General features: G+C 34.4%; 45 protein-coding genes and 3 tRNA genes. 29 read left to right on the forward strand and 19 right to left on the reverse strand.

Going from position 1 to position 43,309, the window contains the following annotated elements; translation table 11 throughout:
* Positions 1-263: 263 nt before the first annotated feature.
* From ABIZ51_06345 to ABIZ51_06395, 11 genes are all read left to right on the forward strand, one after another.
* The gene (locus tag ABIZ51_06345) at positions 264-965 is read left to right on the forward strand and encodes a pseudouridine synthase (protein ID MEO7088397.1); all 702 of its coding nucleotides are present in this window, start codon (positions 264-266) and stop codon (positions 963-965) included.
* Positions 966-1,016: 51 nt separating this feature from the next.
* Entirely contained in the window at positions 1,017-1,394 is a 378-nt protein-coding gene (locus ABIZ51_06350) for a hypothetical protein (GenBank protein ID MEO7088398.1), read from the forward strand.
* 108 nt (positions 1,395-1,502) lie between these two features.
* On the forward strand, positions 1,503-1,748 hold the full coding sequence (locus tag ABIZ51_06355; GenBank protein ID MEO7088399.1) for a heavy metal-binding domain-containing protein: 246 nt from the start codon (positions 1,503-1,505) through the stop codon (positions 1,746-1,748).
* Positions 1,749-1,752: 4 nt separating this feature from the next.
* Positions 1,753-3,015 (forward strand): TolC family protein, encoded by a 1,263-nt coding sequence (locus ABIZ51_06360; protein ID MEO7088400.1) that lies wholly within the window; start codon positions 1,753-1,755, stop codon positions 3,013-3,015.
* Positions 3,016-3,022: 7 nt separating this feature from the next.
* The gene (locus tag ABIZ51_06365) at positions 3,023-4,321 is read left to right on the forward strand and encodes an efflux RND transporter periplasmic adaptor subunit (GenBank protein ID MEO7088401.1); all 1,299 of its coding nucleotides are present in this window, start codon (positions 3,023-3,025) and stop codon (positions 4,319-4,321) included.
* A gap of 18 nt (positions 4,322-4,339) precedes the next feature.
* The gene (locus tag ABIZ51_06370) at positions 4,340-4,960 is read left to right on the forward strand and encodes a class I SAM-dependent methyltransferase (GenBank protein MEO7088402.1); all 621 of its coding nucleotides are present in this window, start codon (positions 4,340-4,342) and stop codon (positions 4,958-4,960) included.
* 88 nt (positions 4,961-5,048) lie between these two features.
* Positions 5,049-5,642, forward strand: a complete 594-nt coding sequence (locus tag ABIZ51_06375; protein ID MEO7088403.1) for a DUF3347 domain-containing protein — start codon at positions 5,049-5,051, stop codon at positions 5,640-5,642.
* A 96-nt stretch (positions 5,643-5,738) separates the two neighbouring features.
* Complete coding sequence (locus ABIZ51_06380) at positions 5,739-6,200, forward strand: DUF2231 domain-containing protein (GenBank protein ID MEO7088404.1); 462 nt, start codon at positions 5,739-5,741, stop codon at positions 6,198-6,200.
* A 19-nt stretch (positions 6,201-6,219) separates the two neighbouring features.
* Positions 6,220-8,571 carry a multicopper oxidase domain-containing protein gene (locus tag ABIZ51_06385; protein MEO7088405.1) on the forward strand — a complete coding sequence of 784 codons (2,352 nt, stop codon included), beginning with the start codon at positions 6,220-6,222 and terminating at the stop codon, positions 8,569-8,571.
* A gap of 10 nt (positions 8,572-8,581) precedes the next feature.
* Complete coding sequence (locus tag ABIZ51_06390) at positions 8,582-11,791, forward strand: CusA/CzcA family heavy metal efflux RND transporter (GenBank protein MEO7088406.1); 3,210 nt, start codon at positions 8,582-8,584, stop codon at positions 11,789-11,791.
* A gap of 241 nt (positions 11,792-12,032) precedes the next feature.
* Complete coding sequence (locus ABIZ51_06395; GenBank protein ID MEO7088407.1) at positions 12,033-13,007, forward strand: hypothetical protein; 975 nt, start codon at positions 12,033-12,035, stop codon at positions 13,005-13,007.
* 23 nt (positions 13,008-13,030) lie between these two features.
* Here the strand turns inward: ABIZ51_06395 and ABIZ51_06400 are convergent.
* Positions 13,031-13,102, reverse strand: a tRNA-Arg gene (locus ABIZ51_06400).
* 105 nt (positions 13,103-13,207) lie between these two features.
* Positions 13,208-13,957 (reverse strand): YoaK family protein, encoded by a 750-nt coding sequence (locus ABIZ51_06405; protein ID MEO7088408.1) that lies wholly within the window; start codon positions 13,955-13,957, stop codon positions 13,208-13,210.
* 215 nt (positions 13,958-14,172) lie between these two features.
* Between ABIZ51_06405 and ABIZ51_06410 the strand changes: the two genes are divergently transcribed.
* Positions 14,173-14,529 (forward strand): hypothetical protein, encoded by a 357-nt coding sequence (locus tag ABIZ51_06410; protein MEO7088409.1) that lies wholly within the window; start codon positions 14,173-14,175, stop codon positions 14,527-14,529.
* A 297-nt stretch (positions 14,530-14,826) separates the two neighbouring features.
* On the opposite strand, the gene ABIZ51_06415 is transcribed toward ABIZ51_06410, so the two are convergent.
* The 7 genes from ABIZ51_06415 to ABIZ51_06445 all read right to left on the reverse strand — a co-directional run bounded on the left by ABIZ51_06415 (position 14,827) and on the right by ABIZ51_06445 (position 19,285).
* Positions 14,827-15,192, reverse strand: coding sequence for an STAS/SEC14 domain-containing protein (locus tag ABIZ51_06415; protein MEO7088410.1), 366 nt, complete (start codon positions 15,190-15,192; stop codon positions 14,827-14,829).
* Between the two features lie 63 nt (positions 15,193-15,255).
* Entirely contained in the window at positions 15,256-15,843 is a 588-nt protein-coding gene (locus ABIZ51_06420; protein ID MEO7088411.1) for a cytochrome c, read from the reverse strand.
* 30 nt (positions 15,844-15,873) lie between these two features.
* Positions 15,874-16,116, reverse strand: a complete 243-nt coding sequence (locus ABIZ51_06425) for a cytochrome c (GenBank protein ID MEO7088412.1) — start codon at positions 16,114-16,116, stop codon at positions 15,874-15,876.
* 67 nt (positions 16,117-16,183) lie between these two features.
* Positions 16,184-17,362, reverse strand: a complete 1,179-nt coding sequence (locus ABIZ51_06430; protein MEO7088413.1) for a hypothetical protein — start codon at positions 17,360-17,362, stop codon at positions 16,184-16,186.
* Positions 17,363-17,373: 11 nt separating this feature from the next.
* On the reverse strand, positions 17,374-17,829 hold the full coding sequence (locus tag ABIZ51_06435; protein MEO7088414.1) for a cytochrome c: 456 nt from the start codon (positions 17,827-17,829) through the stop codon (positions 17,374-17,376).
* 176 nt (positions 17,830-18,005) lie between these two features.
* Positions 18,006-18,824, reverse strand: coding sequence for a universal stress protein (locus ABIZ51_06440; protein ID MEO7088415.1), 819 nt, complete (start codon positions 18,822-18,824; stop codon positions 18,006-18,008).
* A gap of 11 nt (positions 18,825-18,835) precedes the next feature.
* Positions 18,836-19,285, reverse strand: coding sequence for a DoxX family membrane protein (locus tag ABIZ51_06445; protein MEO7088416.1), 450 nt, complete (start codon positions 19,283-19,285; stop codon positions 18,836-18,838).
* Between the two features lie 225 nt (positions 19,286-19,510).
* Between ABIZ51_06445 and ABIZ51_06450 the strand changes: the two genes are divergently transcribed.
* The 3 genes from ABIZ51_06450 to ABIZ51_06460 are packed head-to-tail and all read left to right on the forward strand — an operon-like array spanning position 19,511 to position 22,883.
* The gene (locus ABIZ51_06450) at positions 19,511-20,227 is read left to right on the forward strand and encodes a universal stress protein (GenBank protein ID MEO7088417.1); all 717 of its coding nucleotides are present in this window, start codon (positions 19,511-19,513) and stop codon (positions 20,225-20,227) included.
* Positions 20,228-20,276: 49 nt separating this feature from the next.
* Positions 20,277-21,821: a PAS domain S-box protein gene (locus ABIZ51_06455; GenBank protein ID MEO7088418.1), complete on the forward strand. Its 1,545-nt coding sequence runs from the start codon at positions 20,277-20,279 to the stop codon at positions 21,819-21,821.
* 6 nt (positions 21,822-21,827) lie between these two features.
* Positions 21,828-22,883 (forward strand): response regulator, encoded by a 1,056-nt coding sequence (locus tag ABIZ51_06460; GenBank protein ID MEO7088419.1) that lies wholly within the window; start codon positions 21,828-21,830, stop codon positions 22,881-22,883.
* Between the two features lie 117 nt (positions 22,884-23,000).
* On the opposite strand, the gene ABIZ51_06465 is transcribed toward ABIZ51_06460, so the two are convergent.
* Positions 23,001-23,073: transfer RNA gene (locus ABIZ51_06465), tRNA-Phe, on the reverse strand.
* Between the two features lie 90 nt (positions 23,074-23,163).
* Here ABIZ51_06465 and ABIZ51_06470 point away from each other — a divergent pair.
* Genes ABIZ51_06470 through ABIZ51_06490 form a run of 5 tightly spaced genes read left to right on the forward strand, consistent with a single transcriptional unit; the run spans position 23,164 to position 27,370 of the window.
* Positions 23,164-23,910 carry a type III pantothenate kinase gene (locus tag ABIZ51_06470; protein MEO7088420.1) on the forward strand — a complete coding sequence of 249 codons (747 nt, stop codon included), beginning with the start codon at positions 23,164-23,166 and terminating at the stop codon, positions 23,908-23,910.
* Positions 23,897-25,312 (forward strand): hypothetical protein, encoded by a 1,416-nt coding sequence (locus tag ABIZ51_06475; GenBank protein MEO7088421.1) that lies wholly within the window; start codon positions 23,897-23,899, stop codon positions 25,310-25,312. The genes ABIZ51_06470 and ABIZ51_06475 overlap by 14 nt, the downstream gene beginning before the upstream one ends.
* Positions 25,313-25,338: 26 nt before the next feature.
* On the forward strand, positions 25,339-25,896 hold the full coding sequence (gene lptC, locus ABIZ51_06480; protein ID MEO7088422.1) for an LPS export ABC transporter periplasmic protein LptC: 558 nt from the start codon (positions 25,339-25,341) through the stop codon (positions 25,894-25,896).
* Positions 25,889-26,107 (forward strand): hypothetical protein, encoded by a 219-nt coding sequence (locus ABIZ51_06485; protein ID MEO7088423.1) that lies wholly within the window; start codon positions 25,889-25,891, stop codon positions 26,105-26,107. The genes lptC and ABIZ51_06485 overlap by 8 nt, the downstream gene beginning before the upstream one ends.
* A gap of 3 nt (positions 26,108-26,110) precedes the next feature.
* Positions 26,111-27,370, forward strand: a complete 1,260-nt coding sequence (locus tag ABIZ51_06490; protein MEO7088424.1) for a hemolysin family protein — start codon at positions 26,111-26,113, stop codon at positions 27,368-27,370.
* Positions 27,371-27,424: 54 nt separating this feature from the next.
* On the opposite strand, the gene ABIZ51_06495 is transcribed toward ABIZ51_06490, so the two are convergent.
* The 7 genes from ABIZ51_06495 to ABIZ51_06525 are packed head-to-tail and all read right to left on the reverse strand — an operon-like array spanning position 27,425 to position 33,202.
* Positions 27,425-29,017, reverse strand: coding sequence for a tetratricopeptide repeat protein (locus ABIZ51_06495; protein ID MEO7088425.1), 1,593 nt, complete (start codon positions 29,015-29,017; stop codon positions 27,425-27,427).
* Positions 29,018-29,021: 4 nt separating this feature from the next.
* Positions 29,022-29,960 carry a substrate-binding domain-containing protein gene (locus ABIZ51_06500; GenBank protein ID MEO7088426.1) on the reverse strand — a complete coding sequence of 313 codons (939 nt, stop codon included), beginning with the start codon at positions 29,958-29,960 and terminating at the stop codon, positions 29,022-29,024.
* 24 nt (positions 29,961-29,984) lie between these two features.
* Positions 29,985-30,164 carry a hypothetical protein gene (locus ABIZ51_06505; protein ID MEO7088427.1) on the reverse strand — a complete coding sequence of 60 codons (180 nt, stop codon included), beginning with the start codon at positions 30,162-30,164 and terminating at the stop codon, positions 29,985-29,987.
* Positions 30,165-30,217: 53 nt separating this feature from the next.
* Positions 30,218-31,045, reverse strand: a complete 828-nt coding sequence (locus ABIZ51_06510) for a TonB family protein (GenBank protein MEO7088428.1) — start codon at positions 31,043-31,045, stop codon at positions 30,218-30,220.
* Positions 31,046-31,047: 2 nt separating this feature from the next.
* Positions 31,048-31,671: a biopolymer transporter ExbD gene (locus ABIZ51_06515; protein ID MEO7088429.1), complete on the reverse strand. Its 624-nt coding sequence runs from the start codon at positions 31,669-31,671 to the stop codon at positions 31,048-31,050.
* Positions 31,672-31,700: 29 nt separating this feature from the next.
* The gene (locus ABIZ51_06520; protein ID MEO7088430.1) at positions 31,701-32,339 is read right to left on the reverse strand and encodes a biopolymer transporter ExbD; all 639 of its coding nucleotides are present in this window, start codon (positions 32,337-32,339) and stop codon (positions 31,701-31,703) included.
* Positions 32,340-32,380: 41 nt separating this feature from the next.
* Positions 32,381-33,202, reverse strand: a complete 822-nt coding sequence (locus tag ABIZ51_06525; GenBank protein MEO7088431.1) for a MotA/TolQ/ExbB proton channel family protein — start codon at positions 33,200-33,202, stop codon at positions 32,381-32,383.
* 322 nt (positions 33,203-33,524) lie between these two features.
* Between ABIZ51_06525 and ABIZ51_06530 the strand changes: the two genes are divergently transcribed.
* The 9 genes from ABIZ51_06530 to ABIZ51_06570 all read left to right on the forward strand — a co-directional run bounded on the left by ABIZ51_06530 (position 33,525) and on the right by ABIZ51_06570 (position 41,383).
* A complete protein-coding gene (locus tag ABIZ51_06530; protein MEO7088432.1) occupies positions 33,525-33,911 on the forward strand; it encodes a hypothetical protein in 387 nt (128 codons plus the stop codon).
* Positions 33,912-34,138: 227 nt separating this feature from the next.
* The gene (atpB, locus tag ABIZ51_06535) at positions 34,139-35,278 is read left to right on the forward strand and encodes a F0F1 ATP synthase subunit A (protein MEO7088433.1); all 1,140 of its coding nucleotides are present in this window, start codon (positions 34,139-34,141) and stop codon (positions 35,276-35,278) included.
* A 37-nt stretch (positions 35,279-35,315) separates the two neighbouring features.
* Positions 35,316-35,570 carry an ATP synthase F0 subunit C gene (gene atpE / locus ABIZ51_06540; protein ID MEO7088434.1) on the forward strand — a complete coding sequence of 85 codons (255 nt, stop codon included), beginning with the start codon at positions 35,316-35,318 and terminating at the stop codon, positions 35,568-35,570.
* An 84-nt stretch (positions 35,571-35,654) separates the two neighbouring features.
* Complete coding sequence (locus ABIZ51_06545) at positions 35,655-36,149, forward strand: F0F1 ATP synthase subunit B (GenBank protein ID MEO7088435.1); 495 nt, start codon at positions 35,655-35,657, stop codon at positions 36,147-36,149.
* 1 nt (position 36,150) lies between these two features.
* Entirely contained in the window at positions 36,151-36,699 is a 549-nt protein-coding gene (atpH, locus tag ABIZ51_06550; protein MEO7088436.1) for an ATP synthase F1 subunit delta, read from the forward strand.
* A 55-nt stretch (positions 36,700-36,754) separates the two neighbouring features.
* Complete coding sequence (atpA, locus tag ABIZ51_06555; protein MEO7088437.1) at positions 36,755-38,335, forward strand: F0F1 ATP synthase subunit alpha; 1,581 nt, start codon at positions 36,755-36,757, stop codon at positions 38,333-38,335.
* 39 nt (positions 38,336-38,374) lie between these two features.
* A complete protein-coding gene (locus ABIZ51_06560; GenBank protein ID MEO7088438.1) occupies positions 38,375-38,734 on the forward strand; it encodes a four helix bundle protein in 360 nt (119 codons plus the stop codon).
* Positions 38,735-38,775: 41 nt separating this feature from the next.
* The gene (gene atpG, locus ABIZ51_06565; GenBank protein ID MEO7088439.1) at positions 38,776-39,666 is read left to right on the forward strand and encodes an ATP synthase F1 subunit gamma; all 891 of its coding nucleotides are present in this window, start codon (positions 38,776-38,778) and stop codon (positions 39,664-39,666) included.
* Positions 39,667-40,144: 478 nt separating this feature from the next.
* Positions 40,145-41,383, forward strand: a complete 1,239-nt coding sequence (locus tag ABIZ51_06570; GenBank protein MEO7088440.1) for a cation:proton antiporter — start codon at positions 40,145-40,147, stop codon at positions 41,381-41,383.
* Between the two features lie 258 nt (positions 41,384-41,641).
* Here the strand turns inward: ABIZ51_06570 and ABIZ51_06575 are convergent.
* Positions 41,642-41,714: transfer RNA gene (locus ABIZ51_06575), tRNA-Gln, on the reverse strand.
* A gap of 309 nt (positions 41,715-42,023) precedes the next feature.
* Complete coding sequence (locus tag ABIZ51_06580) at positions 42,024-43,256, reverse strand: IS256 family transposase (protein ID MEO7088441.1); 1,233 nt, start codon at positions 43,254-43,256, stop codon at positions 42,024-42,026.
* Positions 43,257-43,309 lie beyond the last annotated feature (53 nt).

Here is a 43,309-nt window from a genome sequence, read left to right on the forward strand (position 1 = left end):
GCACTTATTATTACCTATTAACTTTGCCTGACGGAACTCTAAAGAAAGGCTTTTTGGAAGTTATTAAATAACTGATACAGAATTTATCTTCTCTGTAAAATCACATTCAAAAAAATAATTTTCCGAAGCATCTATTTTGCATTACATTTGTTATATCATTTTTAGCCCCCGATTGTTAAACTAAAAGGGATCCTTGTCTATTATTTTGATATTTTCGCTTAAATTTTTCGTCCAATTTTGTTTGGAATTTCACACGCTAATATATGAAGATAGATAAATACATTGGGCATTCGGGTTACACCTCCAGAAGAAAAGCCTGTGTTTTAATTGAAGAAAAAAGAATAGTGGTAAACGGAAAACCTGCCACATTTAGTACTAAAATTAAAGAAGGCGATCTTATTTTAATTGATGGTATAAAATTAGAACCTAAATTTTTTATACCCACATACATTGCTTACAACAAACCAAAAGGGATAGAATGCACTTCTGAAAAAATAGCCAACAATATCATTGATGCGATTGGGCATACCGAAGATATTTATCCAATAGGCAGGTTAGATAAAGATTCTGAAGGGCTCATTTTACTAACGAACCAAACAGAATTAATAGATAAAATAATCAATCCGGAATTTGGTCATGAAAAGGAATACATCGTTACCTTAAACTTACCCGTACGGAAACAGTTTTTAAAAGAAATAGCAGAAGGAATTAAATTACATAAAGAACAAACCAAGCCCTGTGTGGTTAGTTTAGAACCTAAAGCCAAACGTATTTTCAGGATTACATTAACACAGGGACTTAATCGGCAAATTCGGAGAATGTGCAATGCGTATGATTACCAAGTAATAAAACTACAACGCGTTCGTATAATGCATATAAAATTAGATAAACTAAAACTGGGCGAGTGGCGTAATTTATCTACCGAGGAATTAGATGTGTTATTTGAATCGGTAGACGCTAAATAAATTAAAGCGTTCGCTTTTTTACATATCTTTGTAATAAGATTCATTTTTGCAATGAAAAAAGTTACTGCTATATTTTTCTGCCTATTTTATTTGCTCTCTACTTCGGGAGTGGTGTGGAATAATTTTTATTGCTGCGGAAAATTAAAACAAATTACTTTTTTCAGTTCTACCAAAAGCACAGCTTGCAAAAGCGTAAAAAAACTTCCAGGATGTTGCCAAAACAAAACATTCTTCGCAAAAGTTAAAGACAATCATCCACCTTCTTCTGAATTAAAAGTAAAAAAGACAACAGATGTTATTCATGCTTATTTCGTTCCTCTTAGCATTCTTTCTGTAAAAGCAGAAACCTTTTCTTTTACTAGATTATATCCTCCACCTCTGCATTGCAATCAGCCTGTTTACATAGCTGAATGTAATTTCCGCGTTTGATTTTTTTATAGATTCCACTACTTTTCCAATTCTTAAATTGGAACGGGAAAATAATTTTTTCTACTGAAAATATTATTTCATTTAACCTTACTCTTAAATTTTATTAAAATGAAAAAAGCGATTCTTCTATCGTCAGCAATACTGGTATTCGCAATTAGTTCTTGTACTAATTCGACTACTCAAAAACAAGAAAATGTAAGTCAAACAACAATTCAAAATACAAGTTTTGATACTACAAAATTAAAATCAGGGATTGTGTTTTATCAATGCGAAATGAATCCGGAAGTAATTTCTGACAAACCAGGAACTTGTCCGAAATGCGGAATGACGTTAGAAAAAGTGATTAAAAAATAAACCGATGAAACGAAAATTATTTTTTTGCGGATGCTTTGTTGTTTTCGCTTGTATCAGAATTTTAGCGCAAACCACGCTTGCTGCTTATATTGATACGGCTCTGAAAAACAATCCCAGTCTTCAAGTATATACTTATGAAAGCAGTGCTTTACAGCAGGAAATAAAATCTGCGAAAGCATTGAATGATCCGCAACTAAATGCTGGAATTATGAATCTCCCAAGCAATTTCAATTTTACGGATGATATGATGACGATGGAACAAGTGGGAATTGAACAAAGTTTTAGTGTTGGTAAAAAATATTTTTTGCGAAACGATGTAGCCGAGAAAAATTACGAAGTCAGCACTTACAATGTGAAAGCGCAGCAATTACTTCTCATTAAAGAAGTAAAACAAATTTATTATGATTTGTATACGCAAAATAAAATGATTGAAATTACCAAAAAAAATATCGAAATTTTAAAATCATACATTGATATTGCCAACACAAAATACAGCACAGGACAAGGAACGCAGCAAGATGTTATGAAAGCGCAAGTAGAAGTTAGTAAAATGCAAGAACAAGTAATTGACGCACAAAGTATGAAAGAATATTTAACAGCTACCTTCAACACCTTGCTATCTCGTGATATAATGGACTCTGTGGAACTTCCCGAAGAAATAAGTTTTCAAAAAATAAATCTTCTGATGTATCCATTGATGCAAGAAGTGGCTGTGAATAATCCGATGGTGCTTTCGTCAAAAATAACACAAAGCAAAGACAGCGCTTTTTATCTATTAGCAAACACTTCTAAGACTCCTGATTTTACGGCAGGATTCTGGTACGGAGAAAGACAAGCAACAATGATTGATGGAAGTAAAGCGAGTAATTTATTAGGTTTTACTTTTGGGATGAATCTGCCTTTATACTACAAGAAAAAACAAAATCCTTTGATTGCGGAAGCAAGTATAAAAATGCAGGAATCGCAATCGGTAGCAGAAGCTACGCAGCATCAATACCAATTGGATTTGCATCATGTTTTAATAGATGCTTATCGAAATGAAAAAATAATTTCCTTATACCAAACACAACTAATTCCAGAAACTACTGAAAACGTAGCTGCGGGAATTACAGGTTATCAGGAAAATAAAATTGATTTTATGACTTTGATAGATAATTTCTTGTCCTTGTATAATTATCAATTAAAATATTATCAAGCAATAGCAGATTATTACAAAGCCGTTGCAGGAATAGAAATGGTTACAGGAAAAAAATTAATCACTCAATAATATAAAAATGAAAATAAAAAATATTTTTGGAATTATTTTGTTCCTCGCAATAATTTCAATAGTCGGATACTTTAGTTATCAGCATTTAGCATCTAAAAAATTAAAGGGAAGCAATCTGGTTACATCCGACATTGCTTATTATCATTGCGGAATGCACCTTTGGATACATAGCGACAAGCCAGGGAAATGCCCAGTTTGCGGAATGGATTTAACACCCGTTTATAAAAAAGAAAGCAAAAATGAACAAGGAGTTGTGGAAATAAGTCCGACAACGATTCAAGATATTGATGTGAGAACGGAAGTAATTAAAAAACGGAAACTCTCGCGAATAATTACTACCACTGGCATTGTTGATTATAACGAATCAACAGAATCGGAAATCACAACAAAATTTTCAGGATACATCGAAAAATTATTTGTGGATTACACTGGACAATCCGTACAAAAAGGGCAAGCATTATTTACAATTTACAGTCCGGAATTAGTTGCAGCCGAACAAGAATATTTACAAGCCATTCAATATAAAAACACAATCAAAATTGCGAATGACACTGCTATCATTGGACAATCGGACAACTTAGTACAAAGCGCGAAAAAAAAATTATTGCTTTGGGATATTTCTCCTGAACAAATTCGTTCCTTGGCTTCGAGCCGACAAGTAAAAAAATCGCTTACTATTTACGCGCCTATTTCAGGAACTGTAATTCAAAAAAATATTCTGGAAGGAATGCAAATACAAGCCGGAATGTCTTTATTTCAAATTGCTGATTTATCTAAAATGTGGATGTATGCTGATATTTTCGAAAATGATTTGCCATGGATAAAAACGGGAGAAGCAGCATCTATAACATTACCAAATGATTCAGGAGAAGTAGTTGATGGAAAAATTTCTTACATCTATCCTTTCGTGCAACAACAAACACGAACGGTAAAAGCCAGAATTGAAATCTCGAATAAAAATATTTTTTTGAAAAAAGATATGTACGTAAGTGTTAGCATCACACCAAAAAATAGCATCAATACAGTTGCTGTTCCGGAGCAAGCTGTTATCCACAGCGGCACACGAAATATTGTTGTCCTCGCTTTAGGAAAAGGAAAATTTAAACCTGTAAATGTAACATTGGGTTTACTGGCTAACGGATATTATGCTGTAAAAAGTGGTATTCAGGAAGGCGATACAATTGTTACCTCTTCTCAATTTTTGATTGATTCGGAAAGTAATTTAACAAGCGCATTCTCGTCTATGCAAGGAATGCCGGGAATGTCTGGAATGCAACCATCAAAATCAGATTCAACAAAAAAATAAAACCTAAAATATTATTGTATCAAAATGGAAACAAGAAAAGAACATTGGGAAAAAATTTATTCTACCAAACTGCCTCACGAAGTAAGTTGGACGCAGGAATTTCCTAAAACATCTTTAGACTTTATTCACAATTCTAATCTGCCAAAAACAGCAAGCATTATTGATATTGGCGGTGGTGATAGTAATTTAGTAGATCATTTATTAAATGAAGGGTACGAAAACATTTCAGTTCTTGATATTAGCCAGCAAGCTTTAAAAAGGGCGCAACAAAGGCTTGGATATCGTGCAGAAAAAGTGGATTGGATTTGTTCCAACATCACAGAATTTCATTCTAAAAAAACGTATGACTTTTGGCACGACAGAGCAACATTTCATTTTCTGATTACGGAACAAGAAATTCAAACATATCTCTCTATCGCCAAGAATGCAGTTAAAAAAAATTTAACAATTGGAACATTTTCTAAGGAAGGTCCGAACAAATGCAGCGGGCTTGATGTCCATCAATACAGCGAAATAGAATTACAAAGTGAACTAAGTAAAGGATTTCAGAAAATAAAATGTATTACAGAAGTCCACACAACACCTTTCAATACGAAGCAAAATTTTTTGTTTTGTTCTTTTAAAAAAAATATTGAATAAGATTAAAAAAATAATTGAATTGGGCGACAGTAATACTGAAGAAACTGGCAACAGAGGAACTGAAGAAAACAATAAAAACAATAAAAAAATGAAAACTATAATTTTTTCAGTTGCATTTGTGCTAAGTGCACTCATGCAAGAAGGTTGTGCGCAACCAAGCAACAACACTTCAGCTAATGCAACAACTCAAATCAAAGCATCAAGTATTAGACTAGAACAAAGCAAAGACTCCGTAGCTGTTAAAGACCCACTTAACGGAGTGCTTTCAGCATACCTTGCTTTAAAAAATGCTCTTACTGCTGACGATGGCACAACAGCGCAAGCAAGTGCAAAAACAATGTTGGATAAAATCGGAAAAGTTCCGATGGATAAAATGACAAGCGACCAACATACTCTTTGGATGAAATACATTAAAAAGCTCACTTATGATGCAACACACATCAGTGAGACAGACCATGTAGAGCATCAAAGAGAACATTTTATTACACTTTCAAAAAACATCTATGATGTTGAAAAAGGATTCGGCACTAACTCAGAAACTCTTTATTATCAATATTGCCCAATGGCAAATGATGGAAAAGGTGCTTATTGGGTAAGTGAAAAAGAAAAAATCAGCAATCCATTTTTAGGAAAGAAAATGCCAACTTGTGGTTCAACAAAAGAAACATTAAAAGTAAAATAAATTTTTTATAGTAGATCTGATTAGCAACCTGCTCTACTATAATTTAAAAAGAGAATTAAAGCAATATTGCTTAAAACAATAAATTAAAAAATCAGGATGCCTAATTTTTTAAAAGAGTTTCCAAATCTGCACCCTTTAGTTGTGCATTTTCCCATTGTGCTTTTATTGCTGGCAGTTTTATCACAACTGGCAACTTTGTTTTTGCCGGAAAACAACCAACTCAAATGGCTCACCTTTTTATTTTTGATTACAGGTTGTATCGGTGTATTGGTTGCAATTTATACTGCGGTTCATATTAGCGGTGATGCAAGCGATAAAGCTATTGAGCTTTTTGAAGCGCATCAGCATTTTGGAAAACTTACTTTTTGGTTTTCACTCGCTGCAACTATTCTTCGTTTTATTACTTTAAAATGGTTTAAAAGACAATGGTTAGAAATTATTGTTACGGCAATAATAATTACAACAGGATCATTGGTTATAATCACAGGACATCACGGAGCGGAATTAGTTCACGTTTACGATGTGGGACCAAAAGATAATAACGTAATGTCAGAATAAATTCTAAAACAATTCTAAAATGAAAATAATCAATAATACAACTAAATATATTTTTCGTTTGCTAAAAAAAATTTTCACGAAACAAAATTGCTGCAAGTGTGCAATTATTTTTTCACTTACTTTAACGGAAACAGCACATGCTCAAAAAGCTGTTAGATATGATTTATATGTAAAAGACACACTCGTCAATTTTTCAGGGAAAGTAAAACATGCAATCGCAATTAATGGACAAATACCTGCTCCAACACTTACTTTCACTGAAGGCGATACGGCAGAAATTTACGTGCATAATATGCTCAATACAGGTACAACACTTCATTGGCACGGACTTTTTGTTCCAAATCAATACGATGGAGTTGCCTATTTAACACAAATGCCCATTCCGCCTCACCAAACACATTTATATAAATTTCCAATCATTCAAAATGGAACGTATTGGTATCACAGCCATTTTGGCTTGCAAGAACAAACTGGAATGTATGGCTCATTGATTTTATTGAAACGAAAAAATGATTCTACTTTTAGAAAAGGTATTGATGATTTGCCTTCAATACCAATTGTTTTAAGCGATTGGACAGATATGAAACCAATGGAAGTTGACCGTTCATTACACAATGCTACTGATTGGTTTGCAATAAAAAAAGGAACAACACAAAGTTATGGAGAAGCAATTAAAAGCGGGCATTTAAAAACCAAACTCACTAATGAATGGAAACGCATGACGGCAATGGATGTAAGCGATGTGTATTATGAAAAGTTTTTAATAAATGGAAAGAACACGAGTGAAAAACCTCAATTTAAAGCAGGTGATAAAGTGCGACTGCGTATAGCAAATGGCGGAGCCTCTACTTATTTTTGGCTTAGCTATGCAGGAGGAAAAATTACTGTTGTAGCCAACGATGGTAACGATGTAGAACCAGTTCAAGTTGACCGTTTAATAATAGGAGTTTCTGAAACCTACGATGTAATTGTAACAATTCCCGAAAATAAAAGCTACGAATTTTTGGCTACTTCTGAAGACCGAACAGGCTACGCTTCGTTATGGTTAGGCAGTGGCGAAAAAGTATCAGCAATAAAACTACCCAGACTAAAATATTTTGCAGGTATGAAAATGATGAACAATATGATGAAAATAGATGGAAATTTAAAGTCGATGGGAATGCCAATGAGTGATCAAACAATGGATATGAATACTGTAATGTATCCTGAAATTACAGGAGAGACAGAGTCAAAAAACAAAAAGCAACCGAATGATGAAATGAACAATATGAAAATGGATAGTATGAATATGCAAAGTGAAAGTCCTAATATCGTTACGCTAAACTATGGCATGTTACGCTCAACTCATAAAACAACATTACCTCATGATTCAACAATGCTTTTACATTTTGAATTAACAGGGAATATGAATCGCTATGTGTGGACAATAAACAACAAAACGGTTTCTGAAACGGATAAAATCCTAATTCACAAAGGGGAAAATGTTAAAATTATTCTTTACAATAATACCATGATGAGGCATCCCATGCACCTGCATGGGCATGATTTCAGAGTGCTTAATGGACAAGGAGAATATGCGCCTCTAAAAAATGTTCTCGATATTATGCCAATGGAAACCGATACCATTGAGTTTGCTCCAACAGAAGCAAGTGGTGATTGGTTTTTTCATTGTCATATTCTTTATCACATGATGAGTGGAATGGGCAGAATATTTAGTTACGAAAACTCACCATCAAATCCTGAATTACCAAATCCAAAATTAGCACTTAGAAAATTATATAATGGCGACAGAGAATTTCATTTCATGTCAAAAATTGGCATAGAAACAAATGGAAGCGATGGCAAAGCCATGTTTGCAAACACCCGCTGGCAATTTAGTGAACTTTGGCATTTAGGTTATTCTACTGAACATGGTTATGAAAGCGAAACCATGTTCGGGAGATACATCGGAAGAATGCAGTGGTTCTATCCCTATGTAGGATTTGATTACCATTATAAAAAAGACGGCTTGTCTCAAAAAAATTTCTTTTCTCTTGAAGGCAGCCCAACAAATATTTTCGGAAGTGATTCATATAATTGGTTTAATCAGAAAAGCAATATAAACAATCGTCATACAGCAGTAGTAGGTCTTGCATATACCTTACCCTTACTCATAATTGCTGATGCACGAATAGACGGGGACGGAAAATTCCGTTTTCAATTATCACGCGAAGACATTTCAATTACTTCTCGATTACGTTTTGGTTGGATGATAAATACTGACAAAGAATATATGGCAGGATTCAGATACATCGCAACAAAATATATTTCCATCTCCACACACTATGACTGCGATATGGGCTTAGGTGTGGGGGTAATATTTATTTATTAATTAAATCGTTATGCTAAAAAAAATAATTGAGTGGAGCATCAATAATAAATTTTTTGTCATTCTTATTGCGATAGTTGTAATAGGAATTGGGATTTATTCCATTGAAGAAATTAAGATTGATGCCATTCCTGATTTAAGTGATACGCAAGTAATTATTTACACCAACTATCCCGGGCAAGCTGCCGAATTGGTAGAGCAGCAAGTTACATATCCCATTACTACTGCAATGATGTCGGTAGCAAAAGCAAAAGTGGTTCGGGGATATTCCTTCTTCGGAGTTTCAATGGTGTATGTTATTTTTAAAGATGGAACTGATTTGTATTGGGCGCGAAGTCGAGTCTTGGAATACTTAAATACGATTGCCGACAAATTACCTCCCGATGTGAAACCATCAATGGGCCCGGACGCTTCAGGAGTTGGTTGGGTTTATGAATATGCACTTACCAGCAAAAGTCACGATTTATCCGAATTGCGCTCTATGCAGGATTGGTATTTGCGCTATCAACTTGAAAGTGTTCCTGGTGTGGCAGAAGTAGCAAGCATTGGTGGTTATGTCAGAAATTATCGCGTAACGGTAGATCCTATAAAAATGCGCGCTTATCATATTTCTCTGCAAGAAGTTGAAAGTGCTATCAAGAAAAGTAATAATGATGTTGGCGGTGGAACAATTGAAATGGGCGAAACGGAATTTATGGTTCGCGGAATTGGCTATTTAAAGTCCTTAGCTGATTTTAATAAAATTCCTGTTGGGATTTCTACACCTGTTACTTCATCAAATATCACTTCTCTGATAAATAATCAAAATGAAAGTCCTCCTTTAAATGATGATTTTAATAGCGCAACGGGAACACCTGTTTATCTTTCGCAAATTGCCACAATTAGCATTGAACCCGAAGCGCGAAGGGGTATTGTCGAATTAAATGGGAAAGGCGAAACTGTTGGCGGAATTGTAATTATGCGTGATAAAGAAAATGCCGTTGCCACGATAAATGCAGTAAAACAAAAACTGGCAGAATTGAAAAAAGGATTACCCGATGATGTAAAAATTACAACTGTTTATGATCGTTCTTCTTTGATAAATAGAAGTGTTGATACATTGCGCGACAAATTAATTGAAGAAGGAGTTATCGTTTGCCTTATTTGTTTGCTATTTCTATTTCATTTCCGGAGTAGTTTAGTCGCAATTATTATGTTGCCGATTGCCGTTCTCATTTCATTTGTGGTGATGAATATACAAGGATTGAGTGCTAATATTATGTCGCTCGGAGGCATTGCTATTGCCATCGGGACGATGGTGGATGCCGCCATTATTATGATTGAAAATGCACATAAACATATTGAGGAAGACAATGAAAGTGGAAAAAGTAGATGGAAAATAATTACCGAATCGGCTGTAGAAGTAGGTCCTTCTTTGTTTTTCTCTTTGCTTGTGATAGCCGTTTCCTTTTTACCCATTTTCACTTTACAAGCACAAGAAGGAAGGATGTTTAAGCCACTTGCTTTCACAAAAACATATTCAATGGCGGCAGCCGCACTTTTGTCCATAACGCTTGTTCCTGTTTTGATGGGTTTATTAATTCGTGGAAAAATTCCGAAAGAAGAAAAAAATCCGATCAATCGTATCATGATAAAAATCTATCACCCGGTTTTAAATTTTGTATTACGATTCAAAAAAATAATTTTATTGTCTGCATTGATATTACTTGGTTTAACATTCATTCCATTTCATAAAATAGGTTCTGAATTTATGCCGTCTTTGTGGGAAGGAGATTTACTTTATATGCCGTCCAGTCTGCCTGGAATTTCCATCACAAAAGCAGCAGAAGTATTGCAACAAACCGATAAAATTATTCGCACATTTCCAGAAGTAAAAACAGTTTTCGGAAAAATGGGAAGAGCTGAAACTTCTACCGATCCTGCTCCATTAGATATGATGGAAACAACCATTATGTTAAAACCACAAAGTGAATGGAGAGAAGGAATGACACAGGAAAAATTAATTCAGCAAATGGATAGAGCTTTGCAAATTCCGGGATTAACAAACGTTTGGACAATGCCTATCAAAAATAGAATTGAGATGTTAAGCACCGGAATAAAAACACCAGTTGGAATAAAAATAGCCGGACCAGATTTGCACGTGCTTGATAGTTTAGGAAGACGCATTGAAACAATTATGCACACCGTTCCTGGAACGGCTTCGGCTTATGCCGAAAGACTATTTGGCGGTAATTACATTGATTTTACTATTAATCGCGAAGCTGCTGCACGTTACGGATTAGCAGTAAGCGATATAGAAAATGTAGTTCAAACAGCTATTGGCGGAAAAGATATTTCGGAGATGATAGTGGGTTTGCAACGCTATCCAATTTCCATTCGTTATCCGAGAGAACTGCGTGATAATATTGAAAGTTTAAAAAATATTTTGGTGAGCTCACCTCTTGGCGCACAAATTCCGCTCGGACAATTAGGAACATTTGAATTTAAAAAAGCTCCGATGTTAATTCGCAGTGAAGATAGTCGCCCGAATGATTGGGTGTATGTAGATGTGAAAGGCACTGACATTGGCACTTATGTAAAAAATGCAAAAGAAATTGTTGCGAAAAGCTTTACACTTCCAACAGGTTATACACTTTCGTGGAGCGGACAATTTCAATCTATGCAAAGCGCCAACAATCGTTTAAAATGGATTATTCCGTTTACGTTGTTTCTTATTTTTGTGATTCTCTATCTCAATACAAAATCACTTATAAAAGTAGCTATTATTTTTTTAGCAGTTCCCTTTTCATTAATCGGGGCATTTTGGATATTGTATTTACTCCATTATAATTTGAGCATTGCTGTGTGGGTTGGGATAATTGCTTTAGCAGGATTAGACGCAGAAACAGGCATTATTATGTTGTTGTATTTAGATATAGCTTATATCGAAATGAAAAAAAATGGGCGGATGTTAAATCAAGAAGATCTGAAAGAAGCCATTCATCACGGAGCAGTAAAAAGAATTCGTCCAAAAATGATGACTGCAACAGCAATCATAGCAGGTTTGTTGCCAATAATGTGGAGTACAGGATCGGGAGCAGATGTAATGAAGCGCATTGCAGCACCAATGGTTGGTGGAATCATTACAAGCGTTCTTTTAGAATTATTGATTTATCCTATTATCTATTACTTGTGGAAAAATAGGGAATTAAAAAAACAGAAGCTGAAACAGCCAGTGGATTAAACAGCAGCAAAACTCTTGGATATTCAAAAAAATAGATAATTTTGATGAATCTAAAATAATGATTTTGTAATTTACTAACATTAATTTATAAAAATTGAAAGTAACATTTGCGTTTCTTCTTACTTTTTGTTTTACGTCCGTCTCTTTTCTTTCATATTCACAGGGATGTAGTGATGCAGGTGTTTGCTCTGTAGGTTCTCTCAGCATACTGCATTTACAATTCAAATTTGAACTTCTGCCCATGGATACCATAAGTAGACCGGCACTTATGAAGGCAGAAGATCCGAACCTGACTACTGGACTTTATAAGTCAAAAAATGACACAAACATAACAGTTTCAACCCAGGCAAATGCGGGTTTACAAACTCAAACAGTCAAAAAACGATTATCGGATACAAGTACAGTTGAACAATACAAAATTGGAAGCTTGCCTCGCTACTTTTTTCAATTGACAAATTATTATGGCTTGGGTGATGATCATACTTCTATTTCTACCACTCAATTGGAAGCGAATATCAGGATTAAGCAAAAATTCTTTTTCCAGATAAAATTACCTTATTCATATATCAGCGGTAATTTGGGTAATACTAACGGCTTAAGTGATATTTTTACAAGTTTGAGTTATATTGTGTTTAATAAAAGCAACTCAAATTTGAGCCTGACCGGAGGTCTTAAGCTTCCAGCAAATCACGCCAATCTTTCAAAAGATGGTCTACCTCTTCCCATGGTTTATCAAACAAGCCTTGGAAGCACAGATGGTCTCGCTGGAGTTAAATACACCATCCATAAATGGGATTTTACCTTTGGATATCAGCATTCATTTAATACTTCAGGGAATCAATATCTGCATCAACCAACGCTTGAAAACAGCGCCTACAACACGTATGATGAATCCAATTTATTAAAACGCAAGGATGACGGTATTTTCAGGGTTAATCGAAATTTTCAACTGAAAAAGTGGAATGTGATTGCTGGTCTGCTTTTCATATATCACATGGCAAATGATGATTACACCAATGAATTAGGAGAGAGAGTCGCAATAATAGGTTCTAAGGGTTTGACGCTAAATCTCAATCTTGCAACTACCGTCCCAATCTCTAAAAAGTTAGATTTTACTTTTGTATTTGGCAAACCTTTGATTCTGAGGGAAACCCGTCCAGATGGTCTCACCCGCGTATTTGTCGCTATTGCAGGCATAAAATACACCCTGTTTTAACTAGTTAGCTGTAACCTGGTTTGTGGCTCCGGCGGGAATCGAACCCACATCAAAAGTTTAGGAAACTTCTATTCTATCCATTGAACTACGGTGCCAATAATATTTTTGATTCGAAAAAATTATTTTACGAGACAGAAATTTATGTCATAAAAGTGACTTCAAAAAAATAATTTTTCAAAGAGATAAATTTATTTATAAACTCAATCGTCTTTTTTTATTTTCGATTTTCTTTTATTCCTTTGCCGAAGAAAATGGCGCATATTGATTCTTAACCTTTCGTAAAATGAAGCGCAAACAACAATGAAACCTGCAACAAAAAAAAGTTTGAGCGCAAGGGTCGAATACAAAACGCCACAAAAAATACCTCCGCTGAAAAAAAATAAAATGGTAATTAAGCGTATTTTAATATTTCCCATTAATAATTTTTGTTCGTTTGCTTCTTTGTAAAAAAAAAGTTGAGATAATTCAATGCCAAGATCGGTGAAAAGTCCAGTTACATGGGTTGTTCTGACTATTGCATTCGATACTTTTGTTACCATTGAGTTTTGCATTCCCATCGAAAATAAAAGGATACAAGCGAGAATATTTTTATACGAAAATGGATTTATCTGTGTACACCAATAGCCTACTAAAAAAAGTAAAAAGGCTTCAATGTAAAGGACAATTGAATAAGGATTTTTTTTCTTTCGTCCCAATAACTCCACAATAGTGTTTGAAAAAAAAGCTCCAACTAAGAACGAGAGAATCCAAATTAAAAAAATAAAGCCTGTGTAATAATCGTTCAGACTAATATTTTCGGAAAAATGAGCAAAATGTCCGGTTACATTAGTCGTAAGCGTTTTTATTGTTAATAAACTTAAAACATCTACCATTCCGGCAACAAACGACAACATTGCCGCCAAATGCAGGTTGTCTTTTAGTGTTCGCTTATTTCCTTTATGTCGGAACATTTTTATCAAAAAATTGAAATTGAGTGCAATTTGCTACATTTTTACTTCTGGAACTTTTTTTTTAAAAGTATTTTGGAGATTCTATTTCTAATTTACTGTTTTAGGAGGAGATTAAGTCATAATTAAATTATTCTATCTTTTTTTCAATTTATGACGTAAGTCATTTTTTATCTTTTTCATCGTAGGTAACTTTGAATAATCAAAAAAATAAAACTATGGAAACAATTCATATTGCTGCAAAATACCACCAGGTGGGAATTGCAAAAAAGGAAAACAAAGAAAGTGTTCTTTCAAAATGGATCGCTCAGATAAGCCCATCGGACGAGGATTTACGAATAAATCATTTTGGTATTGTGTCGTTTGCGCTTATATTTCAGGCTTGCGTGGGCTCAATTGCATGTGCATTATTATTGGCGAATGGTTTAAATAATGTATGGTTTATAGCGTGTGTAGGAACCACAATGGCTATTTTAGTAACTATCCTTGGACAATCTCCTACCAGATGGGTGTTGCGAGCTTTTTATGTCGCATCTATAGTAAATTTTATTATTATTATTTACTGTTTGCTATAATAAATTTTCGTGTTTCAAAGTAAAAAGCACTTCCAATATTTTGGTTAGTGTTTTTATTTTATTTTTTTAATTATTAAATTTATTGTTATTAGGATTATTGAAACTCCAAACATAATCCAATCATATTTCAATGCCTGTTGATTATAAATAGTTTTAATAATATTTATAATGCTCATAAAGCCAATTCCCGCCCAGAAACTAACGCCTATAAGAAACCATTTAATTTTTTGTTCTTTATTCATTTTTCTCCTTTTATTTATATTGAAAGTTCAATATAAATAAACAAAAATTAATCATTCAATTTTCAATAATCCATTTTTTTGCTTCTTCTAATTCGGAGTTTTTAAACACCCGAACTTCACAGGGGATTATATGTCCGAAAAATTTTACCGAAGCGTTTATTAGATGATTATCCGAAACCAATGCACATTTATACCAAGCAAATAAATTCGTCATTCCTGTTTTTGCATCATCCAACATGGCTGATAATTCAAATCCTGAAAAATTAGCTCCAATATGGTAAAGGATACTGATTTTTTTATTTCGCTTTAACTTATCTTCAATAGCAGGAATTAAAACGGTTTCGTAATCTGTTCCTGTAACTTTACCTTCTGCGGTAATTCCCAGAACATTATCTGGGAAGTCTTTCATTAAGTGTATCATGTTTATTAATTAGTTTGATTAAATTTTTTTGTTGTGAACTTAAAATTAGAGCTAAAATTTATTTTACTTTTCCATAAGCCTTTTCAAGGAAGTTCCTAATACATAAATGATAAGTAACATAAATAGAACAAGGAAAAAAAGCAGGTATTCTGTAAAACTAAACATATTTAACAATGAGCTTCCAGATGAAGCAGGTTCAATTTTCTTTTGTATTGCTGGATTGACAGTCGTGTTTTGAGATGAAACTGAATCTGCCGAAGCAACTTTTGTATTTTGAGGCGAAGCAGTATTTGTGGAAGTCGCCACAACTTCTGCGCCTCCTACTTTAATGAAATTAAGGATTGCTTTAATTTGGTCTTCATTAAGTGCCTGATCAGGCATCGGAATATTACTATTGTCAGCAAATAATTTGACAGCAGCGGTATCGCCAGCCTGCACAAGAGATTGGGATGATTTTATCCATTTTAATAACCATTTTTCACTCCGGTAGCTTTCAACGCCTTTTAAATCTGGGCCTACTAATTTACCTTTTCCTATTGTGTGACAAGCCACACAATTGCTTGTAAATAAATCTGAACCGTTATATGCAAAAAGTTGTAAATGTGAAGCGATTAGTAAGGTAATTAACGAAATTAGAAACTTAGATTTCATGATTTGTATGTTTTAGAATAAGTATTTATTTTAGTTAGCAGATTTCAGAAAAGCCCTGATTTTAGAGATTTCTTGATCTGTGAGTAAGGCTTTTTGACGCATGTGTTCACAAGCTGCATCCCATTGGTCATCACTAAATGTGTGTGGGTCGGGTGCGTTATGACAACGACTACAATTCTCTCCCCATAATTGAGCGCCCGATTTTGATGAAATTTCTTCAGGAACTTTGCAGCCGTTAATAATAGTTGCGCAAGCTATAGCTATAAGAAACATGACTAATACTGTTTTGTTGCGAATTCCCTTTTTCATATCATTTGTTTTTAATAATTTCATATGCTTTTTAAAAATACCACATCCCTCTTAATGTAATTGTAGTTTGAGTGGGGCTGCCACTTTGAGTATAAATATCATAAGCAAGATTTACGGGTGTTTTCCAAGTATACCAATAGGTAAGACAAATAGTAGTTTGGTTTATTGGATTTCCTCCCCATAAAGCAGTTGTTGGAGTAATTAATGAGCCAATTCTACCTCCTAATTCTAGATTAGAAAGGAATTTATTTGAGAAGCCGCTTGCACATACCGTTGCGCCTAAATACCAACCACTTATTTGGTTATTAAAACTAGGAAAGAGAAGCGAGTCTGTTTCTGATTTATATAGATTGAAATTTTGAGTTTGAGAATATTCGTATTGTCCCTGTACCCTCAACATAATAGGGCTAAATAGATGATAATAATTTACATACGCTGCTGCCGATGTACTACTTATATTTTCAAAATGGCTACCAGCATCGCCTGTCTTTGGCGTGTATTGTGCCGATACTCCTATTTCTAGATTTGAATTAGAGAAAGGTAATAAACCAAGTTCGCCTCCAACCGCTTTATTCTTGTTATTGTCTGTATAATTACCATAATTTAGAATTCCATTTTGAATTCCTGTACTATCAACTACTAATTGAGGACCGTTAGCTACGTATAGCTGGTAAAGCAATTTTGAATAACCAGCTTGTATTCCTCCTTGTATACCTATACCTGATTCTGTTTGTACTCCAATTCCCATTCCTACAGGAGTTGAGCAGTAGCGATTTGTGAAATCATCTAATATCCCTTCATACATACCTGATCTGGGCTGGAAATTACCTCCAAATAAATAAACTGCAGGGGCAATTCTATAATAAATAATAGCCTCATTTAAGTTTACGCTAGAACCTCCGCCAGGAGATTGGTTTACGGCAACTTCTACCTGCACATCAAGGAAAAGTCGGTCGGTAATTTTGACTAAAGGCATAAGCATTAACCCTAAAGGATCTGCTCCGAAACTATTTGTAGAAGGAGCACCTTTAAATTTATTATTTTGCCACGAAGTAAAAACTTCTCCTGCAAGTAAAAACTTTTCACCTCCTCCTTGAGGTGAATTTACGACATCTGTTTGGGATGTTGAATCTGTTTGGGCAGAGCTTGAATTTACTAAAGCGCCTATTATTATTGCAAAAATTAAAGCGGTTAGTTTGGTTATTTTCATGTGTAGATGTATTATTTAGTTGTTTTCTTTAACGTCCTTATGAAATTTATTACTTGCCAACGCTGCGTCTTAGTCAGGATTTTCGCGTAAGAAGCCATCGCATATTTTCCAGTTGTAATTTCCCAAAAAATAGCTCCATCTGTTTGCTTTTGAAAGGTTTCAGAAGTATGGTCAACAGGTCTGGGATTCAGTGCTGCTGAAGCAATTCCATTACCCCTTCCTTCAGCACCATGACATACAACACAATAACGTATGTATATTTTTTTACCTTCTGCAATTGAAGCAACATTTCCTTTAAGAGGATTTTTAATAGTATCGGCTAATTTAGGTGCAACCCAACCTACAGCTTGTTGCGGAGGAGTTGCGCTTATAAAAAAAGCACTAAAAAGGGCAATCATTATACTGATTGGAAGAATCCGTTTCTTTATAACAAACGTCATTACGCTATTTTCCTGTTTTGATTCCATGATTTTATAATTTGAATTGTAATTAAATTATTACAGTACAAAACTGGCATTCCTCAGAATAAGAAACATTACACCTTAAATAAGATAACTTATATATAACACAGGTTTTCAAAATTTTATTTTCCTTTAATCAAAAGAGTAAAGACATGGTTCGAAAATTATTTTTTCAATAAAGATTATTCGTGAATGCTTAAAATTGGAACATCAGCGTGTAGTGCAATTTTTTTAGAGATACTTTGATGAAATAATCCTTCAATAAAATTATAATTATGAGGCATTATTGTAAGAATATCCACTTTGTTTTTTTTCACAAATTGATTTATTTCTTCTATCAAATTATCACCTGAAGCGAAATACAAAGAGTGTTTTACATCCATCAATGCATCTTCTAAATTTACTTCAGCAGCCGCTTTTTGGTACGATATAATTTCTGTCTTTTTTAAAACATCAAAAATGAGTACGTGCGATTCGAATAAGTGCACGATTTTTTTAAAATTAGTTACAACACTGGTGGGTATGATTGCCTTATAATCACAAGCAAGAGCAATGTTCTTAGGTTTTTTAAAAGTTGTATTTTCAGGAATGCATAATACTGGGAGTACAGCCTTTTTCATGATATCTATAGTATGACTACCAAGAATGTAGCTTGAATTTTCAGCTTTTTCGATTCCCATTACTACCATATCTGCCTTCTTCGTTTCTAACATATTTATGATTTCATCTACAACGAAACCTTGTTGTACGATTAATTCGGTTTTAATTTCGCCACAACTTATTTTAATCTTCTTAGCAAGATCATCCATCATCGCCCATTTATCTTTTTCAATTTCCTCGTATGGAACAGGAATGATAGGCACGTCATAAACCGGTATGGCAATGGTGTAAGTATGAAAAATAATTAATTTAGAGTCTGTTGCTTTAGCAAGTTCGGCTGCGTACAGTACTGCATTTTCAGAAATTACCGAGAAGTCTGTTGGTGCAAGAATAGCTTTCATTTTTTTTGAGATTAAAGGGTTAAAAAGAAATTTAAATGGAATGAACGTAAAAGAGTATCTATTGAAAATAAATCCCATTGTGAAGGAATTATTAATAAGAAAATTAATAGTAAAATGCGCGGGAATATATGTTTGGTATCCCACATCGGTTCTACAAGTCCAAATGCAATCGAAACAAAAAGAATGTCGAAACCTAATAAATAAAGACTATAATATTTTGCGAATCCTAAAATAAGTGCCGCACCGCAAATTAATTCTACATAAGAAGTAAAGTAAGCTCCAACGATGCTGAAAAATTTAGGAACCCCTTTCGAAACAAGTGGGAGGTGGATTGTTTCTACTACATTTTTCACTTTAATGCAAAATATTTTGTCGTAGCCTTGATAAAAGAAAAGTAAGCCAAGAAAAACTCTCGCTATGAACGCGACATACATTTCACTATACTCTGTTGAAATAATCATTTGCTTTAAATTTATGTAACAAAACTATCTCCATTAATTTGTAACACTTATGACGCTTCTCAGGTTATAAAATGATTTATATCATATCTAAATTTTCGAATGTATTTTTCGTGCCTGATTAAAATCATGTTTTAATATGATCAAAATCAGCTATTGAAATTTGTTAAATTTTTTACTTTGCTTTTTGACAAAAAGTCATAAAAGATATGATATGAAAATAGGAAGATGAAAAATATTCTTGTACTAACTGACTTCTCTGAAAATGCAACAAACGCTGCATTTTACGCACTTAATTTATTTAAAAATGATTCGCATAAATTTACACTGATTAATGCTTTTGATAAACCACACCCGCAAAAAGATTTATTGATTTCTGTTCATGATATTTTATTTAAAGAGGCAGAAAAGAAATTAAAGGATGAGCAAAAAAAACTTTCTGCTGTTTTTGAAAAACCATTTATCGAAATACATCCACGCTCAGAAGAAATTAGTTCGGAAGAATCGTTAGCTTATTTATTAAGAAAGGCGAAAATATTGCTCGTGGTTATCGGAATAAAAAGTAATGAGAAACCACTTAGTCCTATTTATTCTATGTTGATGCAACAAGCTTGGTCACCATTGTTATTAGTGCCGGATCATGCACATTTTAGTGAACCGAAAGAAATATTTGTTGTTGCATCAGATACAAAAATCAAAGGATTTGAAATAAAAAGAGGTCTCCATAAAATTTGCACTCCAAAAAACAATATCAATCAACTCATTTTTCATAAAGAAGACACTGAAAATTATTGGATAGACCTTCTAAAAAAAATGCGAGATTTACACCAAATAACAAAAATTATTTTTGTTATTTCTCAAGGAGATGTGCTTGATCAGGCTATTCGCCAACATCAAATAGATAAATTATTTTCACTAATGCCGATATTAATAATCCGTCTTTAATATTTGCTCAAAAAAATTATTTTTGTACTAAATTCAAAAAGAATATTTTATGAAGAATTCCGGAAAAGAATTGGATCAAGTATATAAATTATTATTTGAATCGGCAGGAGAAGCTTTGTTTGTGGTCAATACAAAAGGGATTATTCAACTGATGAATGTGCGAGCTTGTGAAATGTTTGGCTATGAAGAGAGTGAACTTGTTGGTCAGCCATTGGAAATTTTGCTTCCAGAAAGTGATCGAAAAGCACATGTAAAACACAGGAAAGATTATAACGAAGCTCCCAGAAGACGTTCGATGGGAATGGGAATGGATTTGAGAGGAATTCGCAAAGATGGAAAGCAATTGCCGATAGAAGTAAGTTTAAATTATTTCGAAAGTGGTGGAGAGATGTTTATTATGAGTTTAGTAACTGATATTTCTGAAAGGCGAAAAGTAGAAGAATCTGTTCGCAAATTAAACGAAGAACTTGAAAATAAAGTAAACAGTCGTACGAAGGAACTTAAAGAGAGTCAGCAATTGTATCAAGTTATTGCAAGAAATTTTCCGGCAGGGACGATTAATGTTTTTGACAGAAAATTAAATTACGTTTTTGTGGAAGGAATGGAGCTTTTTAAATACGGGGTTACTAGTGAAAAATTAGTTGGAACAAGTTATTTAGATCGAGTTTCGGAAGAAATACGAGAGGAAATAAAAACTAAATTATTGGAAGTATTTGCCGGCAAAAATGCTACATTCGAGATTCAATTTAAAGGGCGTTTTTACTCTATGAATGCAGTTGCTTTAAATAATTCGGAAGGAAAAATTGAGCAAATTTTATTAGTCGAGCAAAATATTACTGCTCAAAAAACAGCCGAGGAAGATGTTAAAACCGCATTGATAAAGGAGCAAGAATTAAATCAACTTAAATCACGTTTTGTTTCGATGGCTTCGCACGAATTTCGGACTCCTTTGAGTACCATACTTTCATCAACTGCGCTTATCGAAGCCTATTTGGAGCCTGAAAAATTTAATTTCGAGACCATAAAAAATAAGACAGATAAACATCTGAAAAGAATAAAATCTTCGGTTGGTAATTTGACAAATATTCTTAACGATTTTCTTTCATTAGATAAATTGGAATTAGGTAAAATACAGCCTCAATCAATTGAATTTAATATTAAGCAATTTTTAATTGAATTGACAGAAGAAATTCAAACGACATTAAAAAGCGGACAAAAAATAAATTATAGCCATACATCTGAAGTTGTTGATGTTTTTTTGGACGGACAAATGTTGAGAAACATTGTTATAAATTTATTGTCAAATGCTAGTAAGTATTCTCCTGAAGAATCAACAATTAAACTCACAAGTAATATTGAAAGAAATAATTTAATTATTATGATAACAGATCAAGGCATTGGAATCCCTGAAGTGGAACAAGAAAAAATATTTGAACGTTTTTTTAGAGCCAAAAATGTTACGAATATTCAGGGAACAGGTTTGGGTTTAAATATTGTAAAAAGATACGTTGATTTAATGAAGGGCGAAATTTCTTTTTCAAGCAAAGAAGGAGAAGGAACTACATTCAAGCTAATTATAAAAATAAAAAAATAACATTTTATGAAAAAAATTTTACTTATCGAAGACAACGTTGAGATGCGAGAAAACATCGCAGAAATATTAGAGTTAGCAAACTACAAGGTACTGAGTGCGGAAAATGGAAAAATTGGTGTGGATATGGCAAAAGAGGAAATTCCCGATCTTATTTTATGTGATATTATGATGCCTGATTTAGATGGCTATGGCGTACTTCATATTTTAAGTAAAGACATTAGAATGAGTAGTATTCCATTTGTCTTTCTAACCGCTAAAGCAGATAAAAGCGAAGTCAGAAAAGGAATGAATTTAGGTGCTGATGATTACCTCACCAAGCCTTTCGATAAAACCGAATTACTCGATACAATTGAAGTGCGTTTGAAGCGAAGTGATTTATTTAAGAAAAACTATGCTTCTAATTTTACTGGGTTTTCAGAATTTGTAGATGAAGCAAAAAAAAATTTTCTACCTAAAATTAATACTTCAGATTATAAAATGCGGAGCTACAAAAACAAAGAAATGATTTATCATGAAGGAGATCTTCCGAATAATGTTTATTATGTAAATAAGGGTAAAATTAAAACGTGTAAAATGAATCAAAATGGGAAAGAATTAATTACCGGGATTTATGAGCAGGGAGACTTCTTTGGCTATATTGCAACGCTTGAAGGAGTCGAATATGGTGATTACGCAACTGCACTTGAAAATTCAGAAATTGCACTCATTCCGCAAGATGATTTTATGACCCTTATTTATGCAAATCGAGAAGTGGCAGCTAGGTTTATTAAAATACTTGCCAATAATATTGCTGAAAATGAAGAACGCTTATTAGGATTAGCCTATAATTCTGTTCGAAACCGTGTTGCAAATGCACTAATCCAAATACAAAAAAAACATATAGAGGACAATAAACATATTTTAGTTTCGAGAGAGGATTTGGCAAATATGGTTGGTACTTCTACAGAATCATTAATCCGTACCTTATCTGATTTTAAAAGTGAAAAAATTATAGAAACAGAAGGAAGAGAAATAAAAATACTTGATATGAATGGATTGGAAAAGGTAAAAAAGATTTCTTAATCTTTTTTGTACAGTTAAAACGAAAAGTATTTCGTTCGCTTAATAATACATTTAACATTGATTCTAATAAGAAACAAAAAAGGGAAGAATTGCTAAAAAAGCATTCTTCCCTCGAAGTGGTGCCCACTGGAATCGAACCAGTGACACAAGGATTTTCAGTCCTTTGCTCTACCGACTGAGCTAGGGCACCTCCGTAAATGGAGCGCAAATGTAATTAATATTTTCTTTTACAAAAAAATATTTCCGCGAAGCGTTTTTTCTTATTTTGTACATTCGCAGCATGCAATTAGTGATTGACATCGGAAACACTCGGATTAAGGTGGCTTTTTTCCAAAATAACGAGGTGAAAAATTTTTTTTTGGTCACTTCCGTGGACGAATTAATAAATGCTACTTGGTTTACGGATACAAAAATAGAATATGCCTTAATTTCTTCTGTGGCACAATATCCAGAGAATCTAATCGAAATAATAAAACAAAAAACAACGCTCGTTATTTTTTCTGCCACAACGCCTGTTCCGCTCGTAAATAAATACAAAACCGCTCATACACTTGGCAGCGACCGTTTAGCCGCAGCAGTTGGAGGAAATTTTATTTTTCCGAATACCAATTTGTTGGTGATTGATGCCGGTACTTGTTTGAAATATAATTTTGTGAACGCCCAAAACGAATTCCTTGGCGGAGGTATTTCGCCCGGATTGCAAATGCGTTTTAATGCTTTACACAATTTTACGGCTAAACTTCCGTTGCAGGATTTTGAAAAAAATATTCCGCCATTAGTGGGGACAGATACAACATCTTCTATTTTATCGGGTGTTCAAAATGGGATATTGGCAGAAGTAGAAGGCATTATTCATCAATATAAGGAGCAATATCCAAATTTAAAAACAATATTAACAGGCGGAGATGGTGATTTTTTTGCGAAACAATTAAAAAACAGCATCTTTGCAGACCCTTTTTTGGTGCAAAAGGGCTTAAACATTATTTTGAATCATAATTTTAACACGCAGAACATTGAAAAAAAATAAGGAGATTTCCTTTTATTATAACAACATTTCTTTTTTAGTCCTCGTTTTTTTTACCTGTTTCGCAAAAATAGCTGTTTCGCAAATAGCTACAGGTTCCCCTTATTCTCGTTATGGAATAGGTGATTTGCAATCCACTGGCTTTGTGCAAAGTGCCGGTATGGGCGGATTAACTGTAGGTATGAGAAACGATACTTTAAATCCTTTTTTCATCAACATTGCCAATCCTTCTTCTTACACTTCTAATAAAATGACCACTTTTGAAGTTGGGTTAAGAAGTAATACAGTTAATTTTACTACAAGTTCTCAAAGTCAGCTAAACAATTACACATCACTTGCCTATCTCGCTTTCGCATTTCCTGTAACAAAATGGTGGGGAGCCAGTTTTGGATTAGTTCCATACAGCAGTGTAGGATATCATGCTGGCAATCAAAGTACGATTGACAGTATTGGACCAGTTAGTTATCAATACAATGGTTCTGGAGGTATCAATCGTTTCTATATTGGAAGCTCATTTATGCCTATAAAGCATTTGTCGGTTGGACTAAATGCTTCGTATATGTTTGGAAATATTACCAACGAGCGAACCGTGGAATTTAATGATCCTTCGCAATCCAATTATTTCAATACAGATATTTTAAACGTAACAACAATTGGATCGATTTATTGTGATTTTGGAATGCAATACGAGTGGGTGATTCGCTCCGTCCCACAACGCACAAAAATTTTAAAACCCGATACACTTCACACGGAAATGAAGCGTTATCACAAGAGGTTATTACAAGAAAGAGTGAAAGTTGTTTTCGGATTTACCTTTGGCCCTTCTACCGCTCTAAGTGCTACAAACACTTTGTTAGCACGAGATTATGTGAATTCCAATGGTTCAAAAATCGCCATAGATACCGCAAAATACATCAATGATGCCAACTCTCCCATTACCATTCCTTTAAGTTTAGGTTATGGAATTACAATTAAAAAAGGCGAGCGTTGGTTGGTTGGCGCAGATTACGCAGTACAAAATTGGTCGGCATTTAATTCGCTCGGAGAAACAGGCGTTTTAACAAACAGTATGCGCGCCTCCTTAGGTGCACAATACGTACCGAATGCAATGACCGATTTGCCGAATACTTTTTGGCAACATGTTAATTACCGAGCGGGCATTCGATATTCAAAAACGTTTTTAGATATTGGGAATACTCCTCTTAACGATTATTCTTTCAGCCTTGGGCTTGGTTTCCCAATTGGTCCACACCGCGTAAATTATTCCTTTTCCATGCTGAATATTGGTTTCGAATATGGACAATTAGGGACAACAAACAATAATTTATTAAAAGAAAATTATTACAAACTAACCCTCGGATTTACCTTTGACGACAAATGGTTTATCAAGCCGAAATTTGATTAATTTTACGCTTCATGGTTTTCTGTGAAATGTATAAAATCGGTTTCAAAAAATATTTTTTCGCGCTCTGTATTTTAATCCTTCTTTTTTCTGCTTGCGAAAATAATATTGCTACGGTAAATATTATTACCTCTCAAATAAATTTACCTTTGCAAACAGGTAAAAACATCGAAATTTTATATACTGATTCTGCCAAATTAAAAGTCAAATTATTAAGTCCAGAAATGAATCGTTTTCAAGGAAAAAATCCATATACAGAATGCCCGAAAGGTGTGAAAGTAACGTTTTACAATGACTCTGGAAAAGTCGCTTCTCAGCTTACCGCGAATTACGCTATTCGTTATGAAAATCTTGGTAAAATGGAAGCGAAAAACGATGTCGTTCTCATCAATCAAAAAGGAGAAAAATTAAATACGGAACATTTGATTTGGGATCAACAAAAACAACTTATTTATACAAATGATTTTGTGAAAATTACTACTGCCAACGAAGTTATTTTTGGCGACGGACTCGAATCCAACCAAAATTTCTCGCAGTATAAAATAAAAAATATCAAAGGAACCATCAATTTAAACGACAATGAATAGAGCATTTCGATTAATGCAAGCGATGTGGCTGGGCGTTGCCATCATGGCATTCGGCTTTTTTGTTTACGCTGTTTGGACAAAAGATACGAGCGATGCAAAATTTCTTTTTGCGATTGTCATGATTTCCTGCTGCATGTTTTTCATGAAAAAATGGCAACGTAAAAAATTAGCAAGCCATATTTCTGAACACGATAAACCGAAAGAAAAATAAAATTTGAACAGTCTAATTATCATTGGAGCTCTTATTGCATCTGCATTTTTCTCAGGAATGGAGATTGCATTTATCACTTCCAATAAATTTCGTATCGAGTTGGATCGCAAGCGTGGAAGCCTTTCCGCAAATTTTTTTTCGTATTTTAATAAACATCCATCGCAATATATTGCCACGATGTTATTTGGGAATAGTGCGTCCTTAGTAATTTTTGCATTTTTTATGCAAAAAGCAAATGAGCCGATTATCCGTCAATACATCCATTCGAATATTGGTGTTTTTATGGTGCAAATAATTTTTTCTACGTTGTTGATTTTAATTGCTGCGGAATATCTTCCAAAAAATATTTTTCGTGCCAATCCAAATCGTATTATAAAAATTTTTGCAGTTCCTGTCGGTATTGTTTATTTTGCTTTGTATCCCTTTGTTTACCTGATAACCAAGTTGTCGGAAAGTATTTTGAAAAATATTTTCCGAGTAGAATCTTCGTCTGAAAAAATAATTTTTGGACGCGTAGATTTAGATAATTTTTTGGAAGATATTACGGTAAGTAATGATGGAAAAGCGCCGATGGACAATGAACTTCAAATCGTGAAAAATGTGCTTGATTTATCCGAAGTAAAAGTGCGCGAATGTATGGTGCCGCGTACCGAAATGGTGGCGATTAGCGTGAATGAATCCATCGAAAAAATCAAAGAAAAATTTCTGCAAACGCGGCTTTCTAAAATATTAATTTTTGAAGGAAGTGTGGACAATATCATCGGATACGTGCATTCCTTCGAGCTTTTCCGGAATCCAGAAAAAATTTCTTCCATTATATTGCCCGTTCCTATTTTTCCTGAATCGAAATCGGCGAGCGAAGCACTAACTATTTTTATTCAGCAACATAAAAGTATTGCCTTGGTTGTGGATGAATTTGGCGGAACTTCTGGAATTATTACGATGGAAGATGTGATGGAAGAAATTTTTGGAGAGATTGAAGACGAGCACGACAAAGAAGATAAAGTCGAAAAAAAAATTTCCGAGAATGAATATTTATTTTCCGGACGGCATGAAATTGATTATCTCAATCAGAAATATAAATTGAATTTACCTGTTGCGGAAGATTACGAAACCCTTGCGGGACTTATCATTCACTATTATGAAAGTATTCCGCGGATAAACGATGAGATTACGGCGAATGAATTTACGTTTAAAATAATTGCCGTTACCGATTCGCGAATTGACGTAGCGCGATTAAAAATCAATCCAAAAAAAGTATAAAAAAAGGTCTTCGAAAAATTAATTTTTCGAAGACCTAAAATCAGTATCAAAAAATTATTTTTTTCGCTCTAAACTTTTGAAAAAAGCTTTTTGCTGAATATTAGTTGGATCTAAATCACGCACTTTCCCCCAATATACTTTAGCGTTTTCCGAATCTTTTGCGAGCGCATAATAATAACCTAAATAGCCGTAAGCTTCAATCAAACCGTTTTTATTTTTCAAAGAATCTGGTTCTGCTTTTAAAATATATTGTTCGTAAAATGGTTTCGCACGACCACCTTTCGAATCCGGATCTAACTGCGCATTGGCGCGTGCGCGCCACATATAAGCGGGTGGCCAATTTGGAATAACACGCGTAATTTGGGCAAATGCAGAATCACATTTTACATAATCTTTGTTTTGATAGCAAGCAATTCCGAGCGCATTGTAATCGTTTGCATTGGCTTGTCCGAGGGAAATTTTTTTCTGATAAGCTTGTTCACATTCTGGATATTTTTTCTGACGGTAATAAATTTCACCCAATTGTCCGTATAAATCACCTTGTGAGGAATCCAGCTTTAATGCTTGTTTTAACTGTAATACAGACAATGAATCTTGACCAGTTTGCGACAATAATTTTCCTTCGTAGGCATAATCCGAAGAAATAATTTTGATGTCTGTATTTTTTGCTTTCGCGAAAAATTTATTCATGTTTTTCAAACCGTTTGCGTAATCCTTTGTTTCGTATTGCGAATATCCGATAAGGCGATACATGTAAACATTGGAAGTATCTTTTTGCAAAATTCCGTTAATTTCAGAAACAGTTTCCGGATATTTTTTACTGAGAAAAAGAAACGATGCGTAACGCTCTCTGGCGGATAAATCATTGTTGATGGCCAAGAATTTTTGATATTGTTGCAAGGCTTTATCAAACTGCCCGGATTGTGCTAAAAGTTCCGCTTTCTCGCGGTAAGCAGGCGCAAAAGAAGAATCAATGGCACTGGCTTGTTTAAAATAATCAAACGATAAATTATAATTTTGAGCACGTCCGTAAAGTTGCCCTAAACGTAAAATTCCTTGTACTGATTTTTTATCCAAACTGGTTGCTTTTTCATAATTTGTAACAGCGTTACTGCCATCTGCTTGCGCCAAATAAACATCTCCTGTAAGCAAATAAACATTCGGATCATATGGAGTAAGGGCTTGCGCTTGCGTGAGTAATTTCATCGCTTGTGGCAAATCTTTAGTGTCAGCATTGGTGTACGCTTCCGCGATTTTCATCAACACTACTGCATTTTTTGATTTACAAATAGTAAGCGCTTTATAAAAGTTGGCTTGTGCATCTTTTGCATCGTTGGCGTACCATTGTATTTTTCCCAATCCCACGTAATTCAAAGGATTTTCCGGTACAAGATCCGCACCTTTTTGGTACATGATTCGAGCAGAATCCAAATTTTTATTTTGAAAATAATTTTCTCCAAAGTAAAAATAAAAATCTCCGTTTTTTGGATTTTGTTGCAACAATTGTCTGAAAGCAGCAGTGGCTTTATTAAATTGTTCATTTTCGGTAAGACGTATCGCATCGTTGAGCGTTTGCGAGAAGGAAAATAAAGTTGTTGCAAGTACAACAATTGCTGTTAATGTGATTTTTTGGGATGTCCTTTTCATAAAATTAATTGGTATTTATTTCAACTATTCGTGTGGGTGCAATGGCTGGCACAAGTCCAGATTTAAGAATGATGCGCTGCCCTTTTTCTCCGGCTACAAATGAGGCAAAACCTGTGCCAAGTCCCCAACGGGCTTCTCTGCTTATAATATAGACCTTACGACACAACGGATAAGTTCCTAATTTGATATATGCTTGATACGGTTGTTTGTAATCGTCTGGTTGCGGATTTTCTAAAGTAGAAAGGGCAACTATTTTTACATCTTTCCTAAAATTAATAGCATTACTATCGTTTCCAGTAATCCAGTTTACGCCAATAATACCAATGCCTCCAGATGTTTTTTTTACGTAATCTATTACTTCCGGATTCGATTTTAGCGCGAAACAATTTTTTGGGAATGCTTTGTTGTTGGCAATTTTTTCGTGGATATAACGTGCGTTTCCAGAATTGTCGTGATCAAACACAACGGTTATTTTTCCGTCAGATTTTTTATTTAATTGTTGCCAGGTACTATCTGCTCCCGAAAATATTTTTTTCAATTCATTCACAGTCATCAAAGTATCCGGACTGTCATTATTGACGATAATTGCCAAAGCGTCTTCTGCAATTTCAGTTGTTTTTGGGAACAAATGCAAATCGTCAAAATATTTTTTTTCGGCAGGCACTAATTCTCTGTTCATTACTACTAAACGAGCGGAATCATTTATCAAATCTTTCACCACATTGCCTTCCGATTCATAATTTGCTTTTATTTTTGCGTATGGATACAAGGATTGAAAAACCTGAATTTCTCCATCCATAATATTTGAATAGGAATCGTCCACACTAATTGTAATGTGTCCCGAAGTTAGTGTATCCGTGGGACTATTCTTTTCATTACATCCCCATAAAAAAAGGAGGAAGAGGAAAAAACAATTCAAAAAAATAATTTTTCGAAGGGGCATTTTGCAAATGTAAAAAAATAAGTTTTACTCTTCGTTTCCGTAATTGCGGTTATCGTAAAATTTTCTGTAAAGTCGGTATGCTTTAAAAATGGCGTAGGCAACAACAATTATCGAGAGCAAGTGAAGGTTGGCTCTCGAAACCCAATAAAACAAATTGCTGTCGAAAATCAATAGTGAAGCAAAAGCAAAGTAAAATGCTATCATGAAAATGCCAAAAATGAATGGCGTTTTATCCAGCAATTTCTGTCCGAACACGTTTATCTTAAAATAAACTTAATTGGTAAACTGTATTGAACTGGAACTGTTCTTCCATCTTGTTTTCCTGGTGTCCAAGCGGGCATTGCTTGTACTACACGCAATGCTTCTTTGTTACAACCAGGTCCGTTAGGAATTCCTCTGAGCACTTTTACATCTTGCACTCTTCCATCAGCACCAATCACAAACGAAACATAAACAGTTCCTTGCACTCCTGCCTCCTTTTCCATTTGCGGATAATTGGTATTATTTTGCAAATATTGGAAAAGTTTGTCTTGTCCACCCGGGAAAACGGGCATTTGTTGCACAATGATAAACGGTTTTTGCACTGTTGGAGGAGCCACTCCAGCTCCAGTATTTATCGGAGCAAGCAAATTAGTGTCTTTCCCATCTTGAGTTTTATTACCAGCTTGCGTTACCTGCAATTGTTGTTGCGTAGGAGGAGGATCTATTACCTTATCATCCGGCTTTACAACAGGTGGCGTAAATTGTATCGTTTTCATCACCGGCGGTGGCGGTGGTGGTGGCGGTGGAATTGGCTTGTTAGGGTCTACTGGTGGCGGTGCTTGTAAAACTACACTTACTGTTACTGGTTTGTCATTTGTATTAAAATTCGCGCCTTCAATCAATCTAACAATCATAGGAATGCCTACCAATAAAACGATTGCGGCAATTGCAATCAATAAAGCCATCACTACCGTGCGACTGTATTCGCGTCTAATCACATACGCTCCGTATTCTTTGTTTCTCTTCTCAAAAACAATTTCGTTTCTGCCATCAGAAAGTACGTTGTTCCAATCGGAAATAAACAAGCCGTTTTTTTCCTCCATGATTAGTTCTTTTTAAAAATTTTTACTTTATCTTTTTCTTGTGGAAAGAGACTCACTAAAGCATATTTACCAACATTGCAAATACTCAATTCATCCAACATATCTACCACATTTCCGTATTTAGCAAGCGAATCCGGTTTTACCAACACAAACAATGCATCTCTCGAACCTTGAGCTTTTGCTTTGTATTTTTCGAATTGAGCATCGCTGATTGTCTTATTATCGTGTTCTTTAGTGATAATGGAAATACTGTCTAACACAAATTTATTTTTCGCTAACAAAATTTTACGGATGCCATCTTTTGAATAATCGGTTAATTGTAGTTTAGTAGTGTCTTTAAATTCTCCTCCGTAATAATAAATTTTGTTGTGATCACTTAATATTACTGTCAATGCCAAGGAATTCTTGATTTTCGTAGAATCGACATTTTTATCTTTTATAGGCATCGTCAGCTCCATCGTTTGTGGTTTACTGAACGTGGTAGTAAGCATAAAAAAGGTTAAAAGTAAAAACGCCAAATCCACCATAGGTGTCATGTCAATCTTCGTGGAAGATTTTTTGGCGCGTTTTTTTTCGTGTTTCCCTTTTTTACCGCCACCGGAATCGCCTGTGTTTACTTCAGCCATTTATGTATAATAACGTTGTATTAATTAATTTATTGCTTTTTAAGATTGGTAACCAAATTAAATCGGTTTACTTTCTCATCTTGAAAAATATCGATTACTTTTTTCACAATTTTGTAATTGGCTTGCCCGTCGCCTTTAATAGCGAACCGTAAGTCTTTTACAGGTTTTCCTGCTTGTTTTTTCGCTTGATAATCATCTGCGGCGGCATAACGACCAAAATTAATCCAATCGGCTAATTCGTTTTTCAACGAGTCGGTTGGAATTCCTTTGGTTTGACTGTTAAATGTTTTGCGTTTATCTTCCGATTCATCAATATAACCTTTCAACTGAGCAATGGGCATTCCAAAAGTGGTCATAACGGCAAACCGTTCAATTTCTGTGGGTGTAAATGAAACTTTATATTTATCACCCATTTTCTGCAATAAGTTTTTACGCACATCTTGTCCGTCGATATCATAAAAAACTCTTCCTGCACTGTCTACTGTAACAGTCATAATATTAGTAGGAAGTTTAGTTTCTGAAACGGAAGAAGGCATATCTACTACCACCGGCTCGTCCGGACGAAATTTAGTAGTAAGCATGAAGAAAGTTACCAGCAAGAACGCCAAATCCACCATAGGAGTCATATCTAGCGAAGGGCTTGACCTCGGTACTTTTATTTTAGGCATATCCGAATAATTTATTTATGAATTTATGCGTACCGAAATTTTTATTTTGAACTTTGTTTGTGCATCGCTGAAAATGTTTGCACAATGCTAAATCCAGCTTCGTCAATACCATAAGTAAGTGCATCAATTTTAGTGGTGAAGTAATTGTACATCACAATCGCAATTGCCGAACCTGTAATACCTAAAGCTGTATTGATAAGCGCCTCAGAAATACCGCTTGCCAATGCAACTGCATCAGGAGCGCCTGCTTGTGCAAGTGCCGCAAACGCTTTAATCATCCCAATTACTGTACCAATCAAACCAACAAGTGTAGCGATGGAAGCACACGTAGAAATAATTACTAAATTTTTAGAAAGCATAGGTAATTCTAAAGAAGTAGCTTCTTCCAATTCTTTTTGGATAGCTGCTAATTTACCTTCTTTTTCCATGCCGTGTTCGTGTTCAACTTGTTTGTATTTATGTAAACCGGAACGGATAATGTTTGCTACAGAACCTTGTTGTACATCACATTCTGCAATAGCAGCATCAATGTCGCCAGCAGAAAGCAATTCTTTTACTTTTCTTACAAATGGCTCCAAACGGTTATTTCCTTTTGATTTGCCAATGGTAATGTAACGCTCAATCGAGAAAATGATAACTAATAAGTCAATCGTCATCAAAACAGGAACGATAGGACCTCCGGAGTAAATAATTGCCAAATAATTACCGGGCAAGGGAGCATTGTTATGATCTCCTCCTTGAAAGTTGGAACCACTTCCCAACACAAAATTGTAAATTAAAAGAGCAACCACAAACGTTATTGGAATAACAATGGTTACAAAAAGGGCGCTTCTGTTTCTGGCTGATGAATTGTCGTTACTCATATTCTTTTAATGTTTAAAGTTAATTTTTTAATTGTGTTTTACGGTTGATAACTACTATTTACTCATTTTATTGTTTCCTGTCGAAAAGAAATTTTTCAAACAGGGCTTCAAACGTAGTAAAATAATTTTAATTCAAAAAATTATTTTTTTGATAAGTTTTTTTAGGGATCAAAAAATGCACTCGAAAAAATAATTTTTCGAGTGCATTTTTTGCGCATTTCTTTCCTTTCGTGTTTTTGATTTAAAAAGAGCTCAACTATTCTTTTAATTTTGCGCCCCAATAATTAAAATCGTGCTTTCGCGAAAATTAAAAATAATTAAAATGAACACAAAATATGTAATGATTTCGAGTGTGTGTTTTATGGGGCTCCTTGGACTTGCAGCTTCGTTTTTTCCAAAAGAAATTTTAGAATCGGCGGGACAAACTCCAACCGAATTACTGACTCTATTATTACAAATTACAGGTGCCTTGTATCTCGGTTTTGCTTTAATAAATTGGATGGCAAAAAAAATATTAATCGGAGGTATTTATTCCAAACCACTTTGTATGGGAAATTTTTTACATTTTATGGTGGCAGCACTTGCGCTCGTAAAAGCAACAATGGATAATCCCACTTCAAAATATATTTTAATCGCAACTGTTGCTTATTCCACTTTTGCTGTTTTATTCGGATTTATTTTATTTACAAATCCCAGAGAAGTGGCTTAAACAAATATCAAGAGGCGCAATTAATCCATTTTTTAAAAAGAATTTCCTTTCTTTTTTCAAGACAAAAAAAGGAAAGTAAATTAACAGCTTCAAAAAAATAATTTTTGAGCGGCAATTTTCTTTATTCATCGAAAGATGAAAAAAAGAACGTCAAAAATTTCGTATTTTCATCGAAATACTTAACTTCGCAGCCGATTTTAAAAACGATACGAAAAAAAAACACGTTAATGGCATCTAAAATCAACTCTTTTAAGCATTTATGTATTGCGATTATCGCGGTAACGCTTGTATTTGCGAACGCAAATACATCTTTCGCTGCTGTTTCAGCAAAGGATTCTATCGCAAAAGCAAGTCCTGAAAAGCCCGCATTTAACGCGTCCGAATTTATTATGGGACACGTAAAAGACAATCACGAATGGCACATTGCTGGTGACATCGCGATTCCGCTTCCTGTAATTTTGTACAGTCCTGCAGGTTTGGATATTTTTCTATCGAGCAAATTGGGCGAAGGCAAAATTTACAAAGGCAAACAAAATTACAAACTAGAAGGTTCTAAAATTGTAGTTATAAATGATGCAGGAACCTTTGATGCTGCTGCTACAAATAAACTTTTCGATATTTCGGTTACCAAAAATGTAGTGGCACTTTTTATCAGTCTCTTTTTAATTTTGTGGGTGTTTATTTCAGTCGCCAACTCGTATGTCAGAAATAAAGGGAAAGCGCCGAAAGGCTTACAATCCTTCATCGAGCCATTGGTTATTTTTGTGCGTGACGATATTGCTAAAACAGCGATCGGAGAAAAAAAACACGAAAAATATTTACCTTACATCTTAACCGTTTTCTTTTTCATCTGGATAAATAATTTGATCGGAATGATTCCTGTTTTTCCGGGCGGAGCCAACCTTACCGGAAACATTGCCATTACTTTTACCTTGGCAATTTTAACGCTTATTATCACACTTGCCAGCAGTAAAAAACATTATTGGCATCATATTTTTGCGATGCCGGGTGTTCCGGTTTGGGTATTAATTATTTTAACGCCAATTGAAATCGTTGGTATTTTCCTAAAACCTTTTGTATTGATGATTCGACTTTTCGCAAATATTTTAGCGGGACACATTGTGGCGATGTCGTTTTTCTGTTTGATATTTATTTTCGCAAATCTGTATCACAGTACGGGTGCTGGTTATGGCGTTTCGGTTGTTTCTATTTTATTTACCGTTTTCATGTCGTTTTTAGATTTATTGGAAGGCTTTATTCAAGCCTACGTGTTCGCCTTGCTTACTGCGATGTATATCGGAATGGCATTGCAAGAAGATCATCACCACGAAGAAGAATTTTACGAAATGGAAAAAGTAATTGCCTAAAAAAGAATTTTTGTTTAACCCTTAATAATTAAATTTTATGATGTCATCAATTTTATTAGACGCAATCCCGGGAATCGGAATTGGTTACGGTATCGCTGCACTTGGAGCAGGATTTGCTGCACTTGGAGCAGGTGTTGGTATCGGTCGTATCGGTGGAGACGCTGTTCAGGCAATTGCCCGTCAGCCGGAAGCTATCAACGACATTCGTACCAATATGATTTTGACGGCAGCACTTGTTGAAGGTGTTGCTTTCTTCGCGATTGTAATGAGTTTGCTCGTTATTTTAAAATAACAAGCGATCGAAAAAACCTGCTTTCAACGGTTGGTTGAAAGCAGGTTTTAATTAAAATTTTTTAGGAACCAAAAAACAAAACAAATGGAATTAGTACAACCCGCATTCGGTCTCATCTTTTGGATGTTACTTTCGTTTCTAATCGTAGTTTTTTTATTGAAAAAATTCGCGTGGAAACCAATTTTGACCATGATTAAAGAACGCGAAACGTTTATTGAAAACGCGTTAAGTTCTGCCGAAAAAGCCAAACAAGAAATGGCTTCTTTGCAAGCGAGTAACGAAAAAATACTACAACAAGCACGTTTGGAACGCGATCAATTATTAAAAGAAGCGCGCGAAGTAAAAGAATCCATTATTGCTGAAGCAAAAATGAAAGCCGTAAAAGAAGGAGATAAAATGATTGCTTCTGCGCGCGAAAATATCAACAACGAAAAAATGGCTGCCATTGCTGAGTTGAAAAATCAAGTAGCGATGTTATCGATGGAAATTGCCGAGAAAATTATCAAAACCGAATTGTCATCCGACGAAAAACAAAAAGCATTGATAAAAAATATGCTTCAAGATGTTAATTTGAATTAATATGAATCAAACCAGAGTCGCTGTACGTTACGCCAAAGCATTGTTGGATCAAGCACTTGAAAAAAGCTTGATAGAAGTTGTGTTTGCCGATATGACTTCCCTGCTTAGTATATGCCACAGCAACAAAGATTTTTCGCTTTTTCTGCAAAGTCCGATTATTAAAACCGAGAAAAAAGTAAGTGTGTTGAAAGAAATTTTTTCTTCTAAAATAAATGCGCTTTCTCTCGATTTTTTACTACTCATCGTAACTAAAAAAAGAGAAAACGCGATGGAAAATATTGCGGAAGAATTCATCAATCAATATAAAAAATACAAAAAAATAATTACAGCGGTAGTTACTTCTTCCGTAGGATTAGATGCCAATTTGAGGAAAGAAGTGATTGAAATAGTGAAAAAAGGAAGTGCTTCCGAAGTAGAATTAATTGAAAAAGTAAATCCAGATTTAATTGGCGGGTTTATTTTACGCATCGGCGATAAGCAAGTAGACACAAGCATTCTACGTCAATTAAAAAAATTGAACAGAACATTTAAAGAAAATTCATTGCAGTAAAAAAATAATTTTTCGAACGCATAAAAACGATTTGTAATTTTTAATAAATAGCACAATGGCAGAAGTTAAACCAGCAGAAGTATCTGCAATATTAAGACAACAATTAGCCGGTTTCAAATCCGAAGCGGAATTGGAAGAAGTGGGAACGATTTTACAAGTGGGTGATGGAATTGCTCGTATTTACGGACTTTCAAAAGTAGAATCTGGAGAGTTGGTGGAATTTGAAAACGGCTTAAAAGGCATCGTTCTCAACTTGGAAGAAGACAACGTAGGTGTGGTTTTATTGGGATCTACCAACGAGTTGAAAGAAGGAGATGTTGCAAAACGTACTGGAAAAATTGCTTCTATCCGCGTAGGCGAAGGAATGTTGGGCCGCGTTGTAGATACACTCGGAAACGCAATTGACGGAAAAGGCGCTATTGGCGGAACTTTATACGAAATGCCGCTCGAAAGAAAAGCTCCCGGAGTAATTTATCGTCAGCCAGTAAATGAGCCACTTCAAACTGGTATCAAAGCGATTGACGCAATGATTCCGATTGGAAGAGGACAACGCGAATTGATTATTGGTGATCGTCAAACAGGAAAAACAGCCGTTGCGATTGATACCATCATCAACCAAAAAGAATTTTACGAAGCAGGAAATCCTGTTTATTGTATTTATGTAGCCATCGGACAAAAAGGTTCGACAGTTGCAAATATTTTAAGAACATTAGAAGAAAACGGAGCAATGCCTTATACCGTAATTGTTTCTGCAACGGCTTCTGATCCTGCTGCAATGCAGTTTTATGCTCCTTTCGCAGGTGCATCTATCGGAGAATTTTTTAGAGATTCTGGTCGCCCAGCATTAATTGTGTACGATGATTTATCGAAACAAGCTGTTGCGTATCGCGAAGTTTCTTTATTATTGAGAAGACCGCCGGGACGCGAAGCATATCCTGGAGATGTATTTTATTTGCACAGCAGATTGTTAGAAAGAGCGGCAAAAATAAATGCCTCTGACGAAATCGCTAAAAACATGAACGATTTACCAGATTCTTTGAAAGGAATTGTAAAAGGTGGCGGTTCATTAACAGCATTGCCAATCATCGAAACACAAGCTGGAGACGTTTCTGCATACATTCCGACTAACGTAATTTCTATTACTGACGGACAAATATTTTTGGAATCGAATTTATTCAACTCTGGTGTGCGCCCTGCTATTAACGTGGGTATTTCCGTATCTCGCGTAGGAGGAAATGCACAAATTAAATCCATGAAAAAAATTGCGGGAACATTAAAATTAGATCAAGCGCAATACCGCGAATTGGAAGCGTTTGCTAAATTCGGTTCTGATTTAGATGCCGCTACAAAATCGGTATTGGACAAAGGATCGAGAAACGTGGAAATCCTTAAACAAGGACAATTTTCTCCGGTAACGGTAGAAAAACAAGTAGCGATTTTATTTTGCGGAACAAAAGGTTTATTGAGAGATGTGCCTGTAAATAAAGTGCGCGAATTTGAAGCAGAGTTTGTGAATTTCTTGGAAGTAAAACACAAAAATGTATTGAACGATTTAAAAGCTGGAAAATTAACAGACGAAGTAACAAAAACGCTTGAATCAGTTGCGAAAGATTTAACAGCGAAATATAAAAAATAAATTAAGAATTAAGAATGCAGTATTCAGAATTTAGGTAAAATGACTAAAACGAGCAATCCAATTGTAGATAAAACATTTGAATTTGCTGGAAACATTTTAGACTTAAATTCGAGATTAATGGAACAAAAACAGTATGTACTTGCGAAACAAGTTGCAAGAAGCGGAACATCAATTGGAGCTAATGTAAGAGAATCTCAACGAGCCGTAAGTAAGGCGGATTTTATAAATAAATTGGGTATTGCATTAAAAGAGGCGGACGAAACACAATATTGGTTGGAGTTAATTGAAAAAAAGATTTTTAAAATAGACAGTAAATTAAAAATAGAATTAAACGAAATTATAAGTCTTTTAGTGGCAATTATTAATAGTAGCAAAAAAAATTTAAAGCAGCCTTTTTGAATTCTGAATTCTTAACTCTGCATTCTTAATTAAATATAGAGATGGCAAATTTAAAAGAAGTACGTAACCGGATAACCTCGGTTTCATCTACGCAGCAAATTACCAGCGCCATGAAAATGGTGTCTGCCGCTAAGTTGAGAAGAGCACAAGATGCCATTGTGCAAATGCGTCCGTATGCAGATAAATTACGCGAAATTTTAGAAAATTTAAGTTCCAGTTTAGGAAGTTCTGATAGTTCTTTTTCTAAAAAAAGAGACGTAAAAAAAGTACTTTTAATCGTTGTTACATCCAATCGCGGATTGTGCGGAGCCTTTAATACTAACGTTAACAAGAGAGCACAACGTTTGGCGAACAACGAATATAAAAATCAAAAGGTAAGTGTATTGTGTGTTGGGAAAAAAGCGAATGACTTCTTCAAAAAAACAGACATTCCTATTTTCGATGGAGGATTGGCGAAAGAAATTGCTGCTATTTTTGATCACGTAAGTTTTGATCACATCGCGCCAATTGCGGAAAGTGTGATGAATGCTTTTCTATCTTCCGAATTTGACAAGGTAGAAGTGATTTACAATCAGTTTAAAAATGCGGCTGTGCAACAAACCGTTACCGAACAATTCTTGCCAGTAATTCCCACTGTGGCACATACTTCGGGCGGAAAAAAAGGACATACCATTGATTATATTTTTGAACCGGATAAAGAATTTATTGTGAAAGATTTAATTCCGCGCTCATTAAAAACTCAATTTTACAAAGCCATTTTAGATTCACATGCTTCGGAACACGGAGCGCGTATGACGGCGATGCACAAGGCAACCGACAATGCAAAAGATATTTTGCGTAACCTCAAATTGAGTTATAACAAAGCTCGTCAGGCTGCCATTACCAACGAAATCCTCGAAATTGTTGGCGGAGCAGAAGCACTAAAAGGTTAATCTCCAATTAAGAATTGAGAATGCAAAATTCAGAATTTATTATTCTGAGTGAAAAACACGTTTGAAAAATTATTTTTTCGAGCGCATAAAAAATCGCACCTTTGGTTTATAAAAAAATAAAATAATGAATATCCTCATAGGCACTAAGCTGTCGCGATACTTGTGTGGCAGGGCTTAGTGTCCGAGTTTCTTGTAAGCTGTGCTTACAACACCAAAAAACTAAACGTGCCTATGGTTCAGGTGAACGTGTCATACGATGAGCTAAACGTGCCTATGGTTTAGGTAAACGTGTCTTATGATGAATTGATTATTTAGGTTATTTTCTTACGTTCTTTTGACTTGAAAGAAAGAAAAAGAGAAAAGCAGAATTGAAAAATTATTTTTTGGAAGACCCTTTTTGATGCGGAATAACTCTATCTTTCATTTTTATTTCAATAAAGTAAAATAGCATATTGTATTTTTTAAATAAAAGCATTCTATGAAAGATCCTTATGTAATAATTATATTATCAAGCTTGTTGATTGTATTTTCTTACCTTTTTACGCAAATTTCTAAATCCACTAAAATTCCATCTGTACTGTTTTTAATTGGTACCGGAATCGCCTTACAATTTGGTTTAAAATACTTCGGAATTACCGTACCCGACTCAAGTACAATCCTCAGTTTATTAGGCATTATTGGTTTAATGATGCTTGTTTTAGAAGGAGCTTTAGACATTAAAATCCACCGAAATAAAATACGCACCATTTTGGCTGCATTTGCTACTTCCGTGCTTATTTTGGCAATAACCAACTCGTTAATTGCTTGCATTATTTATTATTCTCAACCCGTAAATTTGATCAACTCCTTTTTATATGCCATTCCGCTTTCTGTGGTAAGCAGCGCAATTGTTATTCCGAGTGTTCATACATTAATTCCTGCAAAAAAGGAATTCATGGTTTTGGAAGCAACTCTGTCTGATATTTTTGGTATTATGCTTTTTTCTTTCTGGATTAAAGAACCAAATGCGGGTCAAACGTATGTTCAAGCAATATCATGGAATATTTTTATTTCTATTACTGTTTCGATACTACTCAGTTATTTATTAGTATTTGTTTTTCATAAAATTAAAACCTCCGTAAAATTCTTTTTGTTCCTTGCCATTTTGGCTCTTCTGCTTTCCATCGGAGAATATTTCCACTACTCCGCTTTACTGATTATTTTAATTTTCGGATTAATACTAAACAATACACATGCGTTTTTTAAAGGTTTTCTGAAAAAAATAATTAATCACGAAAAGGTAACAGAAATAAGAAACGAATTTGTGATGATTACCAACGAAACTTCCTTTTTAATTAGAACTTTCTTTTTCGTAGTTTTTGGATTGACAATGAATTTAGAAGGATTGCTAAACCAAAAAATAATTATTATCTCGATATTGGTAATGGTGGTAATTTATCTTGCGAGAGCACTAAATTTAAAAGTATTTATAAAAAGTACCATTTTTCCTCAAATGTTGATTGCTCCCAGAGGTTTAGTTACCATACTTTTATTTCAACAAATTATTGATCATTATGGAATAATCCCATTTAATAAAGCCATTTTGTCTTGGGTAATTATAGGCACTAACATAATTATGATGTTTGGTTTAATTTTCAGCGGAAGTTCCGAAGATGATATTTTAAGAATTAATAGTGACGATGCTTCCGCTTCAACCAAATTAGATTATGAAAATTAATTTTTCAAATATCTTTCAGGAAGCTAAAATGAAATAAGAAATCAAAGCCTTGAATTTTTCTTTATTTCTTTCCTTTGTTTCAAGACAAAAGAAAGAAAAGGAGAAAAGCAGAATTGGAAAATTATTTTTTCGAAGACGTTTTTGGATGCGTAAAATATGCTTTCAAAAAATTAATTTTTCAAACACCTTTTTTTCGGAAACATTTTTTCAATAAAAAAATCCTTGTAAATAATTTATTTACAAGGATTTTTGTTGAAGTTGTCCGACCAGGGCTCGAACCTGGACTCTTTTGAATCAAAATCAAATGTGTTGCCAGTTACACCATCGGACAATCTTTTTTTGAAAAGAGGCTGCAAAATTAGAAATAAAATTTTATCAGCCAAATTTAATATGGATGTCAAAAGCATTAAAACAGCATTAAAAGTGAAAAGGAACAAAATAGGGGAATGTAAAACAAAGTGTGTCAGATTGTTTTTTTATATTTGATGATTGGTTAGAAACATAACATGGCTCTGCTGGCGAGCAACCTACTAGGGATATAGCCAATCGATGAAATAATAGAATAAAGAGCGTTGCTGTAAAGGTAACGTTTTTTTTATTATTTATTTCAGAGAAATATGCCAAAGAAAACGCGTCCATATTATCGTGATAGATGAGTTGATTGGCAAATAAATCTTTCTTGAAAAATAATATGTAGTTGCGATGCTATGATTGGCCAACCAATAATTCCTTTAGACCATTTTTCTACAATTCGTGTTGTTGCTAAGTAAACAAGTTTAAGCAATGCTATATCGGATGTAAATGCTCCTTTAGTTTTAGTTACTTTTCTTACTTGCCGATGAAAAGCTTCAATAATATTTGTAGTATACATCATTTTTCTGATAGCATCTGGATAATCAAAATAGGTGGATAGCCGATGCCAGTTATTACGCCAACTTTGGATAGCTACTGAATATTTTTTGTTCCATTTTTCTTCTATAGCATCAAGGTTTTTTTCTGCAATTTCTAAAGTCGAGGCTTGATAAACAGTTTTTAAATCCGCCATAAAAGCTCTGCTGTCTTTATAAGAAAGATATTTCAACGAATTTCTTATTTGATGAACTATGCAACATTGAACTTGTGTTTGAGGAAACACTAACTCTATGGCATCTGCAAAGCCCTTTAGATTATCAATACATGCAATTAGTATATCTTTTAATCCTCTTCGTTTTAAATCTTCCATCACTTGCATCCAAAACTTTGAGCCTTCACTATCTGCCATATAAATACCTAACAACTCTTTTACTCCACTGGTGTTTACTCCAATGATATTATATAACGCTTTTGTAATAACCCTTCCTTCTTCTCTTACTTTATAAAACATAGCATCAAACCATACGATACAATAAGTGTTTTCTAAAGCTCTCTGTTGCCACTCTTGTATCAATGGTATTACACGGTCTGTAATATTACTCATCGTTGTAGCTGATAATGTAAAGCCATACATTTCTTCGATATGTTCTGTAATATCCCGAACACTTAATCCTTTACTATAAAGTCGTAAAACTTTATCTTCTATTTCTTCGCTAATTAATGTTTGGCGTTTGCCAACAAGTTTTGGTTCAAATGTACCAGAACGATCTCGTGGAGTCGATAGTTCAAAAGAGCCATTTGTACTTTTAACTGTTTTGGTACTTTTACCATTTTTACGATTACCTTGCTCTCGTCCTCCTTCTTCCAAATGCTCGTCAATCTCAGCTTCAAGAGCTTCTTCAATAAATTTTTTAAATAATGGCTTAAATAAATTTTCTGCCGTTACTCCTGGTTCTTTATTCCGAAGTTTACGAAGCGCCTCTTTTTTAAAGGCTTCAAAATCGAATTTTTCTGCTTTCATATTGGTCAATTTAAATCTTTTAATTTAATTGACACACTTTATTTTACACCCTC

It is taken from the genome of Bacteroidia bacterium (assembly GCA_039924845.1).
Taxonomy (GTDB): domain Bacteria; phylum Bacteroidota; class Bacteroidia; order DATLTG01; family DATLTG01; genus DATLTG01.

Coding starts and splice junctions, on each gene's coding strand:
- ABIZ51_06345 (MEO7088397.1), top strand. CDS start 264: ATGAAGATAGATAAATACATTGGGCATTCGGGTTACACCTCCAGAAGA.
- ABIZ51_06350 (MEO7088398.1), top strand. CDS start 1,017: ATGAAAAAAGTTACTGCTATATTTTTCTGCCTATTTTATTTGCTCTCT.
- ABIZ51_06355 (MEO7088399.1), top strand. CDS start 1,503: ATGAAAAAAGCGATTCTTCTATCGTCAGCAATACTGGTATTCGCAATT.
- ABIZ51_06360 (MEO7088400.1), top strand. CDS start 1,753: ATGAAACGAAAATTATTTTTTTGCGGATGCTTTGTTGTTTTCGCTTGT.
- ABIZ51_06365 (MEO7088401.1), top strand. CDS start 3,023: ATGAAAATAAAAAATATTTTTGGAATTATTTTGTTCCTCGCAATAATT.
- ABIZ51_06375 (MEO7088403.1), top strand. CDS start 5,049: ATGAAAACTATAATTTTTTCAGTTGCATTTGTGCTAAGTGCACTCATG.
- ABIZ51_06380 (MEO7088404.1), top strand. CDS start 5,739: ATGCCTAATTTTTTAAAAGAGTTTCCAAATCTGCACCCTTTAGTTGTG.
- ABIZ51_06385 (MEO7088405.1), top strand. CDS start 6,220: ATGAAAATAATCAATAATACAACTAAATATATTTTTCGTTTGCTAAAA.
- ABIZ51_06390 (MEO7088406.1), top strand. CDS start 8,582: ATGCTAAAAAAAATAATTGAGTGGAGCATCAATAATAAATTTTTTGTC.
- ABIZ51_06395 (MEO7088407.1), top strand. CDS start 12,033: ATGGATACCATAAGTAGACCGGCACTTATGAAGGCAGAAGATCCGAAC.
- ABIZ51_06405 (MEO7088408.1), bottom strand. CDS start 13,957: ATGTTCCGACATAAAGGAAATAAGCGAACACTAAAAGACAACCTGCAT.
- ABIZ51_06410 (MEO7088409.1), top strand. CDS start 14,173: ATGGAAACAATTCATATTGCTGCAAAATACCACCAGGTGGGAATTGCA.
- ABIZ51_06415 (MEO7088410.1), bottom strand. CDS start 15,192: ATGATACACTTAATGAAAGACTTCCCAGATAATGTTCTGGGAATTACC.
- ABIZ51_06420 (MEO7088411.1), bottom strand. CDS start 15,843: ATGAAATCTAAGTTTCTAATTTCGTTAATTACCTTACTAATCGCTTCA.
- ABIZ51_06425 (MEO7088412.1), bottom strand. CDS start 16,116: ATGTTTCTTATAGCTATAGCTTGCGCAACTATTATTAACGGCTGCAAA.
- ABIZ51_06430 (MEO7088413.1), bottom strand. CDS start 17,362: ATGAAAATAACCAAACTAACCGCTTTAATTTTTGCAATAATAATAGGC.
- ABIZ51_06435 (MEO7088414.1), bottom strand. CDS start 17,829: ATGGAATCAAAACAGGAAAATAGCGTAATGACGTTTGTTATAAAGAAA.
- ABIZ51_06440 (MEO7088415.1), bottom strand. CDS start 18,824: ATGAAAGCTATTCTTGCACCAACAGACTTCTCGGTAATTTCTGAAAAT.
- ABIZ51_06445 (MEO7088416.1), bottom strand. CDS start 19,285: ATGATTATTTCAACAGAGTATAGTGAAATGTATGTCGCGTTCATAGCG.
- ABIZ51_06450 (MEO7088417.1), top strand. CDS start 19,511: ATGAAAAATATTCTTGTACTAACTGACTTCTCTGAAAATGCAACAAAC.
- ABIZ51_06455 (MEO7088418.1), top strand. CDS start 20,277: ATGAAGAATTCCGGAAAAGAATTGGATCAAGTATATAAATTATTATTT.
- ABIZ51_06460 (MEO7088419.1), top strand. CDS start 21,828: ATGAAAAAAATTTTACTTATCGAAGACAACGTTGAGATGCGAGAAAAC.
- ABIZ51_06470 (MEO7088420.1), top strand. CDS start 23,164: ATGCAATTAGTGATTGACATCGGAAACACTCGGATTAAGGTGGCTTTT.
- lptC (MEO7088422.1), top strand. CDS start 25,339: ATGTATAAAATCGGTTTCAAAAAATATTTTTTCGCGCTCTGTATTTTA.
- ABIZ51_06485 (MEO7088423.1), top strand. CDS start 25,889: ATGAATAGAGCATTTCGATTAATGCAAGCGATGTGGCTGGGCGTTGCC.
- ABIZ51_06495 (MEO7088425.1), bottom strand. CDS start 29,017: ATGAAAAGGACATCCCAAAAAATCACATTAACAGCAATTGTTGTACTT.
- ABIZ51_06500 (MEO7088426.1), bottom strand. CDS start 29,960: ATGCCCCTTCGAAAAATTATTTTTTTGAATTGTTTTTTCCTCTTCCTC.
- ABIZ51_06505 (MEO7088427.1), bottom strand. CDS start 30,164: ATGATAGCATTTTACTTTGCTTTTGCTTCACTATTGATTTTCGACAGC.
- ABIZ51_06510 (MEO7088428.1), bottom strand. CDS start 31,045: ATGGAGGAAAAAAACGGCTTGTTTATTTCCGATTGGAACAACGTACTT.
- ABIZ51_06515 (MEO7088429.1), bottom strand. CDS start 31,671: ATGGCTGAAGTAAACACAGGCGATTCCGGTGGCGGTAAAAAAGGGAAA.
- ABIZ51_06520 (MEO7088430.1), bottom strand. CDS start 32,339: ATGCCTAAAATAAAAGTACCGAGGTCAAGCCCTTCGCTAGATATGACT.
- ABIZ51_06525 (MEO7088431.1), bottom strand. CDS start 33,202: ATGAGTAACGACAATTCATCAGCCAGAAACAGAAGCGCCCTTTTTGTA.
- ABIZ51_06530 (MEO7088432.1), top strand. CDS start 33,525: ATGAACACAAAATATGTAATGATTTCGAGTGTGTGTTTTATGGGGCTC.
- atpB (MEO7088433.1), top strand. CDS start 34,139: ATGGCATCTAAAATCAACTCTTTTAAGCATTTATGTATTGCGATTATC.
- atpE (MEO7088434.1), top strand. CDS start 35,316: ATGATGTCATCAATTTTATTAGACGCAATCCCGGGAATCGGAATTGGT.
- ABIZ51_06545 (MEO7088435.1), top strand. CDS start 35,655: ATGGAATTAGTACAACCCGCATTCGGTCTCATCTTTTGGATGTTACTT.
- atpH (MEO7088436.1), top strand. CDS start 36,151: ATGAATCAAACCAGAGTCGCTGTACGTTACGCCAAAGCATTGTTGGAT.
- atpA (MEO7088437.1), top strand. CDS start 36,755: ATGGCAGAAGTTAAACCAGCAGAAGTATCTGCAATATTAAGACAACAA.
- ABIZ51_06560 (MEO7088438.1), top strand. CDS start 38,375: ATGACTAAAACGAGCAATCCAATTGTAGATAAAACATTTGAATTTGCT.
- atpG (MEO7088439.1), top strand. CDS start 38,776: ATGGCAAATTTAAAAGAAGTACGTAACCGGATAACCTCGGTTTCATCT.
- ABIZ51_06570 (MEO7088440.1), top strand. CDS start 40,145: ATGAAAGATCCTTATGTAATAATTATATTATCAAGCTTGTTGATTGTA.
- ABIZ51_06580 (MEO7088441.1), bottom strand. CDS start 43,256: ATGAAAGCAGAAAAATTCGATTTTGAAGCCTTTAAAAAAGAGGCGCTT.